The sequence below is a fragment of the Caulobacter sp. 05T431 genome, from assembly GCF_056665975.1.
This window is the reverse complement of sequence record NZ_JBFTKU010000023.1, coordinates 1-54,498: the sequence shown is the minus strand read 5'-3', so window position 1 is coordinate 54,498 and position 54,498 is coordinate 1. Positions and strand designations below refer to the sequence as shown.

At 68.8% G+C, this 54,498-nt stretch carries 57 protein-coding genes (1 of these 57 only partly in view); 26 read left to right on the top strand and 31 right to left on the bottom strand.

All coding sequences use genetic code 11. From position 1 onward, the window contains the following. A protein-coding gene (locus AC1U89_RS19550; protein ID WP_479901317.1) for a serine hydrolase domain-containing protein crosses the window boundary here: on the bottom strand, positions 1–908 show its 5' portion. Its footprint begins 223 nt before the window's first position; 908 of the gene's 1,131 nt are visible here — the first part of the coding sequence; its start codon is at positions 906–908; its stop codon lies beyond the left edge, outside the window. 106 nt (positions 909–1,014) lie between these two features. On the opposite strand from AC1U89_RS19550, the gene AC1U89_RS19545 reads away from it, so the two are divergent. Together AC1U89_RS19545 and AC1U89_RS19540 are read left to right on the top strand one after the other, a co-directional pair. Beyond that, the gene (locus AC1U89_RS19545; RefSeq protein ID WP_479901316.1) at positions 1,015–1,386 is read left to right on the top strand and encodes a hypothetical protein; all 372 of its coding nucleotides are present in this window, start codon (positions 1,015–1,017) and stop codon (positions 1,384–1,386) included. Between the two features lie 32 nt (positions 1,387–1,418). After that, a complete protein-coding gene (locus tag AC1U89_RS19540; protein WP_479901315.1) occupies positions 1,419–1,658 on the top strand; it encodes a hypothetical protein in 240 nt (79 codons plus the stop codon). Here the strand turns inward: AC1U89_RS19540 and AC1U89_RS19535 are convergent. The 4 genes from AC1U89_RS19535 to AC1U89_RS19520 form a co-directional block, all read right to left on the bottom strand. Next, positions 1,642–2,061: an acyl-CoA thioesterase gene (locus AC1U89_RS19535; protein ID WP_479901314.1), complete on the bottom strand. Its 420-nt coding sequence runs from the start codon at positions 2,059–2,061 to the stop codon at positions 1,642–1,644. The genes AC1U89_RS19540 and AC1U89_RS19535 overlap by 17 nt on opposite strands. Then, entirely contained in the window at positions 2,058–2,399 is a 342-nt protein-coding gene (gene grxD / locus AC1U89_RS19530; protein ID WP_479901313.1) for a Grx4 family monothiol glutaredoxin, read from the bottom strand. Before grxD ends, AC1U89_RS19535 begins: the two co-directional genes overlap by 4 nt. 78 nt (positions 2,400–2,477) lie before the next feature. Then, positions 2,478–3,374 (bottom strand): aldo-keto reductase family protein, encoded by an 897-nt coding sequence (locus AC1U89_RS19525; protein ID WP_479901312.1) that lies wholly within the window; start codon positions 3,372–3,374, stop codon positions 2,478–2,480. 3 nt (positions 3,375–3,377) lie between these two features. Beyond that, positions 3,378–3,614, bottom strand: coding sequence for a BolA/IbaG family iron-sulfur metabolism protein (locus AC1U89_RS19520; protein ID WP_029915439.1), 237 nt, complete (start codon positions 3,612–3,614; stop codon positions 3,378–3,380). A gap of 163 nt (positions 3,615–3,777) precedes the next feature. Here AC1U89_RS19520 and AC1U89_RS19515 point away from each other — a divergent pair, with 163 nt between their 5' ends. Both AC1U89_RS19515 and AC1U89_RS19510 read left to right on the top strand, forming a co-directional pair. After that, positions 3,778–4,476 carry a hypothetical protein gene (locus AC1U89_RS19515; RefSeq protein WP_479901311.1) on the top strand — a complete coding sequence of 233 codons (699 nt, stop codon included), beginning with the start codon at positions 3,778–3,780 and terminating at the stop codon, positions 4,474–4,476. A gap of 6 nt (positions 4,477–4,482) precedes the next feature. Then, on the top strand, positions 4,483–5,427 hold the full coding sequence (locus AC1U89_RS19510; protein ID WP_479901310.1) for a M20/M25/M40 family metallo-hydrolase: 945 nt from the start codon (positions 4,483–4,485) through the stop codon (positions 5,425–5,427). A gap of 3 nt (positions 5,428–5,430) precedes the next feature. Here AC1U89_RS19510 and AC1U89_RS19505 read toward each other — a convergent pair whose 3' ends face one another. Next, positions 5,431–5,637, bottom strand: a complete 207-nt coding sequence (locus tag AC1U89_RS19505; protein ID WP_479901309.1) for a hypothetical protein — start codon at positions 5,635–5,637, stop codon at positions 5,431–5,433. 161 nt (positions 5,638–5,798) lie between these two features. Continuing rightward, a complete protein-coding gene (locus AC1U89_RS19500) occupies positions 5,799–6,608 on the bottom strand; it encodes an SDR family NAD(P)-dependent oxidoreductase (protein WP_479901308.1) in 810 nt (269 codons plus the stop codon). A 117-nt stretch (positions 6,609–6,725) separates the two neighbouring features. Here AC1U89_RS19500 and AC1U89_RS19495 point away from each other — a divergent pair, with 117 nt between their 5' ends. Beyond that, positions 6,726–7,220 (top strand): winged helix-turn-helix transcriptional regulator, encoded by a 495-nt coding sequence (locus tag AC1U89_RS19495; RefSeq protein WP_479901307.1) that lies wholly within the window; start codon positions 6,726–6,728, stop codon positions 7,218–7,220. Between the two features lie 89 nt (positions 7,221–7,309). Here the strand turns inward: AC1U89_RS19495 and AC1U89_RS19490 are convergent, their stop codons facing one another. Together AC1U89_RS19490 and purL are read right to left on the bottom strand one after the other, a co-directional pair. Beyond that, positions 7,310–7,663: a hypothetical protein gene (locus AC1U89_RS19490; protein ID WP_479901306.1), complete on the bottom strand. Its 354-nt coding sequence runs from the start codon at positions 7,661–7,663 to the stop codon at positions 7,310–7,312. Between the two features lie 11 nt (positions 7,664–7,674). Further along, complete coding sequence (gene purL / locus AC1U89_RS19485) at positions 7,675–9,888, bottom strand: phosphoribosylformylglycinamidine synthase subunit PurL (protein WP_479901305.1); 2,214 nt, start codon at positions 9,886–9,888, stop codon at positions 7,675–7,677. 67 nt (positions 9,889–9,955) lie between these two features. On the opposite strand from purL, the gene AC1U89_RS19480 reads away from it, so the two are divergent. The 4 genes from AC1U89_RS19480 to AC1U89_RS19465 all read left to right on the top strand — a co-directional run bounded on the left by AC1U89_RS19480 (position 9,956) and on the right by AC1U89_RS19465 (position 11,456). Then, positions 9,956–10,222 (top strand): type II toxin-antitoxin system VapB family antitoxin, encoded by a 267-nt coding sequence (locus tag AC1U89_RS19480; protein WP_029915449.1) that lies wholly within the window; start codon positions 9,956–9,958, stop codon positions 10,220–10,222. After that, complete coding sequence (locus AC1U89_RS19475) at positions 10,219–10,614, top strand: type II toxin-antitoxin system VapC family toxin (RefSeq protein ID WP_479901304.1); 396 nt, start codon at positions 10,219–10,221, stop codon at positions 10,612–10,614. Before AC1U89_RS19480 ends, AC1U89_RS19475 begins: the two co-directional genes overlap by 4 nt. Further along, a complete protein-coding gene (locus tag AC1U89_RS19470) occupies positions 10,611–11,207 on the top strand; it encodes a peptidylprolyl isomerase (protein ID WP_479901303.1) in 597 nt (198 codons plus the stop codon). The genes AC1U89_RS19475 and AC1U89_RS19470 overlap by 4 nt, the downstream gene beginning before the upstream one ends. Positions 11,208–11,291: 84 nt before the next feature. Next, on the top strand, positions 11,292–11,456 hold the full coding sequence (locus AC1U89_RS19465; RefSeq protein ID WP_479901302.1) for a hypothetical protein: 165 nt from the start codon (positions 11,292–11,294) through the stop codon (positions 11,454–11,456). A gap of 101 nt (positions 11,457–11,557) precedes the next feature. Here AC1U89_RS19465 and AC1U89_RS19460 read toward each other — a convergent pair whose 3' ends face one another. From AC1U89_RS19460 to purC, 7 genes are all read right to left on the bottom strand, one after another. After that, positions 11,558–13,471 (bottom strand): CocE/NonD family hydrolase, encoded by a 1,914-nt coding sequence (locus tag AC1U89_RS19460; protein ID WP_479901301.1) that lies wholly within the window; start codon positions 13,469–13,471, stop codon positions 11,558–11,560. 79 nt (positions 13,472–13,550) lie between these two features. Beyond that, entirely contained in the window at positions 13,551–14,204 is a 654-nt protein-coding gene (locus tag AC1U89_RS19455) for a hypothetical protein (protein ID WP_479901300.1), read from the bottom strand. A 20-nt stretch (positions 14,205–14,224) separates the two neighbouring features. Beyond that, positions 14,225–14,887: a phosphoribosylformylglycinamidine synthase subunit PurQ gene (gene purQ, locus AC1U89_RS19450; protein ID WP_479901299.1), complete on the bottom strand. Its 663-nt coding sequence runs from the start codon at positions 14,885–14,887 to the stop codon at positions 14,225–14,227. Positions 14,888–14,937: 50 nt separating this feature from the next. Next, on the bottom strand, positions 14,938–16,377 hold the full coding sequence (locus AC1U89_RS19445; RefSeq protein ID WP_479901298.1) for an aminotransferase class V-fold PLP-dependent enzyme: 1,440 nt from the start codon (positions 16,375–16,377) through the stop codon (positions 14,938–14,940). 110 nt (positions 16,378–16,487) lie between these two features. Continuing rightward, positions 16,488–16,973: a DUF3291 domain-containing protein gene (locus AC1U89_RS19440; RefSeq protein ID WP_479901297.1), complete on the bottom strand. Its 486-nt coding sequence runs from the start codon at positions 16,971–16,973 to the stop codon at positions 16,488–16,490. A 152-nt stretch (positions 16,974–17,125) separates the two neighbouring features. Then, complete coding sequence (gene purS, locus AC1U89_RS19435) at positions 17,126–17,365, bottom strand: phosphoribosylformylglycinamidine synthase subunit PurS (RefSeq protein WP_479901296.1); 240 nt, start codon at positions 17,363–17,365, stop codon at positions 17,126–17,128. Positions 17,366–17,375: 10 nt separating this feature from the next. Continuing rightward, positions 17,376–18,134: a phosphoribosylaminoimidazolesuccinocarboxamide synthase gene (purC, locus tag AC1U89_RS19430; RefSeq protein ID WP_479901295.1), complete on the bottom strand. Its 759-nt coding sequence runs from the start codon at positions 18,132–18,134 to the stop codon at positions 17,376–17,378. Between the two features lie 302 nt (positions 18,135–18,436). Here purC and AC1U89_RS19425 point away from each other — a divergent pair, with 302 nt between their 5' ends. After that, on the top strand, positions 18,437–18,754 hold the full coding sequence (locus tag AC1U89_RS19425) for a DUF1476 domain-containing protein (protein WP_132088472.1): 318 nt from the start codon (positions 18,437–18,439) through the stop codon (positions 18,752–18,754). A 55-nt stretch (positions 18,755–18,809) separates the two neighbouring features. On the opposite strand, the gene AC1U89_RS19420 is transcribed toward AC1U89_RS19425, so the two are convergent. After that, the gene (locus AC1U89_RS19420) at positions 18,810–20,825 is read right to left on the bottom strand and encodes a M13 family metallopeptidase (RefSeq protein ID WP_479901294.1); all 2,016 of its coding nucleotides are present in this window, start codon (positions 20,823–20,825) and stop codon (positions 18,810–18,812) included. Between the two features lie 162 nt (positions 20,826–20,987). Between AC1U89_RS19420 and AC1U89_RS19415 the strand changes: the two genes are divergently transcribed. Then, positions 20,988–21,575 (top strand): hypothetical protein, encoded by a 588-nt coding sequence (locus AC1U89_RS19415; protein ID WP_479901293.1) that lies wholly within the window; start codon positions 20,988–20,990, stop codon positions 21,573–21,575. Here the strand turns inward: AC1U89_RS19415 and AC1U89_RS19410 are convergent. The 3 genes from AC1U89_RS19410 to AC1U89_RS19400 all read right to left on the bottom strand — a co-directional run bounded on the left by AC1U89_RS19410 (position 21,572) and on the right by AC1U89_RS19400 (position 24,990). Then, a complete protein-coding gene (locus AC1U89_RS19410; protein ID WP_479901292.1) occupies positions 21,572–22,057 on the bottom strand; it encodes a DNA-deoxyinosine glycosylase in 486 nt (161 codons plus the stop codon). The genes AC1U89_RS19415 and AC1U89_RS19410 overlap by 4 nt on opposite strands. Position 22,058: 1 nt before the next feature. Next, positions 22,059–23,369, bottom strand: a complete 1,311-nt coding sequence (gene purB, locus AC1U89_RS19405; protein WP_479901291.1) for an adenylosuccinate lyase — start codon at positions 23,367–23,369, stop codon at positions 22,059–22,061. A 115-nt stretch (positions 23,370–23,484) separates the two neighbouring features. Further along, positions 23,485–24,990, bottom strand: coding sequence for a spinster family MFS transporter (locus AC1U89_RS19400; protein ID WP_479901290.1), 1,506 nt, complete (start codon positions 24,988–24,990; stop codon positions 23,485–23,487). A gap of 217 nt (positions 24,991–25,207) precedes the next feature. Between AC1U89_RS19400 and AC1U89_RS19395 the strand changes: the two genes are divergently transcribed. Further along, positions 25,208–25,393 (top strand): hypothetical protein, encoded by a 186-nt coding sequence (locus AC1U89_RS19395; RefSeq protein ID WP_479901289.1) that lies wholly within the window; start codon positions 25,208–25,210, stop codon positions 25,391–25,393. A gap of 72 nt (positions 25,394–25,465) precedes the next feature. Next, entirely contained in the window at positions 25,466–26,092 is a 627-nt protein-coding gene (locus tag AC1U89_RS19390; protein WP_479901288.1) for a glutathione S-transferase family protein, read from the top strand. Here AC1U89_RS19390 and AC1U89_RS19385 read toward each other — a convergent pair. Then, positions 26,089–26,499, bottom strand: coding sequence for a PAS domain-containing protein (locus tag AC1U89_RS19385; protein WP_479901287.1), 411 nt, complete (start codon positions 26,497–26,499; stop codon positions 26,089–26,091). The genes AC1U89_RS19390 and AC1U89_RS19385 overlap by 4 nt on opposite strands. Before the next feature lie 232 nt (positions 26,500–26,731). Between AC1U89_RS19385 and AC1U89_RS19380 the strand changes: the two genes are divergently transcribed. Then, a complete protein-coding gene (locus tag AC1U89_RS19380) occupies positions 26,732–28,120 on the top strand; it encodes a methyl-accepting chemotaxis protein (RefSeq protein ID WP_479901286.1) in 1,389 nt (462 codons plus the stop codon). Here the strand turns inward: AC1U89_RS19380 and AC1U89_RS19375 are convergent. The 5 genes from AC1U89_RS19375 to pelA form a co-directional block, all read right to left on the bottom strand. Further along, on the bottom strand, positions 28,117–28,770 hold the full coding sequence (locus tag AC1U89_RS19375; RefSeq protein ID WP_479901285.1) for a glutathione S-transferase family protein: 654 nt from the start codon (positions 28,768–28,770) through the stop codon (positions 28,117–28,119). The two genes, AC1U89_RS19380 and AC1U89_RS19375, sit on opposite strands and share 4 nt — an antisense overlap. 45 nt (positions 28,771–28,815) lie before the next feature. Beyond that, the gene (locus AC1U89_RS19370; RefSeq protein WP_479901284.1) at positions 28,816–29,292 is read right to left on the bottom strand and encodes an SRPBCC family protein; all 477 of its coding nucleotides are present in this window, start codon (positions 29,290–29,292) and stop codon (positions 28,816–28,818) included. A 24-nt stretch (positions 29,293–29,316) separates the two neighbouring features. Next, entirely contained in the window at positions 29,317–29,658 is a 342-nt protein-coding gene (locus AC1U89_RS19365; protein WP_029915487.1) for an ArsR/SmtB family transcription factor, read from the bottom strand. Between the two features lie 167 nt (positions 29,659–29,825). After that, positions 29,826–32,297: a TonB-dependent receptor gene (locus AC1U89_RS19360; RefSeq protein WP_479901283.1), complete on the bottom strand. Its 2,472-nt coding sequence runs from the start codon at positions 32,295–32,297 to the stop codon at positions 29,826–29,828. 108 nt (positions 32,298–32,405) lie between these two features. Next, positions 32,406–33,719: a pectate lyase gene (gene pelA / locus AC1U89_RS19355; RefSeq protein WP_479901282.1), complete on the bottom strand. Its 1,314-nt coding sequence runs from the start codon at positions 33,717–33,719 to the stop codon at positions 32,406–32,408. 138 nt (positions 33,720–33,857) lie between these two features. On the opposite strand from pelA, the gene AC1U89_RS19350 reads away from it, so the two are divergent. After that, entirely contained in the window at positions 33,858–34,373 is a 516-nt protein-coding gene (locus tag AC1U89_RS19350) for a hypothetical protein (protein WP_479901281.1), read from the top strand. Here the strand turns inward: AC1U89_RS19350 and pleC are convergent. Continuing rightward, positions 34,370–36,904, bottom strand: coding sequence for a cell cycle histidine kinase PleC (gene pleC / locus AC1U89_RS19345; protein WP_479901280.1), 2,535 nt, complete (start codon positions 36,902–36,904; stop codon positions 34,370–34,372). The two genes, AC1U89_RS19350 and pleC, sit on opposite strands and share 4 nt — an antisense overlap. A 174-nt stretch (positions 36,905–37,078) precedes the next feature. Further along, positions 37,079–39,670: an aminopeptidase N gene (gene pepN, locus AC1U89_RS19340; protein ID WP_479901279.1), complete on the bottom strand. Its 2,592-nt coding sequence runs from the start codon at positions 39,668–39,670 to the stop codon at positions 37,079–37,081. A 182-nt stretch (positions 39,671–39,852) separates the two neighbouring features. Here pepN and AC1U89_RS19335 point away from each other — a divergent pair, with 182 nt between their 5' ends. Genes AC1U89_RS19335 through AC1U89_RS19325 form a run of 3 tightly spaced genes read left to right on the top strand, consistent with a single transcriptional unit; the run spans position 39,853 to position 42,076 of the window. Beyond that, positions 39,853–40,506: an OmpW/AlkL family protein gene (locus AC1U89_RS19335; RefSeq protein ID WP_479901278.1), complete on the top strand. Its 654-nt coding sequence runs from the start codon at positions 39,853–39,855 to the stop codon at positions 40,504–40,506. 51 nt (positions 40,507–40,557) lie between these two features. Next, positions 40,558–41,100, top strand: a complete 543-nt coding sequence (locus AC1U89_RS19330) for a YkgJ family cysteine cluster protein (protein ID WP_479901277.1) — start codon at positions 40,558–40,560, stop codon at positions 41,098–41,100. Positions 41,101–41,152: 52 nt separating this feature from the next. Next, complete coding sequence (locus tag AC1U89_RS19325) at positions 41,153–42,076, top strand: CPBP family intramembrane glutamic endopeptidase (RefSeq protein ID WP_479901276.1); 924 nt, start codon at positions 41,153–41,155, stop codon at positions 42,074–42,076. Here the strand turns inward: AC1U89_RS19325 and AC1U89_RS19320 are convergent. Continuing rightward, complete coding sequence (locus AC1U89_RS19320; RefSeq protein ID WP_029915509.1) at positions 42,073–42,642, bottom strand: hypothetical protein; 570 nt, start codon at positions 42,640–42,642, stop codon at positions 42,073–42,075. The two genes, AC1U89_RS19325 and AC1U89_RS19320, sit on opposite strands and share 4 nt — an antisense overlap. Before the next feature lie 138 nt (positions 42,643–42,780). On the opposite strand from AC1U89_RS19320, the gene AC1U89_RS19315 reads away from it, so the two are divergent. From AC1U89_RS19315 to AC1U89_RS19280, 8 genes are all read left to right on the top strand, one after another. Next, a complete protein-coding gene (locus AC1U89_RS19315; protein WP_479901275.1) occupies positions 42,781–43,896 on the top strand; it encodes an acyl-CoA dehydrogenase family protein in 1,116 nt (371 codons plus the stop codon). Positions 43,897–43,910: 14 nt separating this feature from the next. Beyond that, positions 43,911–45,134 carry an acyl-CoA dehydrogenase family protein gene (locus AC1U89_RS19310; protein WP_479901274.1) on the top strand — a complete coding sequence of 408 codons (1,224 nt, stop codon included), beginning with the start codon at positions 43,911–43,913 and terminating at the stop codon, positions 45,132–45,134. 79 nt (positions 45,135–45,213) lie between these two features. Beyond that, positions 45,214–46,923 (top strand): phospholipase D-like domain-containing protein, encoded by a 1,710-nt coding sequence (locus AC1U89_RS19305; protein WP_479901273.1) that lies wholly within the window; start codon positions 45,214–45,216, stop codon positions 46,921–46,923. 31 nt (positions 46,924–46,954) lie between these two features. After that, a complete protein-coding gene (locus AC1U89_RS19300) occupies positions 46,955–47,425 on the top strand; it encodes a hypothetical protein (protein ID WP_479901272.1) in 471 nt (156 codons plus the stop codon). Between the two features lie 215 nt (positions 47,426–47,640). Beyond that, entirely contained in the window at positions 47,641–49,152 is a 1,512-nt protein-coding gene (locus AC1U89_RS19295) for a tetratricopeptide repeat protein (RefSeq protein WP_479901271.1), read from the top strand. Then, positions 49,149–50,555 carry a hypothetical protein gene (locus AC1U89_RS19290; RefSeq protein ID WP_479901270.1) on the top strand — a complete coding sequence of 469 codons (1,407 nt, stop codon included), beginning with the start codon at positions 49,149–49,151 and terminating at the stop codon, positions 50,553–50,555. The genes AC1U89_RS19295 and AC1U89_RS19290 overlap by 4 nt, the downstream gene beginning before the upstream one ends. After that, on the top strand, positions 50,552–51,085 hold the full coding sequence (locus AC1U89_RS19285; RefSeq protein WP_479901269.1) for a hypothetical protein: 534 nt from the start codon (positions 50,552–50,554) through the stop codon (positions 51,083–51,085). The genes AC1U89_RS19290 and AC1U89_RS19285 overlap by 4 nt, the downstream gene beginning before the upstream one ends. Further along, on the top strand, positions 51,079–51,240 hold the full coding sequence (locus AC1U89_RS19280; RefSeq protein ID WP_479901268.1) for a hypothetical protein: 162 nt from the start codon (positions 51,079–51,081) through the stop codon (positions 51,238–51,240). Before AC1U89_RS19285 ends, AC1U89_RS19280 begins: the two co-directional genes overlap by 7 nt. 180 nt (positions 51,241–51,420) lie before the next feature. Here the strand turns inward: AC1U89_RS19280 and AC1U89_RS19275 are convergent, their stop codons facing one another. Both AC1U89_RS19275 and AC1U89_RS19270 read right to left on the bottom strand, forming a co-directional pair. Then, positions 51,421–53,064 (bottom strand): amidase, encoded by a 1,644-nt coding sequence (locus tag AC1U89_RS19275; RefSeq protein ID WP_479901267.1) that lies wholly within the window; start codon positions 53,062–53,064, stop codon positions 51,421–51,423. A 26-nt stretch (positions 53,065–53,090) separates the two neighbouring features. Continuing rightward, positions 53,091–53,876, bottom strand: a complete 786-nt coding sequence (locus AC1U89_RS19270) for a thioesterase family protein (protein ID WP_479901266.1) — start codon at positions 53,874–53,876, stop codon at positions 53,091–53,093. Positions 53,877–54,498 lie beyond the last annotated feature (622 nt).

Genomic DNA, 54,498 nt, shown 5'->3' with positions numbered 1-54,498 from the left:
ACCACCACCCCGATCCCGGCCGCCAGGCCGATCCTGGCGTTGGCCGGATTGCCGCCGGTCAGTGTCGGCGGGAACTGGCTGACATTGACGATCGGGAAGCTGGGCTTGATCCGCTCGGCCGCCGACCTTGGCGACAGACCCCGGCCTGAGACCATGGCCGCCGCCAGCTTCGACAGGTCATCGATCGTGGTGTCCAGCGAGCCGGCCGCCTTCACGCTGCTGCGTTCGTCGTGCTCCTCGAACTTGCCGTCGGCGTGGTAGCCGTCCGCCAGGTTTGGGCGGAAGTCGGGTCGCCAGCTCATGGCGCTGCGGGTCATGCCCAGCGGCTGGAAGATGCGGCGGTCCATCTCGTCGCCGACCTTCAGGCCCAGGCCCTGCTCGATGACGAACTGCATCAGGTTCAGGCCTTCGCCCGAATAGACGTAGCGCGTGCCGGGATCGGTCTTGATGTCCAGCTTCTCGTCGGCGTTCAGCCAGCGGAAATTGGGGAACCCCGCCGTATGGGTCATCAGCATGCGCGGGGTGATCTTCTCCCAGCGCGGGTCGGCCGCCAGGTCCTTGTAGGCGTCGTACTCGGGCAGCGGCTTGGGCAGGTAGGCCTTGATCGGCCTGTCCAAGTCCAGCTTGCCGTCGTCGACCAGCATCAGCACGTACTGGCCGAAGGCCGCCTTGGTGATCGAGGCGGCGTACATCACCGTATCGGTTTGCAGCGGCCGCTTCTGCTCGACATTGGCCCAGCCCTGGGCGCTGACATGGGCGACCTTGCCGTCCTCGATCACGGCGTAGGCCAGGCCGGGAATCTTGCCGACCGTCATCAGCCGGGCGGCCTCGGCGTCGAGGGCCTTGTAGTCGGCTGCCCCCTTGTCGGCGGAAAGGGCGGGGGAGGCGGCGGCCACACAGGCGGCCATCGAAGCGATCGAAGCGAATTTACGAAGCACTGGGGTCTCGTCGGTTGCGCGCGGCTGGGCCGTGGGCAAACTAGGGCCTAGTTTCCCGTTCTTGCCAAGGTTGTACATGAACCTCGACCGACGCCGACTGCTGACCGGGGGACTGCTGCTGGTCCTGGGCGGCTGCGCGACCTCGGGCGGCGGAGTGACTCTGGTGGCCGGCAAGGGCCAGGACGCGGGCGAGCTGGAAGCCTTGACCGCCGTCCAGGCCGACGCCTCGGGATTGACCCTGAGCGTGGCCTCCACCGGCTGCACGACGCGGGACGACTTCGCCTTCTATGTCGACCGATCCGGCGCCCAGCCGACAGTGGCCTTCGCCCGCAAGCGGCTGGACCTGTGTCGGCGCGCGCCGACCACGGTGGACGTGCGCTTCAGCTACCAGGAGCTGGGACTGCCGGGGCAGGGGCGTCTGGCCGTGCTCAATCCGGTGGCGCGTTGACGGCGGGCCGCCGGGCGCATCATCCTGCGAGCATGTTCAAGACGATCGCGCGCGCATTCCAGAACCTGGGGAACGACATCGCGCGGGAGTCCGCCGAGTGGAAGATGCGCTGCACGGTCTGCGGCCGCGAGAAGTCGCTGCTGGCGGCGGGCGGTATCCGCTACAAGGCGGCCGGCGAGAAGCACACGCTGGGCTTCTGCTCGCGGTGCGGCGGCCTTCGGATGCTGAAGATCTATCGGCCTGCGAAGAGCCCGATCAGCCCTTCGGCGTGAACCGTTCGACCATCCAGGGCAGCACCCGCGCGGGGCGCTTGGCGGCGATGTCGATCAGCACCCAGTCGGTCCGGCACTGGGCGCACATCTCGCCGTCCGGACCGTCGATGCGGATATAGCGCTCGAAGCGCGGACCCTTCAGCTCGCCCACCCAGGTGTAGCCCGTGGCGGTCTCGTGCGGCAGCAGTTCGCGACGGTAGTCGATCTCGTGGCGGCGGGCGATCCAGCTCCAGGGCGCGCGTTCCTCGGGCGTGGCCCAGGCGTCCCAGTGCGCGATGGCCAGGTCCTGGGCCCAGGCCAGATAGACCACGTTGTTGACGTGGCCGTTGGCGTCGATGTCCGACGCCTTCGGGATGAAGGTCAGGCTGTAGGCGTCGCCCGGGGGGACGAAGACGCGGCTCAAGCTTCGATCAGGCCCTGATCGGCGAAGAGGGTCTTCAGCTCGCCCGACTGGAACATCTCGCGGACGATGTCGCTGCCGCCGATAAACTCGCCCTTGACGTAGAGCTGGGGAATGGTCGGCCAGTCGGTGAAGGTCTTGACGCCCTGGCGAAGTTCGTCGTCCTGCAGGACGTCGACGCCGACGAACGACACGCCCAGATGGTCGAGGATCTGCACGGTGATCGACGAGAAGCCGCAGCGCGGCTGGTCCGGCACGCCCTTCATGAACAGGACCACGGGGTTTTCGGCCACGGTCTTGGCGATGAAGTCGAGGGCGGGGGAGGAGGCGACGTCGGTCATTGAAGGAAATCCTTGGGCGTAGGCTCTCAGCTAGGCGCCGCGACCCCCGGGGTCAAGCCTTGGCGGGACTCGCGAAGCTCAGGCGCGACGCTTTGACCCCTCGGCGCGCTGGGCCGAGAAGCGGGCCATCTCGATCTGGGCGGCGCAGCCGGTGGGCAGGTCGCGCTCGACGATCGCGGCCAGGCCCTCCACCTCGGCGGGCGTGCCGGCGGTCACGTGGACGGTGGCCAGGGACGGTTCGGTCAGGGCGTAGGCCAGGCAGATCTGCTGGGCGTTCCAACCGGGCGTGCTACGCAGGAAGTCGTAGCCGCCGACGTCGGCCAGCGGGTCGGTCTTGCGCCGCCACAGCGACGGCTTGGGCAGGAAGCTGGCCTTGTGCTCCTCGCGCAGCACGTCGGGCCAGTAGTCCAGCCCGATCACCGCCATTTCGCGGGTCATGGCGGCGCGGACGCGATTGCGCTCCACCCAGCCCGAGGCCAGGTTGAACGGCGTGGCCATGGCCTCGAACTGGCCCGAGGCCACATAGGCGTCGAACTTGTCGCCGGCCCCGGCCACGCCCAGCAGGCGGATCAGCCGCGCGGCGCGCAGGGCCTTCAGCTGCTCCAGGGTCTCGGCGGGGAAGGCGTTGGCGTCCGGATCGTCCAGGACGGCCAGGTCCAGGTGGCCCAGGCCCGTACGGTCCAGGGCCTGCTCGATCATGTCATGCACGGCCTGGGCGCGCAGGGCGCGGTCGCTGGAGCCGCGCAGCCGCCAGGCGATGAACAGCAGCCGCCGCTCGACCGTCGAGAAGGCCTCGGTCGCGCCCTCGATCAGGGCGGGCGAGACGCCGTCGATCTCGAAGCTGTTGATGCCGCTTTCCAGCGCCGCGAAGATTAGCTTGCGCCAGTCGGCGCCGCGCAGGCGGGGTTGGTCCTCCAGCCTCAGCGTGATCGCCGAGACCGCCACGCCCGCGCTTCCGAAGGGGCGATAGCGCATGGGCTACTCCGTGGGGGCGGCGGTTTCGAGGGCCAGGGCGTGCAGCGTCCCGCCCAGCACGTCGGCCAGGGCGCGGTTGACCATCTGGTGCTGCTTGACCCGGTTCAGGCCGCGGAAGGCCGGCGAGACGATCCGCGCCTTGTAGTGGTCGCCGTCGCCCGCCAGGTCGGTCAGCACGATCTCAGCGTCCGGGAAGGCTTCGTGCAGGCGCGCTTCGAGGTCGGGGAAGGACATGGGCACGGCGATGAACTCCGAATCTCTCGACCTTGGGTATGCCGCTTAAACCTTAAGAACGGGCATACGGAAAAATGTGCGCCCCAGCCGAAACGTTGCTTTCTCGACTTGCGTGATAACGGAGTTTCACGGAATGATCACGGCGACGTGAACATTCCGTGAGGTGGTCGTGATGCGCTCGTTCCGATGGGTTTGGCTCGGCGCATTACTCGGGCTGGGCGGCTGTACGAACTACGTGAAGTCCAGCCAACCCTGGTTCACGGCCGAGGATGCGCGCCAGGCCCCGGCGGTGCGGTCGGGCTGGTGGATGGCGAGCGAGCCCGATTGCAGGTTCTCGGCCGACGCGCCCAGCGCCGCGTGGCCCGAATGCGTCAAGCCCGTCCTGCTGCCGCCCGGCGATCGTCTTATCTTGCGGACGGTCGAGCCCTCCCGCGGAGACTATCTCCTGGTGGCGGGCGAACCCGCGATTGTCCAGGTGCTGGTCCCGGGAGACAAGATCGCCGAGCCACCGACGGCGGATGAGTATAACTACTATGGTCTGCGGGCCATGCGGCGCGACCCACAGGGGCGGATCACGACCTTCGACGTCTGGCCTGTGCTCTGCGGCCCGCCGGACTGGAAAGCCTGGCAGAACACGTACGACGACCGGCCGCGCAGACCTTGGCCAGGTCTAGAGAACGATCCCGACGCGGTCGGATGCACCGCGCGCGATGTCCACGCCCTACGGAGCGCGGCTCGGCGAAGCAAACGGCTCGGCGCGGTTTACGGCAGGGACATAAGCCCAACATTCCAATGGGTCCGCGACTGGCGGCCTGGCGACCAGACCCAGGAAGAGTGGCTTGCGGCCTTCGCCGAGCAGTCGCATTGAAGGCGTATGACCCGTTCGTTCCTCCGATCCTCCGCCGCCTTGGCCGTGCTGCTCGTCGGCCTGTCCCCCACAGTCCACGCCGCGCCCAAGCCCGGCGCTCATGCGCTGGACGACGTCCGCATCCTGTCGGCCGACGCCATGGAGGGCAGGGGCGTCGGCACGCCGGGCGGGGCCAAGGCGCGGGCCTACATTGTTAAGCGCTTCAACGAGATCGGGCTGCGGCCGCAAGGCGGGACGTTCGAGCAAGCCTTCACCATCAAGCCGAAGGTCTTCGGCAAGGACATCACCGGCGTGAACCTGGTGGCGCGGATCGAGGGCACGTCCAGCTCGGACAAGGTGCTGGTGGTCTCGGCCCACTACGACCACCTCGGGGTGCGCAAGGGGCAGGTCTATAACGGAGCCGACGACAACGCCTCGGGCGTGGCGGGCCTGCTGGCCGTGGCCGAGGCGTTCAAGGCCCGGCCGCCACGCCACACCGTGCTGATCGTCGCCTTCGACGGCGAGGAGAGCGGGCTGAAGGGCGCCAAGGCCTTCGTCGCCGATCCGCCCGTCCMGCTGGACAAGATCGGGCTGAACGTCAATTTCGACATGATCAGCAAGAACCCCCGCAACCAGCTCTATGTCAGCGGGGCGGGGCCCCAGCCCTGGCTGAAGCCGGTGCTGGAGGGCGTGGCGAAGGCCGCGCCGGTCAAGCTGCTGCTGGGCCACGACACCGACCTGCACGGCAAGGAGAACAACTGGACCCAGCAGTCGGACCAGGGCCCCTTCGCCACGGCCGGCGTGCCCTGGGTCTATTTCGGCGTCGAGGACCACCCCGAATACCACCAGCCCACCGACGACTTCGCCACGGTGCCGCAGACGTTCTTCAAGAACGCGGTGGCCACCGTGGTGATGGCCACCCGGGCGCTGGACGACGACCTGGACGGGCTGAGCCGGGCGGCGGGGCGATAGGCCCTAGCCCGCGCTTTCTTCCTCTTCGGCCTCGTCGTCGTCCTCCGCCTCCAGGCCGAACACCTCGTCGATGACCTCGACGATCTCTTCCAGGTCGTCGAGCGTGACCTTCAGCTTCAGGGTCTGCTCGTCGTCGCCGGTGACGGTCAGGAAGATCCCCTCGGCGGTTTCCTCGAGAATGAACTCGTCCAGGTTCGGAATGGCGGCCATGTCGGTCTCCTCAGGTGGCGGACAAGCGACCGGGCGCGGCGTTCGTTCCCGGCCATCTCTCGTCGTCACCTGATAGATAGTGTCACGAGGCGGCAATGTCGTGACGGGCGCCGAAGGTAGGGGGCGAGACCGGAGCGGCTCCGATCTCGCCCACAGTCCGCCTAGGCCGGTTCGCCGACCTTGTAACGGGCGGCCGAACGGTTGCGCGACAGGTTCGGCAGCAGCTTCACCCGGGCCGCGTCATAGGCCGCGAAGTCGGCCGCGTCGGGCAGGGACGGGATGGTGATCAACTCGCCCTGATGGAAGCCGGCCAGGGCCGCGTCCACCAGGTCGTCGACCTCCATCACGATGGTCTGGTCCAGGGCGTCGGCGCCGCCRCTGCCCGAGCGGTCCCAGATCTCGGTGCGGGTCGCGCCCGGCAGCACGGCCTGGAGCTGGATGTTGGGGCTGAGCTGCAGGCGCAGGGTCTGGGTGAAATAGGTCACATAGGCCTTGGTCGCGCCGTAGACGGCCGACTGCAGCTCGGGGGCCAGGCCGACCACGGACGAGATGTTGACGATCGCGCCGCGGTCGCGGGCCGCGAAGGCCTTGGCGGCGGCGTGGGCCAAGCGGGTCACCGAAACCACGTTCAGCTGGATCATGCTCTCGACCCGGTCGATGTCCTGCTGGACGAACGGGCCGGCCAGGGCGACGCCCGCATTGTTGATCAGGATGTCGATCGAGGCGTCTTCGGCCAGCCGGGCCTCGACTCGGGCCAGGTCGGCCTTGTCTGTCAGGTCGGCGGTGATGATGTCGACGTTCACGCCGGTCTCGCCGCGCAGTCGGGCGGCCAGGGCGCCCAGGCGGCCTGTGTCGCGGGCCACCAGGATCAGGTCGTGGCCGGCGCGGGCCAGGCGGTCGGCATAGGTGGCGCCGATGCCGGTGGAGGCGCCGGTGATCAGGGCCGCGCCGCGGATGTCTTGCTTGCTCATCATCTTCTCGTCCTTGTTGGCGGGCCCCTTGGTCCGTCGTGACGCTGAAATGGGAAGTCACTTTCAAAACACAAGTGACTAACTTTCGATTTGCTAGCGATTGCCTATATTAGCCCCATGACCCGACGCGCCTTCGATCCTGGACAATGCCCCGTGGGCCGCACGCTGGAGCGTGTGGGCGACACCTGGAGCCTGATGATCCTGCGCGACGCCCTGCAGGGCTTGTCGAAATTCGACCAGTTCGAGAAGAGCCTGGGCGTGGCGCCCAACATCCTGACCCAGCGGCTGGCGGCCCTGGTCGAGGCGGGCTTCCTGGAGCGCCGACCCTACCAGGAGCGGCCCGTGCGCCACGAGTATGTGCTGACCGACCTGGGGCGGGACTTCGCGCCGGTGATGACGGCGCTGATGGCCTTCGGCAACCGCCACTACGCGACCGAGGGCGTCGCCAGCCACCTGGTCGATGCGGTCACCGGCCTGCCCGCCGAGCCGGTGCTGGTGGACCGCCGCTCGGGCAAGCCGATGGACAGCCCGGACTTCGTCTATTCGGCCGGCCCGGCGGCGGGGCCCGTGGTGCTGGAGCGGGTGGCCCAGGTGGCGCGCGGGCGACGCTGACGGCCGGGGCACGCCCTTGCGGCGTGTCCCCAGGTCTTGGCGCCGTGGATGCTGGTGGGGACACGCCGCGAGGGCATGTCCCCGATCCGCTAGTCGACGCAGATCGCGCCCGTCGTCTTGCCGCCCACGATCTTGGCGTAGCAGCCGAACTGGACGTTGGTCTTCTGGCACTGGCCGGTCGTGGCGCCCTGGGCTTCCAGGTTGCCCTCGGCGATGCACGCTCCCTGGCAGTCGGCCTTGTCCGAGCAGGTCTTGCCGGCGTCGGCGTAGGGCACGACGCAGGTCGGGCGCTGCAGCTTGCCGACCGGCTGCATCGCGCCGCCGCGCGCCGCGCACGAGGCGTCGGCGCTCTGGGCGGCCGGTTGCGGAGCCGGCGCGGGCGCGCAGGCCGCCAGCAGCGACAGGGCCAGGCTCGCCGTGGCGAGAATCGAGGTCATACGCATGCTGAGGTCCTTTAAGCCACGGCGCCCATGAAGCCCGGCAGCCAGGCCTCGTGGGCCGTGCGCAGGGTTTCGAGCGGGATGCTGAACAGGTCGGTCGAGGCGAAGGCGTCGCCGCCCGCCACGCCGGCCAGGTTGGCGTGCACGCCGGCCTCCTTGGCCGCCGCCAGCACCGCGTCCGGATCGGGCGTGGCCACCAGGTAGCGGGCCTGGTCCTCGCCGAACAGGTAGGGGTGGGCGTGGGCGTGGCTGGTGGCGTTCAGGGTGACGCCGACCCTGCTGGCCAGGGCGATGTCGGCCGCGGCGATCAGCAGGCCGCCGTCCGACAGGTCGTGCAGACCCGCGACCATGCCGGTCGGGATCAGGCCGCGCACGAAGTCGCCGTTCTTGCGCTCCAGGGCCAGGTCCACCGGCGGCGGCGCGCCGTCCTCGCGGCCCAGGATCTCGCGCAGATAGATCGAGGCGCCCAGTTCGCCATGGGTCTCACCGATCAGCACCAGGGTGTCGCCCTCGGCCACGTTGCCGAAGCCCATGCGCAGGTCGTAGTCGTCGATCAGGCCCACGGCGCCGACCGTCGGGGTCGGCGGAATGGCGACGCCGTTGGTCTCGTTGTAGAGGCTGACGTTGCCCGACACGACCGGGAAGTCCAGCGCCCGGCAGGCCTCGGCCATGCCGTCGGTGGCGCGCACGATCTGACCCATGGTCTCGGGCTTTTCGGGGCTGCCGAAGTTGAGGTTGTCGGTGATGGCGATCGGGGTCGAGCCGGCGGCCGTCAGGTTGCGCCAGGCCTCGGCCACCGCCTGCTTGCCGCCCTCGTAGGGGTCGTTCTGGACGTAGCGCGGGGTGACGTCGCTGGTCACGGCGATGGCCTTGCCCTTGCCGTGGATGCGCACGATGCCGGCGTCGCAGCCGGTGGCGCTGTCTTCCAGGGTGTCGGCCATCACGTGACGGTCGTACTGCTCCCACAGCCAGCGCTTGGAGGCCATGTCGGGGCTGCCGACCACCTTCAGCACGGCGGCGTTCCAGTCGGCCGGCGCGGCGATCTTGCCCGGGTCGAGGTGCGGATGCAGCGTCGGCTGGACCCACGGGCGGTCATACAGCGGCGCGTCGTCGAACAGCGGGGCCAGGGGCACGTCGCAGACGATCTCGCCGTGGTGCTTGAGCACCAGGTGGCCAGTGTCGGTGGTGTGGCCGATGACGGCGGCGTCCAGGCCCCACTTCTCGAAGATGGCGTGGCCGTCCTTCTCGCGGCCGGGCTTCAGGACCGCCAGCATGCGCTCCTGGCTTTCCGACAGCATCATCTCGTAGGCGCTCATGCCGGTTTCGCGCTGGGGCACCATGTCCATGTCCAGCTCGATGCCCACCCCGCCCTTGCCGGCCATCTCGACCGACGAGGAGGTCAGGCCCGCCGCGCCCATGTCCTGGATGGCGGCGACGGCGCCGGTGGCCATCAGCTCGAGGGTGGCTTCGATCAGCAGCTTCTCGGCGAAGGGGTCGCCGACCTGCACCGTCGGGCGCTTCTCCTCGGAGTCCTCCGAGAACTCCGCCGACGACATGGTCGCGCCGTGGATGCCGTCGCGGCCGGTCTTGGAGCCGAAATAGACCACGGCCAAGCCCGCGCCGGGCGCGGCCGAGTAGAAGATCTTGTCGGCGTCGGCCAGGCCCACGCACATGGCGTTGACCAGGATGTTGCCGTTGTAGCCCTTATGGAAGTTGGTCTCGCCGGCGACCGTGGGCACGCCCACGCAGTTGCCGTAGCCGGCGATGCCGGCCACCACGCCGTCCACGAGGCGCTTGGTCTTGGGATGGTCGGGCTCGCCGAAGCGCAGGGCGTTCAAGAGGGCGATCGGCCGCGCGCCCATCGTGAAGACGTCGCGCATGATGCCGCCCACGCCCGTCGCCGCGCCCTGGTAGGGCTCGATGTAGGACGGGTGGTTGTGGCTCTCCATCTTGAAGATGATGGCGTCGCCGTCGTCGATGTCGATCACGCCGGCGTTCTCGCCGGGGCCGCAGATCACGCGCGGGCCGGTGATCGGGAACTTCTTCAGCTGGTTCTTCGACGACTTGTACGAGCAGTGCTCGGACCACATCACCGAGAACACGCCCAGCTCGACCAGGTTGGGCTCGCGGCCCAGGCGGTCGAGGACGACGGCGTACTCCTCCGGCTTGAGGCCAAATTCGGCGGCCGTCTCGGCCATGGACTTCGCGGGGGAGGTCGAGGTGCTCATGGGCGGGCCTTCTAGCGTGGCCCGGGGGATTCCGCTATATTCTAGAAAGGTCAAAGGTGTTTCTAGAATGGGCATCAGCATCAAGCGGGCGGAGACCGAGGCCTTGGCGCGGCAAGTCGCTGACGTGACGGGGGAAAGCCTGACCGAGGCGATCCATCAGGCCCTGGTCGAGAAGGTGGCGCGGTTGTCTGAACCCTTCGCGCTGACGGACGCCGAAGAGGCGGCCAAGCAGGCCTTCTTCGCGGAGTTGGATGCGCGCCCGGTGCTCGATCCCAGAGATTGGCGGGAGATCGAGGCCGAACTTTACGACGAGCACGGTCAGCCGATCGGATGATCATCGACACCTCCGCCCTGCTGGCCCTGGCCTTGAAGGAACCAGAGCGCGATGCGTTCTATGTCCTGATGCTGCGCGCCAAGCGCCGTCGGATGTCGGCGGCGTCCTACGTCGAGGCGGCCGAGGTCTATATGCGTCGGATAAGTCCGGAGAAGGGGATTTCCCTGCTGAATCGCGACCTCGCCCAACTGCGGATCGAGGTTGTCGCCGTGACCGCCGAGCAGGCCTACGCGGCGGCCGAGGCTCGGCGGACCTACGGGAAGGGCCAGCATGACGCCGAACTGAATTACGGCGACAGTTTCGTCTACGCCCTGGCCAAGTCCCTGGACGAACCGCTGCTGTTCAAGGGAAATGAGTTCATCCACACCGATGTGAAGCGAGCCGCCCCATGATCTCCCGCCGCCATCTGCTGGCGCTCGCCGCCGCCTTGCCGCTGACGGCCGCCGGCCCCGCGCCCGTCCGGGTGCGGATGGTCACCGACCTGGGGCCGATCGTCATCGAGCTGTATCCCGACAAGGCGCCGATCACTGTGGCCAACTTCCTGGCCTATGCCGACAAGCATCTGCTGGACGGCGGGACCTTCTACCGGACCGTCTCGCCGAAGAACGACAACAACCCGGCCACCATCAGCGTCATCCAGGGCGGGTTGAACCGCGACGACAGCCCGCTGCCGGCCATCGCCCACGAGACGACCAAGGGCACGGGCCTCCTGCACACCGACGGCGTGATCTCGATGGCGCKCGGCGCGCCGGGTACGGCGGGGTCGGAGTTCTTCATCTGCCTGGGTGACAACCCGGCCCTGGATTTCGGCGGCGCGCGGAACAAGGACGGCCAGGGCTTCGCCGCGTTCGGCAAGGTGGTCGAGGGCATGGACGTGGTCCGCAAAATCCATGACGCCCCCACCGTCAGCAAGGCTGACGACCCCTACATGAAGGGGCAGATCATCGAAAATCCGGTGAAGATTCAAAAGCTAAGCCGGAACTAAGGCAGCTTCGCAGAAGGAACGGGGTGAATCCCGGGCCGTTTTCTCCCTCGTGCGCGATCGGCGCGCTGTCAAAGGAGAAAGCTCATGGGTGACAACAAGACCCGAGGCCCGCAACAGCAGCAGAACGACCCGCAGCGACAGGCCCCGGGCCAACAGCATCAGCAGGGCGACCGTAATCGCCAGAACGAGCAGGGCCGCAATCCCGGCGGCCAGGCCAACCAAGCGGATCAGCAGCGGCGCGACCGCTGACGACGAACGCTCCGATGTGAAGGAGGGGCCGGCGGTKAACCCGCCGGCCCTTTTTCTATTCCTCGCCCTCCGGGGGAGATGGCCCGAAGGGGCGGAGGGGCCTACTGAACCACCGGCAGCTCGATGAAGCTGGCCGTGTCGCCCGCGTGGTAGACCCGCTGGGTGGCCTTCACATAGTCCGCCGGCTTGGCGAAGAAGATGTTGGGCACGAAGGTCTGCGGGTTGCGGTCGTAGAGCGGGAACCAGCTGGACTGCACCTGGACCATGATCCGGTGACCCGGCTGGAAGGTGTAGTTCGCGGTCGGCAGGATGAACTGGTACTTCAGCGGCGTGTTCGGCTTGATCGCCTTGGGATCGCTGAAGCTCTCGCGATAGCGGCCGCKGAAGATGTCCATGCCCACGGCCAGCTGGTAGCCGCCCAGCTCGGGCTGGCTGGGGACCTCGTCGGGATAGACGTCGATCAGCTTGACCACCCAGTCGCTGTCCGTGCCGCTGGTCGAGGCGGTGAGGTTCACCTTCGGCACGCCGGCGATCTTCAGCGGCGCGGTCAGGGGCTCGGAGACGTAGCTCAGCACATCGGTGCGGTCGGCGACGCTGCGCTGGTCGGTGACCAGCCACGGCGTCCAGCGGCTGCGGTCGCCGAACTGCATCGGTCGCGGGATGTAGGGCACGGGCTTGGCCGGGTCGGAGACGTATTCGTMATACGCCGCCGCGCCCTTGGCCGCCGCCGGGGCGGCGAAGCCCAGGCCGCCGTTGGGCTCCAGGTACAGGGCCTTGGTCCCGCCTTGCGGCCAAGACTTGTAGCGGTCCCAGTGGTTTTGGCCCGGGTCGTAGATCAGCACCGGCGGGGTGTCGGCCTTGGGCGCGCCGTCCTTCAGGTACTGGTTGAAGAACGGCAGCAGCACGTCGCGGCGGAACTGCAGGGCGGTGTCGCCGTCCCACTTGAAGACGCCCAGGTTGAAGGCGTCGTAATTGACCTGGCTGTGCCGCCAGGGGCCCAGCACCAGGTAGTTCTTGTCGTTGGCCGCGTCCTTGGGCTCGACGGCGGCGTAGCTGTGCACCGCGCCCCACATGTCCTCCTGGTCCCACAGGCCCTGGATCCACATGGTCGGCACCGTCAGGGGCTGCTTGGCCATGGTCTTGTCCAGCGCCTGCTCCTGCCAGAAGGCGTCGTAGGCCGGGTGCTCGCTGACCTTCTTCCACCAGGGCAGCGCGTCCAGCCCGTGGGCCTTGGCGAAGTCGCCGGCCGAACCGGCCTTCAGGAAGGTGTGGTAGTCGTCGTAGCCGCCGCGCTGGACGCTGTCGCCCGCGCCGCGCTTGGTGGTCTGGCCGGTGAAATAGTCGAAGTTCGGCTGGCGGAAGGCGCCGTGGTGGAACCAGTCGTCGCCCATCCAGCCGTCGACCATCGGGCTCATCGGCGCGGCCACCTTCAGGGCCGGGTGCGGATTGACCAGGGCCATCACCACGGTGAAGCCCTCGTACGAGCTGCCCAGCATGCCGACCTTGCCGTTGCTCTCCGGCACGTTCTTGGTCAGCCACTCGATGGTGTCGTAGGCGTCGGTCGAATGGTCGACCTCGCTGTTGTTCAGCGGCCCCTTCAGCGGGCGGGTCATCACGTAGTCGCCCTCCGAGCCGTACTTGCCGCGGATGTCCTGGATCACGCGGATGTAGCCGGCCTGGACGAAGACGCTGTCGCCCTCGGCCAGGGTGGTCAGCATGGACGGGCTGTCGTTGCGCGCCGTGCGCTTGGCGGCGTTGTAGGGCGTGCGGGTCAGCAGGATCGGGGCGTTCTTGGCGCCCTTGGGCACGACGATCACGGTGTAGAGCTTGGTCCCGTCGCGCATCGGGATCATGACCACGCGCTTGTCGTAGTCGTAGCCGGCCTGGGGCGCGACGTACTTGCCGTCGATGTCCGGTGTCAGGGCCGGGGTTTGGGCATGAACGGTAGTGGTGGCGAAGGCGGTGAGGGCGGCGGCGGCCAGCAGGCCGGCGCGGAGGGTCGACGCAAGACTCATGGAAAGGCTCCCCAATGGCGCGGGCACCTTAGGAGCGGTTTTCAACGGGCGCTATAATATAACAGCGTTTCGATGTCGCTTAGCGGACGTAGACGCCGTCGAAGCTCACGGACGCGCCACCGCAGCCTCCGTTGTCGGCGACCACCATGTAGCGGCTGACGCGGCGCATATCGACGCTGCAGAAGGGCTCCGTGCCCTCCGGGTCGCCGTAGGACGCGGCGACGCCCTTGACGTCCAGCGGCCCCTTGAACGACCCCTCATGCACCGAGGCCGGACCTTTCCAGGTCGCCTCGCCCTCGGCCTTGAAGCCCTTCCTGTCGCGGGTAATCGTGATTTGGTTGTCGCCGAAGCGCCAGGCGCCCAGCCAGTCGCCTTCGCCGGAGGGGGCGACGGCCGACTTGACCAGGTCGGCCTTCTTCAGCCAGCCGACGGTGTGGCGTTCGCCCTTGCCGTACCAGGCGCAGGCCCAGCCGTTCTCGACCTTGCTGACCAGCACCTCGTCCTGGACGACCAGATAGCTTTTCAGCTTGCAGGCCGGCGCGTCAGGGCAGCCTTCGCCGTCGCCATGGAAGTAGGTCCGTCCGCCGGTCGGGGGCGAGACGTTGTGGACGGACACGCCGTCCTGGGCGGCGTAGGCGAAGTCGCCGTAGCCGCAGCGGTTGTCTGCATGGGCGACGGCGGCCGTCGCGAGTGCGGCGAGAAGGGAGGCTGCGGTGATCGTGAAACGACGCATCGGAGCCTCCTTGAGCCGGGTCAGGCGCTGGCGAAGATACTGCGGAAGAGGATCGCCCCGTCCTCCGACCCCAGGTCCGGATCGAACGAGCGGTCGGGGTGGGGCATCAGGCCCAGGACGTTGCCGCCGGCGTTCATGATGCCGGCGATGTCGCGGGCCGAGCCGTTGGGATTGTCCTGGTAGCGGAACACCACCTGGCCTTCGCCCTCGATGCGGTTCAGCGTTTCCTCGTCGGCGAAGAAGTTGCCCTCGCCGTTGCCGACCGTCATCACGGCCGAGCGCTGCTCGCCGAAGCTGGCGGTGAAGCGGGTCTGGCTATTGACCACGTCCAGGGCCACCGGCTTGCAGATGTACTTCAGCTTCTCGTTGCGCAGCAGGGCGCCGGGCAGCAGGCCCGCCTCGCACAGCACCTGGAAGCCGTTGCAGATCCCGACGACCGCGACGCCCTTGCTGGCCGCGTCGATCACTTCGCGCATCACCGGGCTCTGGGCCGCCATGGCCCCGCAGCGCAAGTAGTCGCCGTAGGAGAAGCCGCCGGGCAGGACGATCAGGTCCAGGTCGTCCGGCAGGGCCGTCTCCTGGTGCCAGACCATTTCGACACGAGCTCCGGCGGAGCGCTCGATGGCGACCTTGCAGTCGCGATCGCAATTGGAACCGGGGAAGACGACGACGGCGGCTTTCATGGCGCGGGCCTGTAGCACCGTTCGCGCGAGATGTCAGCGCCGCTTCGCCCCTAAACGCTCGCCAAGCCCCGAACTTCGGCCAGGGCCAGGTCCACCTCGGCCGGAGAGTTCATGATCGAGGGCGTCAGCCGTACGTGCTGGATCGCGTACGGCGCGGCCGAGGCGATGATCCGGCGCTGGCGCAGCCGGGCGACGGCGGAATCGGTCGACAGGCCCTGGACGTCGAACGAGACGATCCCCGCCGACATTCGCGGATCGCGGGGCGTGACCAGGCGGACATGCGACATCAGCGCCAGACCCGCCTTCAGCTGTTCGGCCAGTTCGGCGGTGCGGGCCGCCACCTGGGGCTTGCCGATCTTCTCGTGGAACTCGACGGCCGCCGGGATCGCCCACAGGTGCTCGAAGGCCTTGAAGCCGCCGGGCGACATCAGCGGGCCGTCGGTGTGCTCCAGCAGGGGCGCGTTGTTGATCCAGGCGGTCCAGGCGGCGCTGTCGACATAGCTGGGCACGGAGGGACGCAAACGCGACCAGCCCTGGGCGTTGGCGGCGATGATGCCCGTGCCGCGCGGGCCGAACAGCCACTTGTGGCACCCGGCCATGAAGATGTCGCAGCCCAGGCTGGCCAGGGTGGCGTCCTGGTTGCCGAAGCCGTGCACGCCGTCGACGGCCAGCACGATCCGCTCGGGCTCCTGGCGCGTGGCGTTCACCTGGGCCAGGGCGGCCGAGATGGCGGCGAGGGGCAGCTTCAGACCKGTGCTGGAATGCACCCAGGTCAGGGCGAAGGCGCGGGTCCTGGGCGTGACCGCCGCCATCAGCCGGGTCACCATGCCGGCTTCCGACACCGTCTCGATGCTGTCGAACAGATCGATGCGCTTGACCACCGAGCCGTTGCGCAGGGCGGCCCGGCGCAGGCTTTCGTGGGTGATGTAGTAGTCCTGGTTGGTGGTGATGATCTCGTCGCCATAGCCCAGCTTCAGTCCGCCATAGACCAGCGCCGCGCCCAGGGTTGTGCTGTCGGTCAGGGCCACCTGGTCGCCGTCCAGGCCCAGATAGCGGCCGGCGGCGGCGCGGCTGTAGGCTTGCAGGCGGCGGTTGTTGTCTTCGAGGTAGGTCACCGGCCGCCAGTCCATCTCGCGGCGGAACTGGTCGATCGCCTTGCGCACCGGCAAGGGGTGGGTGGCGATCAGCATGGCGCTCATGTTGACCTCGTCCGGCGCGGTCTGGAACTGAGCCTTCACGGCGGCCCAGTCGGTCCCGGCCGTCGAGACGGCGGGCGCTGCGGCCGGCGTGGGGGCCGTCCCCGTCGTCGGCCGCGGCTGGGAAACGAAGGCGTCCGGCTTCGGGTACGACGTCGGGGGTTTGGGCGCGGCCGCCGGCGGGCTCGCCGTCGGCTTGGGATAGCCGGCGCGGGGCTGGTAGGGCTGGGGCGCGCTCGGCAGGGATTGTCGAGCGAGGGCCGATCCCGCCGCCATGGCCAGGCCGGAGCCCAAGAGGAATTCCCTACGCCCTACGCCCATCGAGACTGTCCCAGCCAGGGCCCGGGCCCTATGGAAACAACTCACGAATGGGCGAAGCGTTCAGACCGGACGGGAGAGGGTGCCTAGGCGCATTCGTCCAGCACGGGCTCCACGCTGGCCTCGTCCGGGGCGGGGAAGGGGATCTTGAAGGTGAAGGCTTCCGGCGTCGGGCCGTTGGCCTCGAGCAGGGCCAGCTTCTCCTTGGCCTCCTCGATGGTCGGGCGATGGCCGGCCGGGACCCACCACAGCACCATGTAGAGGTCCATGTGCTCGAACCATTCGCGGCGGCGGCGCATGAACTGGATGTGGCCGCTGCGATAGACGAAGGCGCCTAGCGAGGGGATGTCGGTCCAGACCGACATGTTGATCGCGATCAGCGGATCCTCGTACGGCTGCAGGTCCGAGGCATTGTCGCCCTCGCCCTTCAGCCGCCAGACGAAGCCGGGCGAAGCCTCGGCCAGGGCGTTGATCGGCGTGAGGTTGTCGAAGAAGTCTTTGATCATCGGATGATCGACCGGCGCCCGCAGGCGGCCGATGTTGACCTGGGCCAGTTCGTACTTCGCGCTCATGCGATCCCTCCGCCGGTTTCATCGAACATGGTGCGGCGAAGCTGGAGGGGAAGGGGCGACCCGGGAATCCGGCAAAGAAAAAGCGCCGCTCCGGAGGAGGGCGCTCGAACCGGCCGGGGACATGCGCAGGCGCATGTCCCCGATCGTTGTTTCTAGGCGACGTCGATGCGGTAGCTTTCGATGACCGTGTTGGCCAGCAGCTTCTCGCACATGGCCTTGACCTCGGCCTTGGCCTTCTCGGCGTCGGTTTCGGCCAGGTCGAACTCGATCGTGCGGCCGACCCGGGCGCCCGACACGCCGGCCCAGCCCAGGCCGTGCAGGGCGGACTCGACGGCCTTGCCCTGGACGTCCAGCACGCCGGGCTTCAGGAACACATGGACAGTGGCTTTCATGGTCACTCGCTTAGTGCACGCCGCCTTGGATGACGGTCGGCATTTCCTTCATGATGCCGAGGCGGCGGGCCACTTCGGTGTAACTTTCGATGACATTGCCCAGGTCGCGGCGGAACCGGTCCTTGTCCATCTTCTCGTTGGTGGCCGAGTCCCACAGGCGGCAACTGTCGGGGCTGATCTCGTCGGCCAGGATCACGCGGCTGAAGTCGCCTTCATAGACGCGGCCGAACTCGATCTTGAAGTCCACCAGGGTGATGCCCACGCCGCTGAACAGACCCGACAGATAGTCGTTCACCCGCAGGGCCATGGCCATCATGTCGTCGATCTCCTGGGTGGCGGCCCAGTTGAACGCGGTGATGTGCTCCTCGGAGACCATCGGGTCGCCCAGCTTGTCGTCTTTGTAGTAGAACTCGATGATCGAGCGCGGCAGCGGGGTGCCTTCGGTCAGGCCCAGGCGCGTGGCGATCGAGCCGGCGGCGATGTTGCGCACCACCACCTCGAGCGGGATGATCTCAACTTCCTTGATCAGCTGCTCGCGCAGGCTCAGGCGGCGGATGAAATGGTTCTGCACGCCGATCGCGTTCAGGCGAGTCATGATGTACTCGCTGATGCGGTTGTTGATCACGCCCTTGCCTTCGAGGACCGCCTTCTTCTGGGCGTTGAAGGCGGTGGCGTCGTCCTTGAAGTACTGGATGAGGGTGCCCGGCTCGGGACCCTCGTACAGGATCTTGGCCTTGCCTTCGTAGATCTTCTTGCGGCGGGTGGTCATGGCTCTCGTCGAGGCCCTTCTGGCTGCGGGCGCGCCCTCCCGGAAAAATCCGGCCGGAAATCTCCGGAGAAACGAAAAGCGCGCGCGGCGGATAGCTGCGCGCGGCGTTCGACTCAAGGCCGCTCACGAAAAATGTCGTCCCGAAACTAGCCGAACGCGGGTCCTGGCGCAAACGGCCCTAGCCTCGTCGGCGGGAATGTGAGCGGCTTTGTGAACGGATCGGGCGCTATGCGGCGTTGCTTACGATTGCCGGGCGGCTCGCCACGGGATATGGAGCCGGCTCAGAGACTATTGGGGCTTTCATGACCACCTTCGACGAACGCGAACAGGGTTTCGAACGCAAGTTCGCGCTGGAGCAGGAACAGGAATTCAAGGCGACCGCCCGTCGCAACCGCCTGCTGGGCGAATGGGCGGCCGAACTGATGGGCCTGGCGACCGTCGAGGAGTACGCCCGCGCCGTGGTGAAGTCCGACTTCGAGCAGCCCGGCGACGAGGACGTGCTGCGCAAGGTCGCGGGCGACCTGAAGGGCTCGGGCGTCAATGTCAGCGAGGGCGAGGTCCGCCGGAAGATGGACGAGCTGCTGGCCCTGGCCCGCGGCCAGATCGCCGCCGGCGAATAAGGCTTCTCATCCTCGGATGCAGAAAGGGCCGCCCCCGTGGGGCGGCCCTTTTGTTTTACCAGACCCGCGAACGGGCTTCCGGCGGCAGGTAGTAGGTGTCGCCCGGCTTGACCCCGAAGGCGTCGTACCAGGCGTCGACGTTGCGGGTGGGGCCCACCACGCGGAACGACGACGGCGAGTGCGGGTCGGACGCCATCTGCTGCTTGAGCGAGTCGTCGCGCGACTTGTCCTGCCAGGACTGGGCGAAGGCCAGGAACAGGCGCTGGTCGCCCGTCAGCCCGCCGATCACCGGCGCCGGCTTGCCGCCCAGCGAGGCGTGGTAGGCGTCCAGCGCCACCTGCAGCCCGGCCAGGTCGGCGATGTTCTCGCCCATGGTCAGCTTGCCGTTGATGTGCGAGCCGGGGACCGGTTCGTAGGCGTCGTACTGCTTGCCCAGCACGTCGGCCTGGGCGTCGAAGCGCTTGGCGTCCTCCGGCGTCCACCAGTCGCGCAGCTTGCCCGTGGCGTCGATCTTGCGGCCCTGGTCGTCGAAGCCGTGGCTGATCTCGTGGCCGATCACCGCGCCGATCGCGCCGTAGTTCACCGCCGGGTCGGCGTTGGGATCGAAATAGGGCGCCTGCAGGATGCCGGCCGGAAACACGATCTTGTTCTCCAGCCCGCCGTTGTAGGCGTTCACGGTCTGCGGGGTCATGCCCCACTTGCCGTGGTCGACCGGCTTGCCCAGGTCGCTCAGCTGGTAGGCCCACTCGAACTTCCGGCTGGCGGCGACGTTGCCGTAGAGGTCGTTCACGTCCAGCTTCAGGCCCGAATAGTCGCGCCACTTGTCGGGATAGCCGACCATCACCTGCATCTTGCTGAGCTTGGCCAGGGCCTCGGTCTTGGTGGCCGGGCTCATCCACGGCGCCTTCTCGATGCGGGCCGCCATCGCCGTCTTCAGGTTGGCGATCAGCTCGACCATCTGGGCCTTGGAGCTGGGCGGGAAGTACTTGGCGACATAGGTCTGGCCGACCACCTCGCCCAGGCTGCCGTCGACCAGCTGCACGCCGCGTTTCCAGCGGGGGCGCAGGGCCGACTGGCCGGTCAGGACCTTGATGTACTCGAAGCGGCTGTCGACGAAGCGCTTGGAGAGGTACGGCGAGGTCTCGGCGACAATGTTGAAGGTCTGCCAGGCCTTCAGGGTCTCCAGCGGCGTCTCGTCATAGACCTTGGCGATGTCGCGCACGGCGGTCTTCTCGCCCAGCACCACCTTGGTCAGGCCCGGCATGCCGGCGGCGGCCAGGTAGGGCGACCAGGGGAAGGGAGCGTAGCCGTTCAGTTCGGCCACGGTGGTGGGGTTGTAGGTCTTGTCGATGTCGCGGCGTTCGGCGACCTCCCAGCTGACCTTGGCGATCCTGGTCTCGAAGGCCAGGACGTCGGCGGCCGACTTGGCCGGGTCCGGATAGCCGGCCATCTTCAGGGCCCGCTCGACGAAGGCCAGATAGGCCTCGCGCTGCGGCTTGAAGCCGTCGGTCAGGTAGTAGTCGCGGTCAGGCATGCCCAGGCCGGCCTGGCCGATATAGAGGGTGTTGACCTCGGGGTTCTTGGCGTCCGGATAGATGTCCAGCGAGAACACCCCGCTGCCGAAGCCACCTTGGGTGTGGCCCATGGCCACGGTGAAGTCGGCCTTGGTCTTGATCGCCGCGCTCTTGGCCAGGTCGGCCTTCAGCGGCTTGTCGTCCGCCGCCTCGACCTTGGCCTCGTCGACGAAACTCTTGTACAGCGCGCCGATCTGGGTGGACGGCTCGGCCGTCTCGATCAGGGTGCGCAGTTGGTCCTGCGAGCGGTTGTAGACGTCGTAGCCGACGCCGGCCGAGCCCTGGTCGGCGGGGATCTGGGTGCGCGCGGCCCAGGCGCCGTTCGCGTACTTGTCGAAGTTCGCGCCCGGCGAGACCGACTTGTCGCCGGCGGTCAGGTCGACGCCCCAGTCGCCGTACATTGGCTTGCCCGCTTGGGGCGTGGAAGCCGGATCGGCCGCGAGGGCGGTGGTGGAAAGGGCGGCCAGCGAAACGGCGGCCAGCAGAAGCATGCGCATGGTGAAAGGTCTCCCCTCAGGAACCGGGATGCTGCCCGACTTGGCCGGCGTACGCAGATGAATATCTCGTAATCTTCGCCGGACGAGGGCGCGCTCCGGCCGGACGGCGGCTTGCAATCCTGGCGACGCCATTGCTACCTGGGGTGAGCGATGGGGGCACGCATGAAAATCGGTCTGATGGCGGTCGGAATGGCGTTGGCCCTCGGCGCAGGGCCGGCCCGGGCTGCGCCCAACGACTTCCTAGAGCACCGCTGGGGCCCGGGGACCTCGGCCTGCGCGGGCCTCAATCCCAAGCTGGGCCTGCCGGGCGAAGCGCGGGCGGCCCGCGACTTCGTGTGGAACAACCGCGCCAAGCTGGGCGCCGTCTGCCTGGGAGAAGGCGGCGCGCTGTGGGCCGGCGACGACAACGGGCGCGCCCTGCAGCTCTATTTCATGGCCAAGGTCCACTACATTTACGACAAGGCGCGCTGCGTCGAGCCGACCAAGGACGGCGAGTACGACGTCTTCTACGGGGGGCTGTGGTCCGGCTACACCTATGTGATCCGCACCGCGATCCCCCAGGAGGAACTGGCGGTTTCGGGCGCGCAATACGCCCGCGCCTTGGCCGAGCCGTCGCTGTTCACCTATGACGGGGACCTGGAGACCGTCTGCAAGGCGTCCGACGGAATCAAGCCGCGCGCCGCCTGGAAGGCCGAGGCCGACCGGATCCTGCGCGAGGCGACGGAGGCTGCCAAGTCCAGCGGCGGCTAGAGATGGGCGGCCAGGGCGGACCACGCCTCGGCCTTCTGCTCGAACGACCGCGCCGCGTGGGCCGGGCTGGAGGAGGGCAGAGCCAGGGTGGCGATCCGGTCGCCGATCAGCCGGCCGCCCAGCTTGGCCGCCGTTCCGCCGTTGAAGGCCACCAGCCGCAGGGCCGGCAGGGTCTCGACCAGGGCGACCAGATCGTTGGCCGCCGGATCACGGATGGCGGCGTCCAGGCTGCCGGGGCGCTCGGCCTCGGCGATCACGTCCCACAGGCCCACGCCGCGCGACAGCAGGGCGGCCAGGCGATCGTCATAGGCCAGTGGGACGAGGGGCGCGCCCAGCACGCCCTCCATCAGTCGCCAAAACGCGTTCCTGGGATTGCCGTAATACTGCCCCGCGGCCAGCGAGGCCTCGCCCGGCAGGCTGCCCAGGATCAGGACGCGGGTGTCCGCGTCCACGACCGCCGGGAAGCCCGCCTTGCGGGTCAAATCAGGCCTGCTCGCCGAAAACGCGCTTGAAGATCACGTCGACGTTCTTGGTGTGGTAGCCGTAGTCGAACAGCTCCTCGAGCTCGGCGTCGGTCAGGGCCTTGGAGACCACCGGGTCGGCTTTCAGGAAGTCGATGAACCGGCCTTCGCCGCGCCACACCTTCATGGCGTTGCCCTGGACGGCGGCGTAGGCGTCCTCGCGCGACACGTCCTTGTGGGTCAGGGCCAGCATCACGCGCTGCGAGAAGACCAGGCCGCCCAGCTTGTCCAGGTTCTTGGCCATGTTGTCGGGATAGATGTTGAAGCGCTCGATCACCCCGGCCAGGCGGCGCAGGGCGAAGTCGAGGTGGATCGTGGCGTCGGGGCCGATGCCGCGCTMGACCGACGAGTGGCTGATGTCGCGCTCGTGCCAGAGGGCGACGTTCTCCATGGCCGGGGTCACGGCCGAGCGGACCAGGCGGGCCAGACCGGTCAGGTTCTCGGTCAGGATCGGGTTGCGCTTGTGCGGCATGGCCGACGAGCCCTTCTGGCCCGGATCGAACGGCTCCTCGGCCTCCAGCACCTCGGTGCGCTGCAGGTGGCGGATTTCCGTGGCCAGGCGCTCGACCGACGAGGCCACCACACCCAGGGCGGCGAAATAGGCGGCGTGACGGTCGCGCGGGATCACCTGGGTCGAGACCGGCTCGACGGCCAGGCCCATCTTGTCGGCCACGTGCTGTTCGACGCGCGGATCGACATTGGCGAACGTGCCCACGGCGCCGGAGATCGCGCAGGTGGCGATCTCGAACTTGGCCATCGCCAGGCGCTCCTTGGCGCGCTGGAACTCGGCGTAGTAGCCGGCCAGCTTCAGGCCGAAGGTGATCGGCTCGGCGTGGATGCCGTGGCTGCGGCCGACGCAGACGGTCATCTTGTGTTCGAGGGCCCGGCGCTTCAGGGCGGCCAGGATCAGGTCGACGTCCTCCAGCAGCAGGTCGGTGGCCTTGGAGAGCTGGACGGCGAAGCAGGTGTCCAGCACGTCGCTGCTGGTCATGCCCTGGTGCAGGAAGCGGGCCTCGGGGCCAACGATTTCCGACACGTGGGTCAGGAAGGCGATGACGTCGTGCTTGGTGACGCGCTCGATCTCGTCGATGCGGTCGCTGTCCCAGACCGCGTCGCGGCCCTTCTCCCAGATGGTCTGCGCCGCCAGCTTGGGGATCACCCCCAGCTCGGCCATGGCGTCGGCGGCGTGGGCCTCGATCTCGAACCAGATCTTGTACTTGGTCTGGCTGGACCAGATGGCGGCGGCTTCGGGGCGGGAATAGCGGGTGATCATGGGCGGGCGTTTGGTCCCGTCCGCCGGGGGAGTCAAGGGAAGGGGATTATTACTTGGGTCGGTGAGGGAGCCGGGGACAGGCGCATGCGCCTGTCCCCCAACCTTGCCGTCGGCCCTAGGCCTGCGCCGCCGCTCGCTCGCGCATGTGCTTGACCATGCCGATCGCCGCCAGGGCGTAATGCAGGGCGGCCCAGGCGTAGAAGCACAGCGAGACGATGATGCCCTGCTGGGTGGCCCGGGCCATGGCGCCGTGGCAGGCCTTGGCCAGGTCCGGGGCCGAGCCCTTGGGAGCCAGGCCGCCGGGGCACTGCGCCGTGAAGCTGGCCGCGCCCGGGTCGGTGAACGAGCCGCCCAGGGCGTGGAAGATCGACGAGGCTTCCGGGTGGTTGAAGTGGAACCGGGCCAGATGGTCGATCAGCCAGCCGGTGAACACCGGCCCGCCGCCCAGGGCGATCAAATTGAGGAAGAAGAACAGCAGGGCCGTGGCGGTGGCCCGGCGGCGCGGCTCGACCGAGTTCTGCACCACGCCGAAGGTCGGGGCCAGGTAGGTGTAGTGGAAGATGCCGGGGACCAGCAGGATCAGGGCGGTGGTCTGCCAGTTGGTCTGCAGGTAGGCGGTGATGTAGATCGGGGTGCAGATCAGAAGGCCGATGGCTGGCACCAGGGCGTACCACTTGGCGCTGCGCTTGCCCGTCCAGTCGGTCAGGAAGCCGCCGACCAGGGTGCCGACCCCGGCCGAGAAGCCGCCGATCAGGCCGACGATCAGGCCCACCTGGGCCAGGCCCAGGCCGTAGGTGCGTACGAAGTAGGGCGGCACGAACGCGCCCGAGCCGTACGAGCCGAACGAGGCGATGGTCACGCCCAGCATCATGTGCAGCACGGGCCACTTGCCGAACAGCACAGCCATGACCGCGCCCAGCTCCTTGAACTCGTTGATCAGCGAGAAGGGCGGCTTGGGCGGTTCGGCGACGACGTCTTCGGCCTCGAGCGGCCGCTCCTTGACCTCCGAATGGCCGCGCGGCGGTTCCTTGACGATCAGCTTGACCAGCACGGCCAGCAGGATGCCGGGCAGGCCGACGATCACGAAGGCCACGCGCCAGCTGAACTCCTGGGCCAGCCAGCCGCCGGCCACCGCCCCGAACATCGTGCCCAGCGGGATGCCGAACGAATAGATCGACAGGGCCGAGGCGCGTTTCTTGGGCTCGTAATAGTCGCTGATCAGCGAGTGCGACGGCGGCGAGCAGCCGGCCTCGCCGACGCCGACGCCGAAGCGGTAGAGGGCCAGCTGGGTGAAGCTGGCGGCGCTGCCGCACAGGGCGGTGAAGCCCGACCAGATCACCAGCGAGACCGAGATGATCGTCACCCGGTTCCAGCGTTCGGCCATCCGGGCGATCGGGATGCCCAGCAGGGTGTAKAGCAGGGCGAAATACAGGCCGCCCAGCAGGCCCAACTGGGTGTCGGTCAGCTTGAGGTCGACCTTGATGGCCTGGCCGATGGTGGCGATGATCGTGCGGTCGATAAAGTTGAAGGTGTAGGTGGCGAGCAGAAGCCCCAGCACCGCGGCCTTGTAGCCATTGGAATACAGCGGCTGCGCGCCGCCAGGCGAATTCGCCTGCGCCATCCTGGGCCTCTCCCTTCAAACATTTGTTCTAATCGTTGGGCCGACTGTAGACGTAAGGGAAGCGGAAGCGCCAGAGGGGAAAATGGCGGCGGGGAAATGGGGCCCGTTTCGCGGCGCGTGGATGAACGCCAGACAACGAGGGCGCCCACGCCCGTTCAGGCGGGGAGGCCTTCAATGGACCCACGGCCGCGAGAGACGGCCTTGAAGGAGGTCCGCCATGCACGCCCTGATCCATCCGCGTCCCGATCCGATCGCCCGATCCGCCGAGATCATTCCCTTCGAGGAACTGAACCGGGCGCGGACGCTGCGCGCCCTGGCCGTCGATCCCGGTCCGCCGGGCGAGCCCCACCCCTGGGCCTACGCCTTTCCGAGACCTCCGGTCGGTGAAAACGACAAGGTCTAGCCAGGCGGCGTTGTCCGGCGCGGACGCCCGGGCTAAGCCCTGGCTCAGGCTCGTTCGCCAAGGAGGCTCGCCATGGAAATCGTCGTCGGCACCAAGAAGTGGTCCAGCTGGTCGCTGCGGCCCTGGCTGGCGCTGAAGCGCACGGGCGCGGCGTTCAAGGAGACCGTGGTCGAGCTGCGCCAGGTGGGGACCTCGGAGGTCGAGATCGCCAGGCACTCGCCCAGCCATCTGGTGCCGGTGCTCAAGGACGGCGACCTGACCGTCTGGGATTCGCTGGCGATCTGCGAATACCTGGCCGAGAAGTTCCCCGCCGCCCATCTGTGGCCGCAGGACCCCGCCTTGCGGGCGCTGGGCCGGTCGGCGGCGGCCGAGATGCATTCGGGCTTCTCGTCGCTGCGCGGCGAATGCCCGATGGCGCTGGAGGCGACGCCTGGTGTCGTGGCGATCTCCGAAGCCACCCAGAAGGACGTGCGCAAGATCGTCGAGCGCTGGAACCAGCTGCTCAAGCGTTCGGGCGGACCGTTCCTGGTGGGCGAGTGGTCGATCGCCGACGCCTTCTACACGCCGGTGGCCACGCGCTTCCGCACCTATGGGATCCACCTGTCGGACTATGGTGACACCGGTCCGGCGGGCGCCTATTGCGAGCGCCTGCTGCAGGCGCCGGAATTCCTGGCCTGGGAGGCCGACAGCCTGGCCTAGCGGGGCTTGGCCCCAACGGCCGGGCGGCGGCCGGGCTTGCGCTCGACCTCGCGCTCCAGGGCGACGGCGCTGATCAGGGCGCCGTCGGGGGCCATGATCGGGAACACGTCGATCGCGCAGAGATAGGCCTCGCCCGTCTTGCGGTAGTTGACCAGGGTGGTGGTGTGGCGTTCGCCGTTGCGCAGGGCGCGGGCCAAGCGCTTGCGCGCGGCAAGGCTCGTGCCGGCTCCCTGAAAAATTCGAGGATTTTTTCCCAGGATTTCGGCCCGGTCGAAGCCGGTCATGCGCTCAAACGTTGTATTCACATAGAGGATGTGGGGGCCCGGCGGCGACAGTTGCCCGTCCGTCAACACGACGCCGACATCGAGGTCATCGGCCAGGGCTGAGATGAGATCACGCAAAGGCATACTGGATTCCGGGGCTTAGCCGCCCGTGGCTATATACCCGTGAAGGTTTTATGTCCGGGAAAATTGAATTAGGAACTCATTAATCATCGCAATCCGAGTAATCCTCTTATCCAAAAAGGGTTTTTCGGCTCACTTGTGAGTTGTGGTCGAGCGCTGTTTTGCAATTAGGATATCGTTAATCACCGATATGCCTAAAGCTCTCAAGATCTGCACTTGCGAGACGAAAGCAACGATGTTCCTCGGTCAAAAATCAGCTCGCAAAATCGATGTCCAACGGACGCGGAGCCTCGAGGCCCAGGTCACGGCCATGGAGCGCTCGCAGGCGGTGATCGAGTTCCAGTTGGACGGCACGATCATCCGGGCCAATCCGAACTTCCTGGGGGCGATGGGCTACTCGGCCGCCGAGATCGAAGGCCGCCACCACAGCCTGTTCGTGACGCCGGACGAGGCGGCCAGCGCCGACTATCGGGCCTTCTGGGCGCGGCTGAACGCCGGCGAGTTCGTCGCGGCCAAGTTCCTGCGCATCGGCAAGGGCGGCCGGGAGGTCTGGATCCAGGCCTCCTACAATCCGGTGCTCGACGAGAACGGCAAACCCTTCAAGGTCATCAAGTTCGCCACCGACGTCACCGAGATCGAGCTGGAACGGGCGCGCACCGAGGCCGAGCGCCGGCGCGGCGAGGAAGAGCAGGGCGCGGTGGTCTCGGTCCTGGCCGACAGCCTGCGCCGCCTGGCCGGGGGCGACCTGACCGCCGACATCCAGGCGCGCTTCGAAGGGCGCTACCAGCAGATCAAGGACGACTTCAACGCCGCCATCGACAGCCTGCGCGAGGCCATGGGCGCGATCGCCTCGGCGACCGGCGGCCTGCAGGCCGGTTCGGACGAGATCGCCTCGGCGTCCAACGACCTGTCGCGCCGCACCGAGCAGCAGGCCGCCAGCCTCGAGGAGACGGCCGCGGCCCTGGACCAGCTGACCGCCACGGTCCGCCGCAGCGCCGTCGGCGCCAAGGAGGCGTCCGCCGCCGCGTCCGGGGCCCGGCAGGAGGCCGCCCGCTCCGGCGAGGTCATGCGCGACGCCGTCGCCGCCATGGGCGAGATCGAGCAGAGTTCGGGCCAGATCACCCAGATCATCGGCGTCATCGACGAGATCGCCTTCCAGACCAACCTGCTGGCCCTGAACGCCGGTGTGGAAGCCGCGCGGGCCGGCGACGCCGGTCGCGGCTTCGCCGTGGTCGCCCAGGAGGTGCGGGCCCTGGCACAGCGCTCCGCCGAGGCGGCCAAGGAGATCAAGGCCTTGATCGCCAGCAGCACCTCGCAGGTGGCGCGTGGCGTCCAGCTGGTCGGCGACACCGGCCAGGCGCTGAGCGGCATCGTCGGCAAGGTCTCGCAGATCGACACCCTGATCTCCGAGATCGCCCAGTCCTCGCAGGAGCAGGCCACGGGCCTGAATCAGGTGAACTCGGCGATCAACCAGATGGACCAGGTCACCCAGCAGAACGCCGCCATGGTCGAGGAGGCCACGGCCGCCGCCGCCAACCTGCGCAACGAGGCGGGCGAGCTGGGGCGGATGGTGGCCCGGTTCCAGACCGGCCAGACGGCCCGGCCCTCGCGTCGCGCCGCCTAGTCGCCCGTCGGGAACATCGCGAAATAGGGCTCGGCCTCCTGCAGCACCCGCACGAACGACGGGCGGGCCAGCAGGCGGTCGAGATAGGCCGAGACGTTGGGATAGGCGTCCGTCAGCGGCGCTACCTTGTTGGCGTAGAACAGGGCGGGCGCGGCCGAGCAGTCGGCCAGGCCGAAGTCCTCGCCCGCCGCCCAGGTCCGGCCCGCCAGCTCGCCCTCCAGCAGGCCGTAGGCCATGGCCAGCTGCGCACGGGCGTTGGCCACGCCGTACGGGTCCTTGGCGTCGGCCGGGCGGATGCGGTCGCCGACGATCGCCTGCATCGGCGTCATCACATAGAGGTCGAACAGGCGGTCCATCAGCCGCGTGCGCAGGGCGGCCTCAGGATCGTCGGGGATGAACCGCACGAGGCCGGGATAGGCCGCCTGCAGGTACTCGATGATGATCGAGGTCTCCGGGACCGTGCGGTCGCGGGCCGCGTCGCACAGCAGGGGCATCTTGGTCGTCGGCCACAGCGCCCGGAACGCGGCGATCCCCTCAGGGTCGCCGAAATCGACGAGGCGGGCTTCGAACGGCGTGTCGTTCTCGTAGAGGGCGATCAGCACCTTCCAGCAGTACGAGGACAACGGGTGCATGTGCAGCGTCAGGGACATGGGATCTCGCGCTATTGGTATTGGGTCCAGGGCGGGGCTGGGCGGCTAGGCCGTGGCGTCCTCGCGCTCCAGCTCCTTGGCCAGGTGCAGGTCGTACAGTTCGCGGCAGCCTTGCTCGCGCTGGGCCGGGAAGTCGTAGCCGTCCAGGAACGCGCCCTGTTCGGTGTAGGTCAGCCTCGCGCCCTTCGGGTCGGCCTTGATCTCCACCGTCGCCACCGACACCGAGATGCGATTACCGTCGATGTACATGGCGTAGGCGAAGATGATCCGGGCGTCGGGCACGATGTCCCAATAGGTGGTCTCGTTGATGATGTTCATCTTGCCGTCGGGGCTGAAGTCGCCGCGCTCCTGGCCGCCAACCCGGAAGTCGTAGCTGTACTCGGCCCTCGGCCAGCCTTCCGACCGCACGAACCAGCGATGGCGGATCTCCGAATTGGAAAAGGCCCGGAACACCCGCGCGGGGGTGGCCTCATAGACCCGGTCGATGACGAAGGTGGCGTGGACGACGGAGCGTTCGGTCATGGTCGTTTCCTCTCGAGGCGGGGTTCAGGCATCGTCTTCGTGCGCCGTGGCGCGGAGGTACTCCCCCAGGGCGTCCAGGCGACGGTTCATCAGCATGCGGCGTTGGTTGATCCAGGTTTCCGCCGCGCTCAGCGCCTCCGGTTCCAGGCGGCAGGTCCGCACCCGGCCCACCTTCTCCGAACGGATCAGGCCGCTGCCCTCCAGCAGCTGCAGGTGCTGCATGACGGAGGGCAGGGACATGGCCAGGGGCTGGGCCAGTTCGCTGACCGAGGCCGGGCCGGCGCACAGCCGCTCGACGATGCTGCGCCGGCTGGGATCGGCCAGGGCCTGGAACATCAGGTCGAGCGAGGGCTGTTGGTTAGTCATGTGCCTTAGTATTTCCAGGCGCCGGCGTCGTCAAGAGATACTTTGCCGATCGACTAAGTATCTTGGCCCACGAACGAAAAGCGCCCCGGACGCGGGGTCCGGGGCGCTCGACGCGAGCGTGGCCCGCCGACAGGAAGGGGAGGAAACCCGCGGCGGGTCGCTCAGCCCTAGAACGCCGTCGACAGGGTGATGAAGTACTGCCGGGGCGGGATCGGATAGGTGTTGTAGGTGTTGGTCGGCTGGCCGACGACGACCTCCAGGTCGCCCTTCTCGTCGGCCAGGTTGGTGACGTTCAGGCTGATCTTGGGGTTCTTGAACACCGAGCTCGTCGGGGTCTGGAACGTGTAGGACGCCTGCAGGCCCAGCAGGAAGTAGCTGTCGACGCTGAGGTCGTTTGTATAGGTCGCGAAACGCTTGCCGACATAGTCGCCGACCAGCTGGGCGTCGAACGACCCGAAGTGGGCGCTGGCCACGAACTTGTTCAGCCACTCGGGCGAATTGGGCACCGACTTGCCGGCCGTCGGCACCATGACCGGCTTGGTCGGGTCGGTGGTGTTGGTCACCGTCTGGCCGGCCGTGTTGACGTAGCTGCGCGTGGCGTAGTCGTCCTGGTACTTCGAGCGGTTGTAGGACACCGCGTCGTAGAACGAGAAGTGCGAGCCGAAGTTGAAGGTGGCGGCGATGTCGACGCCGTCGGTCTTGACGCTGCCCACGTTCGACAGGATCGCCGCGCCGGCCACCAGCGACGAGATCACCGGCGTGGCGCTGGTCTGCAGCAGGCGGTTCGAGAAGTCGACGTGATAGACGCTGGCCTGCACCTGGAAGCCGGTGATCGGGCCGGCGGTCAGCTCGTGGTGCGAGCGCAGGCCCAGTTCGTAGGTCCAGGCCGTTTCGGGCTTGGCGGTCTGCTTGAACAGGTCGAACGCGGCCTGGCTGCCCAGGCTCCAGGGCGACAGGCCGCCCGCGCCGTAGGTCACGAACTGGCGCAGGTTCTTCTGGATGTTGACGAACAGCTGCTCGTTCTCGGTGGCGTCCCAGATCGCGCCCACCTGCGGCAGGAACCACTCCTTGGTGTCGATCTCGCCGCTCGGCAGCAAGGTCGGGTTGGTGTTGGTCGGGGCGTTCTTCTGCTGGATCGGCACCGTGCCTTCGGCGAACTGCAGGCTGGACTTCACGCCGGCCTGCAGCAGCAGGTCGGGGCGGATTCGCCATTGGTCCTGCACGTGCAGCTGGACGACGTCGTTGTTGATCTGGCTGGCGTACTGCGTGAAGTTCTTGTTGGTCGGGATGTCGTACGGCGTCAGGTCGGTCGACGAGGCGGCGAAGGGATACCAGGCGCGCTGGGTCGACGACTTGTTGTGCTCGTACCAGAGGCCGGCCTGGATCTGGTGGTCGCCCAGGGTCCAGTCGGCGTTCGAGATGAAGCCGCCGCGATTGATCAGGTATTCGGTGGTGCGCACGGCGTAGCCGGTGCCGCCGAACACCGTCTTCAGGTCCTGGTTGGGATAGTAGACCGCGAACAGGGCGGGCAGGCCGGCCTGGTTGATCGGGCCGGCGACCACGCCGCGGCCTTCGTCGTGGTGGAAATAGACCTGGTTCGACCAGGTGACGTTGTCGGCGATCTTGTAGTCGTACTTGACGTAGGCCAGCGCATCCATGCGCTGGGCGGCGCTGTGGTAGTTGCGGAAGTTGTTGCCCGCCGAGGCCGGGGGCGCGCCCGCGTTCGAGAGATAGGCCAGGGCCCCGTCATAGTCCGGATAGAGGAACGGGCGGGTGTAGGGCGTCGACTGGTCGCTGGCGGTGTGGACGTTGGTGCCGACGTTGGGGTGGACGATCGAGTCCTCGTTCGGCTCGACCTTCTTGGAGTAGTCGGCGAAGAGGGTCAGCTTGCCGCGTTCGCCATCGTGCACGAACTTGCCGTTGAACTGGTTACCGCGCTGGTGGGCCTGGAAGTCCCAGGCGCGCTGGTCCTGGTGCAGGAACGAGACGTAGCCCGAGTTGCCGCCGCCCAGGTCGCCGGTCTCCAGGCGCAGGTACATGCGGTTGGCCGCGTAGCTGCCCAGGGTCTGGTTGTACTGGCCGCCGCGCTCGGCCAGCGGGTCGCGCGTGAAGGTCTCGATCGCGCCGCCCAGGTTGCTGGTCGAGGCCACGCCCAGGTCGCCGGCGCCCGACGACAGGATCACGCGGCTGACGTTCTCGCTGATCACGGCGCGCTGGGGCGAAAGGCCGTTGTAGTTGCCGTACTGCTGGTCGCCCAGCGGCACGCCGTCCAGGGTGAAGCCCAGCTGCTGGATGCTGAAGCCGTGCACGAACAGCGAGGTGTTCTGCTCGTTGTTCCCCCACGGATCGGCGGTCTGGTACGAGACGCCCGGCAGGGTCTGGATGGCGCCCAGCGGGTTGATGCCCGGCAGGATCTTCTGCATCTCGACGGCGCCCAGGGTCACGGCCGAGCGCGTGGTCTTGGTCATGGTCACCACCAGGCCCTCGACCGCCGCGTCGTCGGCGGCGGCCGGATCGGCGGCGTTAGCGGCGGGCGAGGCGGCCGTGTCGGCCGGCGCGGCCAAGGCCGGGGCGGCGATCGCCAGGACGCCAAATGCACAGGCCGCCAGCAGCGCCTGGCGGTGCAGTTTCACAGACATGGAAGACCCCCTCCGACCTCAGCCCTCTACGGGCGTTGAAGGTCCGGGGTGTTAGGGCAAGCCTGCGACGCTTCGACGTGGGTTCGACGACGGGTTTGTGACGCCGCCTCAACGGGCCGGCGGATGGGCCTTTTTCCAGACGGCGTAAGCATCCAGCGCCTTTTTTGGGCTGGTGTTGAACCATGCGTAGCCATTCCGGCGCTCGAGGGTCAGCTCGTTGACGTCGTCGTGGATGGTCTTGTCGCGGTCGCCGAAGACCGGCTTGCCCGTGGCGGCGGCGTAGTAGCGGGCCCAGAGCGGGCCGGCGCCCAGCTTGGGCGTCAGGCGGCGGCCGCCTTCGGTGTCTTTGCCGCCGGTCCAGGCCTGGTCCTGGATCGCGTGCGCGGCCAGATAGTCGGCGCCGGCGTGCACGGCCTTGACCAGGGCGGGCGAGGGATCGGGCAGGCTCATCAGATAGACCAGCAGGTCGGCGCTCTCCTCGGTCGACAGTTCGGCCGGCTCGAAGTTGCGGCCCGCGACGGGCTTCAGGGTCAGGGCGTCATGCTGCTGGGCCCAGATCGTGCGCTTGCCGTCGACCACCACCTGGGTGGCCAGCACGCAGGCCACCGCGCGATCGGCGGCGGCGCCCGCCTGCTTGCGCAGGTCGGCCGGCGCGAAGGCGTAGTCGCCCTGGCCCTTGGACACGTCGGTCAGCAGCGAGGCGGCCTCGGTGACGGCGTTGTCGTTGTAGGTGACGGCGTCGTGATAGCCGCCTTCCAGCGGCCAGACCTGGGGCCAGCCGCCGTTCGGGAATTGGGCGGCCAGCAGGTAGCGCGCGCCGCGCAGGAAGCTGGCGCGCCAGGCGTCGCCGTCCTTGCCGGGCGCCTGGCCGGCCACGCGGGCCAGGAAGCGCAGCTCGGTGATCGTGGCGTCGTTGTCCAGCGTGCCGACATAGTTCCAGTGCGGGTCGCGCGGCGTGTCGAAGTCTCCGGCTGCCAGGTACTTGGAGACGTTGTCGGGGGCGTAGGGCTGACCCGGCTGGCGCAGGGCGCCGGTGCGCGGCTGGTTCTTGCTCCAGCCGCCGGCCGGGGTCTGGAAGCTGACGATGACGTCGGCCACGTGGCGGGCCTCTGGCGTGGCGTACCAGGCCGTGTCGCGGTCCAGCGGCATGGCCTTGGGGCCGCCGGGGCCTTCCGCGGGCGGCGGGGGCGTCGGCTGGCCGGGCTTCAGCTCGGCGGCCAGGGCGGCGCGGTCGGCCTGCTCCTGCTTGTCCGAGCGGGCCAGATAGGCCTTCCAGGCCTCGCGGTCCTTTGCGGGGAGGGCGTCGATGCGCGCGGCGCTGATCGCCTGGGCCGGGGTGTTGGTCCCGACGACGGCGGCCTGAGCGGCGCCGCAAAGCAGAAGGGCGCTCAGGGCCAGGGCGGGGAGGGGGCGGAAGGTCATGGGCGGTATCCGACGTTCGGCCGCTTCGGCCGTTCGCGGAACGTCCGCCCAAAGCCTTTCGTGCGCACCCCATTTTTCCGACCAGGTTTACGGGCCGGGGCGGAGCGGCTTTGATCCGGATCGCACGGGAGGGACGCGATGGCGACGCCGGGGGCGGCCGAGATCATGGTCGATGACTTCGCTGATCCGCTGGTCGGTCGCATCGTCGCGTTCCTGCGCGCCGTCGGCATCGCGGTGGACGTCGCCGTGTTGGACGGCGACACCTTCCTGCCCGGTATAGACGTCGCGGCGGGCCGGCTGCGGGTGGACCCCGCGCGCCTGGCCTGGCCCGGCGACCTTCTGCACGAGGCCGGCCATGTCGCCGTCGGCGATCCGGCCMGGCCGGACGAGGGGGTGTCCGACGATCCGGGCGAGGAAATGGCGGCCATCGCCTGGTCCTACGCGGCGGCGCTGGAGCTGGGACTCGCGCCGGAGATCCTGTTCCACGCCGGCGGCTATCGCGGCGGGGCCAGGGCGCTGATCGAGAACTTCGCCGAGGGCGGCTATGTCGGCGTGCCGATGCTGGCCATGTGGGGCCTGACCCATGAACCGCACCGCGCCAAGGCGGCCGGTCTGCGCGGGTATCCGCACATGCTGGCCTGGCGGCGGACCTAGGCCGCCGCGAAGTCGCGCAGCGACGACAGGCCGCTCTGGTTGATCGGCAGGACGAAGCTGACCGTGGTGCCTTCGCCGGGGGTGGAGGTCATCTCCAGCGCGCCGTCGTGCATCTCGACCAGGGACTTGGTCAGGGCCAGGCCCAGGCCGGTGCCCTGGGTGGTCTTGGAGTGCTGGCTCTCGACCTGCTCGAAGGGCTTGGCCAGGCGGGCCAGGTCCTCGGGCGCGATGCCGATTCCGGTGTCGGTGACCGAAACCTTCACGCGCTCGCCCAGCGGGTCGCGGCGCACCTCGGCGCGGACCGTGACGCGGCCGGCGCGGGGCGTGAACTTGATGGCGTTGGACAGCAGGTTCAGCAGCACCTGCTTGACCGCGCGATAGTCGGCCTCGACCTCGGGCAGGGGCGGGAAGTCGATCTCCAGCTTCAGGCCGGCGGACTCGGCGCGGTTGCGCACCAGGCGCACGGCGTCCTCGGTGACGTCTTCCAGGTTCAGCGGCTCGAACTTCAGGTTCATCTTGCCAGCCTCGATCTTCGACATGTCCAGGATGTCGTTGATCAGGGCCAGCAGGTGCTGGCCGGAATTGTGGATGTCGAGGCTGTAGCCCTTGTAGCGCTGGTCGCCCAGCGGGCCGAACATCTCGTTCATCATGATCTCGGAGAAGCCATTGATGGCGTTCAGCGGTGTGCGCAGCTCGTGGGACATGTTGGCCAGGAACTCGCTCTTGGCCTTGTTGGCGCCCTCGGCCTTGACCTTCTCCATCTCGTACTTGCGGGCCAGTTCGGCCAGCTGTTCCTGGCTGCGCTCAAGGCCGGTGACGGCGTACTGCAGCTGCTCCTCGTTGAGGCGGCGGGCCTCTTCCTGGTTCTTGATCGCCGTGATGTCGGCGGCCGTCATCACCAGGCCGCCTTCGGCCGTGCGGCGCTCGCTGATCTGGATCCAGCGGCCGTCGTTCAGCTCGGCCTCGCGCACGCCCTTGGCCCCGTCGGGGGCAGGCTGGTCGTGCTTGATGGCCAGGGCGGCGAAGCGGTTGACCTCGTGGCGCGGCGCGCCCGGCTTCAGCAGCTTGGGCTCCAGGTTGAAGACGTTGCGGTAGTTGCGGTTGCACATCAGCAGCCGGCCCTGGCGGTCCCAGAGGACGAAGGCTTCCGACACGCTCTCGATGGCGTCGCGCAGGCGGTTCTCGGCGGCCTGGGCGCGGGCCTGGGCCAGGCGCTCCTCGGTGACGTCCAGGGCCACGCCGATGATCCGCGAATAGCCGTCCTCGCCGGGCTTGCCGAAGCCCTGGCCGCGGGCGTCGATCCAGATGGCCCGGCCGCCGTCGCGCGAGGGCACGCGGAACGATACGTCGAAGGCGCCGTAGGTGGCGGCGTTGGCCAGGGCCTGGCGGACCTTGTCGCGATGGTCGACCGAAACGCGGTCCAGCAGTTCCTGTCCCGGCACCACGCCGCCGCCGCCCCAGCCGAACATCGCGCCGGTCACGTCGGACATGAACACCTGATCGCCGCTCAGCTCCCACTCCCAGATGCCGCAGCGGGCGGCCTCGACGGCCAGGCGGAAGCGCTGCTCGCTGTCGACGAACTCCTGCTGGGCGGTCTCGACCCGGCGGCTCTGCAGCATCAGCATCAGGGCCAGGGCGATGCCGACGGCCAGCGGGGCCAGCAGCGAGAAGGCGCCTTCCATGACCTGGCGGTCGATGTTGGCCACGGTGCGCGGCTTGGCGGCGGCGGCGGCCAGCAGGTCGCCTTGGGCCAGGGGCTGGATGGCGACGTCGAGGGCCTGGCCGTCGACCGCCTGGCCGCGCAGGGCCGCCGCGCCGTCGCCGATGTCGTCGATCGACAGCGAGAAGGCCTCGCGCAGATTGGTCGCGCCCTGGATCGGACGACCGCCGCCGGCCAGGATGCGGCCGTCGGACAGCATCAGGGCGCCGGCCGCGCCCTTGGCGGGTTCGGCGATCAGGCGGGTCGGGTCGCTGGAGGCGATGACGAAGCCGCGCCCGCCGGCGACCGGCGTGGCCACGGCGACGTAGAGGCGGCCGGCCGCGCCGCCGCCGATCCACAGACTGCGGCCCGAGGCGCCGGCGGTGCGGGCGACGGTCTTCCAGTCGGCCGAGGCGTCACGGCCGGCCACCGCCAGGACGTCGGCCGGACCGACCACGGCCACGGCCATGGCTTCGCCGCCGGCGGCGCGCAGGGCGGTCTCGGCCGCGTCGATCGGATTGTTCGGGTCGCGCTGCAGCAGGTCGGCGGCGGCCGACAGGCCGGCGCGCTGGGCGGCGAGATTGGTCTCGGCGGCGGCGGCTACCAGCTTGGCCTGGGCGGCCAGGGTCGCGCCGCCGGGCGGGGCGTTGGCCTCGTCCTTCAGCCGGTTGATCCCGAACGCGGTGTAGATCGCCAGCAGCAGCAGGGCGGCCAGGATGGCCAGGCGCACATAGGCCTGGGACGGCGACCGCGCGGCGCGCGAGCGGGCCGCGCCCGCCGCCGAAAGACCGGCCCCCGCCAGCCTCCCGGTTCTCGCCCCGCCACGCTCCAACGCCCAATGCTCCAGAAAGCCTCCGGCGAGTCACTTCGCCGACATGGTGAATCTACCGCAGGCGGAAGGGGCGCGTCACCGCCGAACCGTGGTTTTGACAGGGCATGAGCCCTTTAGTCGCAACCGGTCCGCCGGAGAATCGCCTCAGACTCCGTGCAGCGGGACGTCGAGGCCTCAATCCAGGGCGCGGGAGACCAGTTCCAGCACGTTCTTCGACAGGCCTTCGTGCCCCCGGATCCGCTCCAGCTGTTCGCGCATCAGTGCGCCCAGAGCGGGGACATAGCGCCGCCAGGCGCCCAGCGGTTCGACCAGGCGGGCCGCCGTCATCGGGTTGAAGCCATCCACCGCCAGGATCTGGTCGGCCAGGAAGCTGTAGCCGGCGCCGCTCTCGTCGTGGAAACGGGCGGGGTTGCCGCTGGCGAAGCCCTGGACCAGGGCCCGCAGGCGGTTGGGATTGCCGGCGTCGAAGTCGGGATGGGTGGTCAGGGCCAGGATGCGGCCGATCGCGCCTTCGCCGGGATCGCGGGCCTGGGCGGCGAACCACTTGTCCAGCACCAGCGGCTCGTGCCGCCACTGAGCGTGGAAGGCCGTCAGGGCCTTCTCGGCCGGCGGGCCGCCGATCGTCACCAGGGCCGACAGGCCGCCCATGGCGTCGGTCATGTTGGCGGCGCTCTCGAAGTGGCCGACCACGCGCTCGACATTGACCGCGTGCGGGTCGGCCGCCAGCAGGTCGCAGCAGGCGTTGCGCAGGGCGCGCTTGCCGGCCGCCCGGGCGTCGGCCGAGAACTCGCCGCCGCTCTGCAGGTCGCCGTGCAACCGCCGCAGCAGGTCGCCCAGATGGACGGCGATGACGGTCTTGAGGTGATCGCGCGCCGCGTGGATCGCGGCCGGATCGACCGGCTCGACGGCCAGGCTGAGGTCGCCCTCGGTGGGCAGGGCCAGCAGCAGGGCCTTGAAGGCCGGGTCCGAGGCCTCGTCGACCAGGGCCTTGCCCAGGGCGTCGGCGTAGCGCTCCTCGCCGACCTCGTCCGGGGCGCCGGCGGCGCGGCCCAGGATCAGCTCGCGGGCCAGGGTCTGGCCGGCTTCCCAGCGGTTGAACAGGTCCGGGTCGGCGGCGAACTGCACGTAGCGGTCGACGGGCCGGGTGTCCGTGGTCAGGTTCACGGGGGCTGAGAAGCCGCGCAGAGCCGAGATCACGGGCGCGCTTTCGACGCCCTGCCAGCGCACGGTCGTGGCGGCCTGGTCCAGCATCACCACTTCGCTGTCGCGCAGCACCGCGCCGTCGCCGTCCAGCAGGCCGATGGTCACCGGCACGGGCAGGGGGCGCTTGGTCGGTTGGCCGTTGGTCGGGGCGGTCGACTGGGTGAGCGTGATCTCCAGCGCCTTGGCCGCCTCGTCATAGGCGTGGGTCAGCGACACCGCCGGCGTGCCGGCCTGTTCGTACCAGGCGAAGAAGTCGCCCATGTCGCGGCCCGAGGCGTCGGCGAAGCAGGCGATGAAGGCCTCGACCGTGGTCGCCTCGCCGTCGTGGCGCTCGAAATAGAGGTCCAGGCTCTTGCGGAAGGTCGCCGCGCCCAGGATCGTCTTGAGCATCCGGATCAGCTCGGAGCCCTTCTCGTAGATCGTGGCCGTGTAGAAATTGTCGATCTTCAGGTAGCTGGACGGACGCACCGGGTGGGCCAGGGGACCGGCGTCCTCGGCGAACTGGCGGGCGCGCAGGGTCTTCACGTCCTTGATGCGCTGGACGGCCTCGCCGCGCATGTCGGCGCTGAAGCTCTGGTCGCGGAAGACCGTCAGGCCTTCCTTCAGGCACAGCTGGAACCAGTCGCGGCAGGTGATCCGGTTGCCGGTCCAGTTGTGGAAATATTCGTGGGCCACGACGCTTTCGATGCGCTCGTAGTCCATGTCGGTGGCGGTCTCGGGCTGGGCCAGCAGCAGGCTGCTGTTGAAGATGTTCAGCCCCTTGTTCTCCATGGCCCCGAAGTTGAAGTCGCGCACGGCGACGATCATGAACAGGTCCAGGTCGTATTCGCGGCCGAACGCCTCCTCGTCCCACTTCATCGAGCGCTTGAGGGCGTCCAGGGMGTAGGCGGCGCGCGGGGCCTGGCCGGGGTCGACGAAGACCTTCAGGGCCACGGTGCGGCCGCTCATGGTGACGAAGCTGTCCTCCAGCACGTCCAGCTCGCCCGCCACCAGGGCGAACAGGTAGGCGGGCTTGGGGAAGGGGTCGTTCCAGACCGCGAAGTGGCGGCCGCCCGGAAGCTCGCCGGACTCCAGCAGGTTGCCGTTGCTCAGCAGGTGGGCGAAGGCCTTGTCGGCCTCGATCCGCGCCGTGAACCGGCTCAGCACGTCCGGCCGGTCGGGGAAGAAGGTGATGGTCCGGAAACCTTCGGCCTCGCACTGGGTGCAGAACCGGCCGCCGGACATGTACAGGCCCATCAGCGCCTTGTTGGCCGACGGGTCGATCTCGACCTCGGTGGTCAGGGTGAAGCTGTCCGGGACCTGGTGGATCGTCAGGCCCTCGCCGTCGAGGCGGTACTCGTTGGCGCTCAGCGCCTGGCCGTCGATCGCCGCCGAGACCAGCCGCAGCCGCTCGCCATTCAGGAACAGCGGCTCGCCCGCCGCGCCGCTGCGTTTGATCGCCAGCGTCGCCCGGACCCGGGTCGCGCTGGGCTCCAGCTGGAACTCCAGGGCGGTGGTCTCGATCGTGAACGGGAATGGGCGGTAGTCCGACAGGCGGACGGGCTGGGGCGTGTCTGTGCGCATGGCGGCAATGTAGGCGGACGCGGCGTCGGCGGCGAGGGGCCAGGCGCKATAAGTAGTGACCGCAATTCTCGCACGAAAAGTAGGGTTTTGTTCCGGATCAAAGTGGGCGGAACGATCCCGCCGCATCTCCTTGTCGCGAAGGCGTCGCCCGACGCCGGACCACGAGACGAAGGGGATATCCGATGACCGCCATCACCCGCACCGCCCTGGCGCTGGGCGCCGGCCTGCTGCTGGCCTCGACCGCCCACGCCCAGGAAGCCTTCACGCCCAAGGCCAAGGGCGCCTGGATGCTCAATGTCCGCGCCACGCAGGTCAGTCCAGAGGCCGGCGATCCCATCCTCACGGCGAGCGGCGCGGCGACGGGCCTGAAGGCCGAGGTCAATGACGACGTCATGCCGACGATCGGCCTCAGCTACTTCGTCACCGACAAGATCGCCATCGAGGTGATCGCCGGCACGACCCAGCACACCGTGAAGGCCGTGGGGCCAGGGACGGATGTCGAGGTGCACAAGACCTGGGTGCTGCCGCCGGTGGTCTCGGTGCAGTACCACCCCTATCCGGCCGCCCGCTTCAGCCCCTATGTCGGGGCGGGGCTGAACTACATGCTGTTCTACGGCGACAAGGACAAGAACGGCTTCAAGGTGAAGCTGGACGACGGGTTCGGCTACGCCTTGCAGGCCGGCGCCGATGTCGCCCTGACCGGGCGTTACAGCCTGAACATCGATGTGAAGAAGGTCTGGTTCGAGACCGACGCCAGCATCAATGACGGGGCCCTGAAGTCCAAGGTGAAGCTGGACCCGTGGGTCGTCTCGGGCGGGATCGGCTATCGGTTCTAGTCGAGCGCGCCGCCAGCGATTAGAGAGGGCCGGACCGGAAGCGGGGCGGCGATGTCCAATCGGGAATGCGGCGCGTGCGGCCAATGCTGCAAGCTGATCGGCGTGCGGGAGCTTGAGAAGGCTCCGCACGTCTGGTGCCGCTACTACAAGCGCGACAAGGGCTGCGGAATCTACGAGGTCCGCCCCCAGGGCTGCGCCGACTTCGCCTGCGACTGGCTGTTGGACGAGCGCCTGGACGACGCCTGGCGGCCCGACCGCAGCGGCTTCGTGCTGCACGCGGGGCAGGGCGGGCGGACCGTCAATGTCGAGCTCGATCCCAGCCAGCCGACCGCGTGGCGGCGCGCGCCGTACGAGGCCACCCTGCGCGGCTGGGCCGCGGCAGGGGCGGCCGACGGGCTGGAGGTCCTGATCTGGGTGGGGCGGCGCTGCTGGCGGCTGACGCCCACGGGCGGCGAGGTCGACCTGGGCGTCGTACGGCCGCCGGTGGAGTTCACCACCCACGGGCGCCTGCGCCGGCCGGGCTCGGGCCGTGACTGGCCCCCGGCGGCAGAGGAGGCGGCGACGGGCGCCAAGCCTGAACAGTTCTTCACTTGAACCCGGACGCGAACCCGCCAAGGCTCCAGGCTCGTTCCGGGGGAGCCGTGTCATGTCGCCTACAGAAGTTTCGCCGTCGGTCGCCGGGCTCGACATCGGCTCGCGTCGCGTCCTGCATCCCGGGCCGCTGCGCTGGTTGCGGTCGCTGGGCTGGGGAGCGGCGCTGTTCGTCCTGTTCGGCTTCATCTACGGCCTTCTAGCCTTCGTCACCTCGCCCGACCGCGCCTTCATGGCCCCAGCGCCGGGCGCCCTGCTCACGGCCGTGGTCAGCGTCGCCGCCCTGGGCCTCTACGCGCTCCTGACCAAGGGAGCGGAGGCGCGCTGGCCCGGCGAACTGGCGTTGAAGCAGGCCGCCTGGGAACTGCTGGTCGGCGTCGGGCTGGGCGTGGCGATGATGGTCGTGGTGGTCGGGGCGCTGGTGTTCTCGGGCCTGTACGAGATCACCGGACCGCGCGCGGCGTCGCCCTGGGAGATGATCGGCGTCGCCATCTCCTCGGGCAGCTTCGAGGAGCTGATGTTCCGGGCGATCCTGCTGCGGCTGCTGATGCGCGCCTTCGGGGCGTGGCCGGCCCTGGCGGTGTCGGCGGCGTTCTTCGGCCTGGCGCACCTCGGCAACCCCAACGCCAGCCCGATCGCGGCGATCGCCATCGCGGTCGAGGCCGGCCTGATGCTGGCCTCGTTCTACCTGCTGACCGGCCGGCTCTGGGTGTCCATCGGCGTGCACGCGGCGTGGAACTTCACTCAGGGCTGGATCTTCGGCGCGCGGGTGTCGGGCCTTCCCGTCAAGCAGAGCCTCTATCTCAGCACGCCCAAGGCCGGCGCGCCCGACTGGCTGAGCGGCGGTCCCTTCGGCCCGGAGGCTTCGGTCCCGGCCATGGTGGTGGGCACCGCCGTGGCGGTGGCGGTGCTGTACTGGGCGTGGAAGCGGGGCAACTTCAAGCCGGCGCCCGACGCGCCGACGATCGAGGCGACCTAGCCCGCCTCGACCACCCCCGGCGCGGCTTCGGCCGCGGCCGGCACTTCGTGGAGGGCCCGTTCGATCGCCGAGGCGCGCTGGGCCAGGGCCACCAGGGCCGGCGGGGCGTCCTCGGGGCTGTCGGCGGCCAGCTCGACCAGCTGGCGGGCCAGGGCGTGTAGCTGCGGCGCGGCGGCGATCAACCGGGCCTGGAACTCGATCTTGCGCGGGTCGCGATCATATTCGGCGCCCGGCGTGCGCCAGCCGCCCCAGTCGTTGGGATCGGTGACCACCACCGGATAGGTGCCCGGATAGGGGTGGTGCAGGCAGTCGCTCTCCTGCTGCCACTTGTTGCGGGCCCGCAGGATGCGCCAGTTGGCGGTGGCCGCCGCGCCGGCCTCGTCGATGCGGTCTTCCGGCTTCAGCTCGCTGGCCTGGAACTCGCGGCCCAGGCCGACGTCGTAGGTGACGCGCACGGGTTCGTCGAAGCCCTTGGCCCAGACGGGCACGATCTTCTCGATCGTGGCCCAGGCGCCGACGCTCTCGACCCACACCTTCTGGTTCCGCTGGAAGACGGTCTTGGCCACGCACACGTTCTCTCTGAGTTCGGGGCCGCCATAAGAACCTGAAATCCTTGACGCGAGGTCAATCTTTCCCTCGGGCGAACGATCGTTCATCGTGCTTTCCGACGCCGCCTCAAGAGCGGTCCAAGGGAGGAAATCCTCGTGGATTTCGACTATTCGGACGATCAGAAGTTCCTCAAGGACGAGGCGCGCAAGTTCCTCGCCGCCCGCTGCCCGTCGACGGTGGTGCGCGGCGTGCTCGACGATCCGGCCAGGAGCTATGACGACGGTCTCTGGGCCGCCGTTGCCGAGCAGGGTTGGCTCGGCGCGGCCATTCCCGAGGACTACAACGGCCTGGGCCTGGGGCGGGTGGAGCTGTGCGCCATCGCCGAGGAGCTGGGCCGCGCCGTGGCCCCGATCCCCTTCGCCTCGACGGTCTATGTCCTGGCCGAGGCCGTGATGGCCCACGGCAGCGACGCCCAGAAGGCCGCCGTCCTGCCGCGCATCGCCGCCGGCGAGCTGATCGGCTGCCTGGCGACCTCGGAAGGGCCCGGCGTGGTCACCCCCTCGTCGCTGCAGGCCAAGGTCGAGGGCGGCAAGCTGTCGGGCGTCAAGATCCCGGTCACCGACGGCGACGCGGCCGGCATGGCCCTGGTCCTGGCCAACGAGGGCGGGCGTCCCGGACTGTTCCTGGTCGATCTGAAGGCCAGCGGCGTCAAGGTCGAGACCCTGCAGAGCCTGGACCCGACGCGCGGCGTGGCCCGCCTGACCTTCGACGGCGCCAGCGCCGACCGGCTGGGCGAGGCGGGGGAGGGCTTCGCGCTGGTGCAGGCGATCCTCGACCGGGCCGCCGTGCTGCTGGCCTTCGAGCAACTGGGCGGGGCCGACCGCTGCCTGGAGATGGCCAAGGAATACGCCCTGGGCCGCTACGCCTTCGGCCGGACGATCGCCGGATACCAGGCGATCAAGCACAAGCTGGCCGACATGTACGTCAAGAACGAGGTCGCCCGCTCCAACGCCTATTACGGGGCCTGGGCCCTGAACGTTGACGCGCCGGAGCTGCCGACCGCCGCCGCCGCCGCCCGCATCGCCGCTTCGGACGCCTTCTGGTTCGCCAGCAAGGAAAGCGTCCAGGTGCACGGCGGCATGGGCTTCACCTGGGACGTCGACTGCCACCTCTACTACCGCCGCTCGCGGCAGCTGAGCCTGGTGGCCGGCTCGCCCAAGCTCTGGAAGGAGCGGCTGGTGAGCGAACTCGAGAAGAAGAACGCGGCTTAAGGGACCTGAAGATCATGGATTTCAACGACTCCCCCGAAGAAGCCGCCTATCGCGAGAAGGCCCGCGCCTGGCTGGCCGAGGCCGCCGCCGCCCATCGCGCCGAGCATGGCGATCCCAAGCCCACCACGCCCGAGCACATGGCGGCCGGCAAGGCCTGGCAGGCCCGCAAGGCGGCGGCCGGCTACGCCTGCATCACCTGGCCCGCGGCCATCGGCGGGGGCGGCGGCACGCCGATCCAGTCGGTGATCTTCGGCCAGGAAGAGGCCAAGGCCGGCGTCTCCTACGGCTACTTCACCATCGGCCTGGGCATGTGCGTGCCCACCGTCATGGCCTTCTCCGACGACGCCACCAAGCAGCGCTTCGTCTCGCCGGCCGTGAAGGGCGAGGAGATCTGGTGCCAGCTGTTCTCGGAACCCGCAGGCGGCTCGGACGTGGCGGCGCTGCGGACCCGGGCGGTCAAGGACGGCGACGACTGGGTGATCAACGGCCAGAAGGTCTGGACCACCGGCGCCCACTATTGCGACTACGGCATCCTGCTGACCCGGACCGATCCCGATGTGCCCAAGCACAAGGGCCTGACCATGTTCTGGATCGACATGCGTGACGCCGCGGTCGAGTGCCGGCCGATCCACCAGATGTCGGGCGGCCGCGAGTTCAACGAGGTCTATTTCACCGACCTGCGGGTCAAGGACAGCCAGCGCCTCGGCGAGGTCGGGCAGGGCTGGCAGGTGGCCCTGGTCACCCTGATGAATGAGCGCCTGGCCGTCGGCGGCTCGGCCGGTCCGGACTACCGCCAGGTGATGGAGCTGGCCCGCGGCCTGCAGGGCGCCAACGGTCCAGCGCTCAAGGACCAGGCGTTCCGCGAGAAGCTGGCCGACTGGTACGTCAACTCCCAGGGGCTGAAGTTCACCCGCTTCCGGACCATGACCGCCCTGTCGCGCGGCCAGACGCCGGGGCCGGAGAGCTCGATCGGCAAGATCATCTCGGCCAACCAATTGCAGGACCTGGCCAACACCGCCGTGGAGGCCGAGGGTGAGTACGGGATCCTGACCGACCCGGCCCTGGCCCCGATGGAGGCGGCCTTCCAGCAGAGCCTGATGTGGGCCCCGGGCCTGCGGATCGCCGGCGGCACCGACGAGATCCTCAAGAACATCATCGCCGAACGCGTCCTGGGCCTGCCCGGCGATGTGCGGGTCGACAAGGACGTGGCCTTCAAGGACATGCCGACCGGGCGGTGACCGGGGTTCATCGAACATGACTCGCCTTTAAAGTGCGTCTCGTCCATCCTCCCGCGAAAGATCACGGGAAGGGTGGGCGATGCGCGCGAGAGCTTCGAAGGACGGCCTGACGGTCAGGATCATCGCGGGGACCCATGCCGTCCTCCTGGCCTTCGATCTCGCCGACGCACGGCGGGCCGGCTGCCTGGGCTTTTCCATCGAACGCACCGACGTCGAGACGGGCGACCGGCGCTGGCTGCCCAACTCGCTGCGGTTCCTGAGCGACCCGCGCGCCGAGCAGGTGACGACGGCCCGGGCTCCGCTGCAGAAGTTCCGCTGGGGCGACTACACCACCGAGCCGGGCCGGCTCTACCGCTACCGCGTGGTCGCCCGCTACGGAACGCCCGCCGACATCATCGCCCAGGGCCTGCTGGCCGAACGCCCCGGCGGCTTCGACGTGATCTCCGGCGGCGTGGCCCTGGAGCTGCGCACCGAGGATTGCCGCAACGAGGCCACCTCGGTCTTCTTCAACCGTGGCGCTGCGGCCAGCCAGGCCTATGTGAACCGGTTCGGCGACAACGATCCCGACCTCATCCCCGACGCCTTGACCTGGCTGTCGCGCGGGCTGGAGGAAGCGCTGGTCGCCTTCATCGCCAAGGCCGATGGGGCCGACCACGCCCTGCACGGTTGCATCTACGAGTTCGAGAAGCCCACCCCGATCAAGGCGCTGATCCAGGCCCAGGGGCGGGGGGCCGAAGTGCACATCGTCTATCACGCCCGAGCCGGCGGCAACACGAAGGCCGAGAACGAGCACGCGATCCAGAGCCTGGGCGTCACCTTCCCCACCACGGCCCGCACCAAGGGCTCGGCGATCATGCACAACAAGTACCTGGTGCTGCTGAAGAAGGACGCGACGGGCGTCCTCAAGCCGATCGCGGTGTGGACCGGCGGCACCAACTGGACCGAGGGCGGAATCTACGGCCAGTTGAACGTCGGCCACGCGGTCTACGACGCGGCGGTGGCCGAGCGCTACGAGGCGGGCTTCCAGGTCCTGACCCAGGACCTCAGCATCGACGAGACCCAGGCCAAGAACGACGTGATCACGCCCGTCCCGGCCTCGCGCGATGCGGTGGCCCATGGGGCGACGCCGCTGTTCTCGCCGCAGAACGGTCTGTCGATGATCGATCTCTATGCCGACATCTGCAAGACGGCCAAGGTGCTGATGGTCAGCGCGCCGTTCGCCCTGCACGAGCGGATCCGCAACGTCCTGCAGTCGCCCACCGACGGCGCCATGCGCTTCATGCTGGCCGACAAGGAGGGCTCGTACGGCGCGAAGGGCGAGATCGACAAGCTGAACGCCGACCTCGGCAACATGGCCGCCGTGGCCAAGCCCTACGAGGGCCTGAAGCTGGCCGACTTCCAGAAGCGCAAGCTGGACCGCGACCGGCTGATGGTCGACGAGAGCTTCCACCACGCCGGCATCCACGTGCACTCCAAGATCATCCTGGCCGACCCGTTCGGTCCGGACCCGGTGCTGGTCACGGGTTCGGCCAACTTCTCGACCAACTCGACGGTCAGCAATGACTCGAACGTTCTGGTCTTCCGGGGCGACACGGCCGTGGCCGACGTCTACGTGGCCGACTTCATGCGGATGTTCGAGCACTACTGGTTCCGCTCGCGCAAGGACGAGAAGCTGCAGGCCAACCAGGTCTTCGCCCTCAAGGACGACGACAGCTGGTCGGTGAAGTACTTCACGCCGGGAACGCGGGAACAGCGCGACCGGCTGTCCTTCCTGGGGATGAACACCTAGTCTGCCGGTTCGACGAACCGGGGGAGACTTCATGGGCCAGACGAACCGCTCGCGCGTTCCCGCCGTCTGGTCGGGGAGCTTCGCCGATCGGTTGGTGGTCGATTGCCCGGCCTGCGGCGGCAAGGCCGTCATCCGGGTCACCGAACCTGTCGAACGGCAGGGCGAGTTGATATTCGCCGCCCGGCGCCTCGTCTGCGAAGCCTGCGGACTGAACCGAGAGCGACCGAGGACACCCAACGGTACGCCCGCCGATCCCTTCATGGGCAGCCCGCCGCGCCTGCGGGCCGAGACGCGTCATGGGACGCTGATCGCCCGGAACGAAGACCATCTCGACTATCTCGAGCGCTATCTGTCCGGCGGACTGCGCGAGGAGAGGCCGGCGCCGGACATCTGGGTCCGCAACACCTCGATCGTGTCGCGCCTGCCGGCTTGGGCCAAGGCGGCCAAGAATCGCGACGAGGTCCTCAAGGCCATCKACCGGGTCCGCCGCGAGCGGCTCTGACCGCCTTCCGGCCCGTCCACTGGACTTGACCCAAAGTCCCGCGAAAACAAGCGTCACCATGACTGAAAACCTAGGGATTCCCCTGAGGCGGGAATCCTTCTGTGGGCACTTTCATGACGGTCTCGCGAACGACGTTCCATGAGCTTGACAGTCCTTACGGCCAAGCACATGAGTGACTTGTAGAACATGGTTAACGCGCGTGCTGAGGGGGAGCGATGCACGAGACCAGCAATGCTGTTTCTCCTCTCGCCGCCCTCAAGCGTGGGCTGGCGTATCTGGTCGATCATCGGGCCACGCTGATCCGTCGCGTGCCGGTGGCGGCTGTTGTCGCCGTCGTGGTGATTCCGCTCGTCGGCTGCGACACGGGGCCCAGCTTCCTGTTCCACAAGCGCGCCAGCGCCTGCCCCCGGCCCCAGGCCGCGCAAGGGGTTTCCGGCCAGTTCAATCAGCAGCAGCAGGAAATCCGCGCGCTGCGCCAGGGCGGCTTCCGCGGCGATTTCTTCGCCCAGCTGGAGCTGGCCCGCCGCTACGAGGGCCAACGCGCCGTCGACAAGAACCTGGAAGATCCGGTCGAGGCGGCGGTCTGGTACGCCATGGCCCTGGCCAATTCCGGCGGCTATTCGCCGATCGCGGCCTATGAGCGTCGCGGCGGCAAGGACCAGGGACCGCTGTCCAGGTTCGACGACTGCCGGGCCTTCGAGCGGCACGCCGCCTACGGCGCGCTGGACCGTCTTTTGTCGCGGATGTCGACCGAGGAACGCGAGAAGGTCCGCAACCGCGTGATCTACATACTTTCCACCCAGGGGGCCGACGGCTACCGGGCCCTGGCCCGCATGCACGACGGCTTCTTCGGCCCGTTCGGCGAGCCGTCCGACAACCCGCAGGCCATCGAGGCCTACGGCTCGGCCAAGCGCATGGGCGCGCCGGCCGCCCTGGACCTGTTCCGCCGCAACGACGTCGACGCCTATCTGTACAATTACCTGGCCGTGCAGACCGGCGATGTGTCGGCCTATGTGATGCTGAAGGACTTCGAGCGCTCGTCGCCGCAGCGTGCCTCGTACGGCGGCTTCGTCGAGACCAAGGCCAAGCGCTGGATCCCGCCCTACGAATTCTATCCGCCCGAATCGCCCGACAGCGGCGTGCCGCATTCCGACGAGAGCGATCCGTCGGGCGACGCCAAGGAAGCGGCCCTGGCACGGCTGAACGAACTGCCGTTCGTGCACATCGGCGAGGCCCTGGCCTATCTGCGGGTGATCCCGGCGCCGGTGCTGGACGAGCACATGCTCAGCGTCAACGACGCCCAGACCTTCCAGGCCATGATCGGCCGGCCGATCACCGGCCGCCTGTCGGGCATCGAGAAGGTGCGGGCCGTCCAATACGCGGCGGTCAACGGCTCGTCCAAGGCCCAGCTGGTCCTGGCGGTCATGTACTCCGAGGGCGTGGGCGTGCCGCGCGACTACGCCCGGGCCTATCACTGGTACGAGGAGGCCGAACGCCAGGGCTCGGCCGAGGCCAAGTACGCCATGTCGACCTTCTTCTCGCTGGGCCTGCAGGGCGTGGCCGACCAGGACCGGGCCAAGGCCGTGGTCTACCAGCTGGACGGCGCCCTGGCCGGCTTCAAGCCGTCGGTCTGGCGTCTGCAGCAACTGCTCTCCCAGGTCTCGCGTCCGCCGCGCGCCTCCGGTGAGCCGCGGCCTCTGCCCTATGCCGAAAGGGACTATCGATGATCCGCCCCCGTCAGCTCGTCGGAGCCCTGGCGGCCTGGGGTCTGGCGCTCGGCGTCGCGCCGCAGGTCGCCGTCGCGGGCTCGCCCGACGCCAAGATCGACCAGCAGATCCGCCCGTGCTTCGGCCTGCTGCTGGAGCCGAACCTGTCCAAGGGCTGCGGAACCCGACACTACCGCAAGTACAAGCCGCGCTACGGGTACGGCAACGGCGGCTACGGCCGGGGCGGCGGGCGCTATCACACCTTCGTCGACTGCGATCGGGCCTATCCGGGCGAGGTCAGCGACGCGCTGGAGCGGCTCTATGAGGGCGGCACCCTGACCCTGCGTTCGCGCGGCGGCGGGGCCTGCGTGGACTCGCTGAACATCACCCGCTCGGTGACCATCGAGGTCGACGGCTATGTCCCGTCGCGCGGCCGGCCGATCCTGGCGGCGGCGATCGACCAGCCCTGCATCCGCATCGCCCCGGGCGTGGGCTATGTGGTGATCGAGGGCGTGGGCATCGACGCCATGCGCGCCGGCGCCAACTCGTGCATCACCGGCCGCGCCACCGAGCTGGCCCTGAAGGACGTGGTCGTCCGCTACGACGGCGAAGGCTCGGCCCTGGATCTCAGCGACAGCCGCCTGGAGGTCGCCAACACCACCTTCATCGGCCGCACGCGCCAGGCGGTGGTCAAGGCGACCGGCACGGTCATGGCCGACAATGTCGAGGTCGCCGCCACCGCCATCGGCGCGGCCTTCGAGGCCGGCGACGACAGCCGCATCCGCGACATGCGCGTCGTCCGCCTGGGCGACTGGACCGGCTCCAGCCGCAGCCGCAACTCGGCCGGCTTCGTGCTGGCCGGCATGAACCGCTCGCAGCTGGTGCAGATCGAGGGCCTCTATGTCGACGGCTTCTCGCGCGGCATCTATGTGGGCGGCGGCGACGAGACGACCCTGCTGCGCCCCGTGGTCCGCGACAGCGACTGGGCCGTGGTGCTGGAGAACGCCGACCTGCGGGTGCTGGACGGCAAGCTGGAAGCCACCGACGTCGGCATCTACGCCGGTTCGGGCACGGTCTACGCCGCCGACAACGCCATCGCCGGGGTGATGCGCGCCGKCCTGTTCGCCGACAACGGCGCCCAGGTGCGGGCCCGCGACAACCGCGTCTACGCCAAGCCAGGCGGCTGCGAAGCCCTGATCACCGGCTATTTCGACGGCAAGCTGACCTGCCAGCCGTGGTTCGAGGGGCCGGAGCTTTTCCGTACGCCCCGCGACCGGGCTCGCCAGGACTTCGACGGCTACTGGCCCCAGCCGATCGTCACGGCCGACGTCGCCACGCCCGCCCTGGCCGGCGGACCGGTCGGCCCAGGCTCGCCGCAGCCCTATGTCCCGTCCACTCCTCAGCAAGGGGGATCCCCGCGATGAGCAAGCTCGCCGTCGGCCTGATGGCCGCCCTGGTCGCCTCGACCAGCCTGGTCGGCGTCGCCTCGGCCCAGGACCGGGTCCTGGCCGGGACCGGTCCCGCCAGCCGTCCCATGCCCTGCGGCGCGCCCCTGACCGGCGAGGCGCCCGACGTCATGACCTATGACCGCGCCACCGGCACCCAGGTGTTCGTTGGGGGCAAGGGCCAGACCGAGGTCAGCGCCTTTAACCGCGACACCGGCTCGTCGGCCGCCCTGCGCGGCGATCTCAGCCGGCCGGGCGTCACCGAGTCCTGCGCCGTCGACCGCCTGTCGGGCGACGCCTATCGCGTCAGCTCCAGCGGACCGGGCGACATGCAGGTCACCGGCCGCACCGGCGAGACCGGCGAACGCTGGGCGTTCCGGGCCCCGGACGGCTCGACCCAGTATTGGGACCCGCGCGGCGACAACCGCTGCTTCCGCCAGGGGCTGGGCCTCGGGCCGAAAGGCGAGCTGGGCTCGGGTCCGCGCGGCGACGGACGCGGCGGATGCTGAGGACGACCCTGCTCCTGGGCGGCCTGGCCCTGGCCTTGTGCGGCTGCGCGCATCGCTACTATCCGCCCCCGCGCACGCCGCCGGCCCCGTCGCCCGACATCTCGCGGGTGACGCCGCCTCCGCCGCCGATCGATAAGATCCGGCCGAAGGTCTGAACCTTGACCCCTCTCCCATGGGGAGAGGGAGGGACCCAAGCGAAGCTTAGGAGGGTGAGGGGGTTCTGAGTTGGTCGGCGTGCCGGCAGAGCCTTCGCGTGGAATCGGTGAGGGTGTAACCCCTCACCCTCCCAACCGCTTCGTGGCCGGGCCCCTCCCTCTCCCTCTGGGAGAGGGCGTCTATGGCGCCACCGTCGGCAGGAACTTCGGGTCCTTGCGTTTCTGCGTCGCCTGTTCGTAGGCGAAGCCCAGGTTCAGCAGCCGCGCCTCGCTCCAGGCCGGACCGATGAAGCTCAAACCCACCGGCAGGCCGCCCACGTCGCCCATCGGCACGGTCAGGTGCGGATAGCCGGCCACGGCGGGCAGGGTGGTGGACGAGCCGCCGTAGTGGTCGCCGTTCAGCGGATCGATGGTCCAGGCCGGGCCGGTGGTCGGGGCGACGATGGCGATCGCGCCGGTGTCCTTCAGGATCTTGTCGATGCCCTCCGGACCCGCAAGGCGCTTGGCGTCGGCGGCGGCCTTGATGTACTCCGGATCGTCATAGCCTTTGGTGGCCTGGGCCTTCTCGAAGCTCTCCTGGCCGAACCATTCCAGCTCCTTCGGGGTCGCCTTGTTGAAGGCGATCAGGTCCTCCAGCGTGCGGGTCTTGACCTTGGCCGGGTCGGTCGAGGCCAGGTAGGCGTTCAGGTCGACCTTCAGCTCGGTGTACAGCACCACGCCCTCGGCCTTGCCGATCGGGCCCTCGTCGAAGTCCTTCACGTCGACCAGGGTCGCGCCCTGGGCCTTGAGGTCCTTCAGCGCCTGTTCGAACACCGCGTCCGTGCCCGGCGAATAGCCGGTGTAGAAGCGGGCGACGGCCAGGGTCACGCCCTTCAGGGCGTCCTTCGACAACCCCTTGGCGTAGTCGGTCTTGCGGGCGTCGGCCTCCTTGGTCGCCGGGTCGGCGGGGTCCGAGCCGGCGATGGCGGTCAGCACCAGGGCCGCGTCGGTGACCGTGCGGGTCATCGGGCCCGCGGTGTCCTGGCTGTGGCTGATCGGCACGATGTGGGTGCGCGACACCAGGCCCACGGTGGGCTTGAGGCCGACCAGGCCGTTTATCGCGGCGGGGCAGGTGATCGAGCCGTCGGTCTCGGTGCCGATCGCCGCCGGGGCCAGGTAGGCCGCCACCGCCGCGCCCGAACCGCTGGACGAGCCGCAGGCGCTGCGGTCCAGCACATACGGATTGCGAACCGTGCCGCCCACCGCGCTCCAGCCGCTGATCGAGTGGTTCGAGCGGATGTTGGCCCATTCCGACAGGTTGGTCTTGCCCAGGATCACCATGCCGGCGTCGGTCAGTCGCTTGACCAGCGGGGCGTCGCGGTTGGTGACATTGTCCTTCAGGGCCAGGGAGCCGGCGGTGGTGGCCGTGTCGTCGGCGCTTTCGATGTTGTCCTTCAGCAGGATCGACACGCCGTGCAGCGGCCCCCGGACCTTGCCGGCCTGGCGCTCGGCGTCCAGCGCCCGGGCGTCGGCGAGGGCGTGCGGGTTCAGGGCGATGACGGCGTGGAGCTTGGGGTTGTGGATGTGATAGGCCCAGAGCAGGTACAGGACCTCGTCGTTCGCGGTGGACCTGCCGCGGCTCAGCCTGGCCTGCGTCTCGGTGACGGAGCCGCCACGCGGCATGATGTCGAAGTCGCGGGGCCCCGCCAGGGACTTGAGGAACTCGTCCGGCGTCTTGGCGTCCATGACGCTCGACTTTGGAGGGACCGGGGCCGCCAGCGAAGGCGTCGCGCACGACAGGAGCGCGGCCATAGCGCCGCCGATCAGCAAGGTCTTCCGAGTCACGCGTTGTCCCCCAACTTGGCCAGTCCTCAGATGAACACCGCCACGTTCTGCCGCGCAACGATCAACGGCGTTCCGGCGGCGTCCCACAGGTGCATCTCCTGGGTCGAGTAGCCGTCGGCGATGGTTTCCGCCCGGCTGCGCAGCAGTCGCCAGCCGTCGTCGTTCGCGTCCGGCAAGCCCACGATGTCGAGGGCCCAGGTCATGGTCGAGATCGGGCCGAAGGTCCGGAACAGGGTCATGGCCGGGGGCGGCGGGGTGTCGGCCAGGGCGACCAGGGCCGACAGCGAGCGGGCGGCCGGGTCGCGATGCCGGATCCACAGCAGATATTCCGGAGCCTCGCCCGACAGCGGCCGCGCCCCGCCGGCCATGCGCACCTCGAACTGGCCGGTGAAGTTGGGACCGCCGCGCCCGCCGGGGAAGAAGAGGTCGCAGGCCTCGGGCGGGGCCACGGCCGGGCAGGGGACCTCGCCGTAGGCCACCACCGAAGCCCGGGCCGCGCCGAAGGTCAGCACGCCGTGCGTCGCCACGCCCTGCTCGCCCACCAGGTCGACGGCGACGAACAGGGTCGACTTGCCCTGGCGCAGCGGCCTGACCTGGATCGCCAGCTCGCCCGCCGCCGGCCCGACGAAGGCGAATTGGGCCGAACGAAGGGGCGGAGCGTCGGGGAAGGTCCGCTGGGCCGCCTCGACGCACAGCGCCGCGCTGAGCCCGCCGTAGGTGGTGCGGCCCTGGCGCCAGTCGTCGGTGACCTGGGCCGTGAAGCCGGCGTCGGTACGGGTCATGGCGGCGAGGAGGTCGGTGTAGGAGGTCACGCTGTGGGCCCTGGATTGTTTCGCATGCGAAGGTTCGTTTTCTTTCGCTACGGAAGTCAAGGGCGTCCCTCCCCCTGTGGGGGAGGTGATCGCGCAGCGATYGGTGGGGGGAGTTTTAGGATCGGTCCGGGTTGTGGCCATCCGCTGATCACTCCCCCCTCCGGCCTTCGGCCACCTCCCCCACAGGGGGAGGGGCTTTGATKACGCGGCTTCGCGCTCCCACGCTTTCGCTGTGAGCTGATGGAAAGGGCCGCGGAGCGCCGGACATCGTCCGGAAGAAATTAGAGAATACCGTTTCGACGAAGCCCGATCGCTCCGCGCGGTCGTTATCCGGAAGCGCGGCGGCGCTGAGCCCTGTTCGAACCTCGCCCCCTTGAAGCCTCCGACGGGCGGGCTGGATCAACGATCTCCAGTCCCGGACCGCGAGCATGTCACCGCCCGCCTGCTGCTCGATCGACCCTCACGTCACGTCGTATCTGTGGACCACGCCCGACCGGCACCAGAGACATGAGGTTGTTCCGGCCCCTACCGAACGCGGACCGGATCCGACAGAGCTTCCCGCTMGATCGCCCCCGCCGCCGCATCGGTCGCTGGCCATGCGCCCTTTCCCGCGTCGAGGTGG

What these genes read in the sequence shown, in the direction of transcription:
- AC1U89_RS19545 (WP_479901316.1), top strand. Translation starts at nt 1,015, where the DNA reads ATGAACCTCGACCGACGCCGACTGCTGACCGGGGGACTGCTGCTGGTC.
- AC1U89_RS19540 (WP_479901315.1), top strand. Translation starts at nt 1,419, where the DNA reads ATGTTCAAGACGATCGCGCGCGCATTCCAGAACCTGGGGAACGACATC.
- grxD (WP_479901313.1), bottom strand. Translation starts at nt 2,399, where the DNA reads ATGACCGACGTCGCCTCCTCCCCCGCCCTCGACTTCATCGCCAAGACC.
- AC1U89_RS19525 (WP_479901312.1), bottom strand. Translation starts at nt 3,374, where the DNA reads ATGCGCTATCGCCCCTTCGGAAGCGCGGGCGTGGCGGTCTCGGCGATC.
- AC1U89_RS19505 (WP_479901309.1), bottom strand. Translation starts at nt 5,637, where the DNA reads ATGGCCGCCATTCCGAACCTGGACGAGTTCATTCTCGAGGAAACCGCC.
- AC1U89_RS19495 (WP_479901307.1), top strand. Translation starts at nt 6,726, where the DNA reads ATGACCCGACGCGCCTTCGATCCTGGACAATGCCCCGTGGGCCGCACG.
- AC1U89_RS19490 (WP_479901306.1), bottom strand. Translation starts at nt 7,663, where the DNA reads ATGCGTATGACCTCGATTCTCGCCACGGCGAGCCTGGCCCTGTCGCTG.
- purL (WP_479901305.1), bottom strand. Translation starts at nt 9,888, where the DNA reads ATGAGCACCTCGACCTCCCCCGCGAAGTCCATGGCCGAGACGGCCGCC.
- AC1U89_RS19480 (WP_029915449.1), top strand. Translation starts at nt 9,956, where the DNA reads ATGGGCATCAGCATCAAGCGGGCGGAGACCGAGGCCTTGGCGCGGCAA.
- AC1U89_RS19475 (WP_479901304.1), top strand. Translation starts at nt 10,219, where the DNA reads ATGATCATCGACACCTCCGCCCTGCTGGCCCTGGCCTTGAAGGAACCA.
- AC1U89_RS19465 (WP_479901302.1), top strand. Translation starts at nt 11,292, where the DNA reads ATGGGTGACAACAAGACCCGAGGCCCGCAACAGCAGCAGAACGACCCG.
- AC1U89_RS19455 (WP_479901300.1), bottom strand. Translation starts at nt 14,204, where the DNA reads ATGCGTCGTTTCACGATCACCGCAGCCTCCCTTCTCGCCGCACTCGCG.
- purQ (WP_479901299.1), bottom strand. Translation starts at nt 14,887, where the DNA reads ATGAAAGCCGCCGTCGTCGTCTTCCCCGGTTCCAATTGCGATCGCGAC.
- AC1U89_RS19440 (WP_479901297.1), bottom strand. Translation starts at nt 16,973, where the DNA reads ATGAGCGCGAAGTACGAACTGGCCCAGGTCAACATCGGCCGCCTGCGG.
- purS (WP_479901296.1), bottom strand. Translation starts at nt 17,365, where the DNA reads ATGAAAGCCACTGTCCATGTGTTCCTGAAGCCCGGCGTGCTGGACGTC.
- purC (WP_479901295.1), bottom strand. Translation starts at nt 18,134, where the DNA reads ATGACCACCCGCCGCAAGAAGATCTACGAAGGCAAGGCCAAGATCCTG.
- AC1U89_RS19425 (WP_132088472.1), top strand. Translation starts at nt 18,437, where the DNA reads ATGACCACCTTCGACGAACGCGAACAGGGTTTCGAACGCAAGTTCGCG.
- AC1U89_RS19420 (WP_479901294.1), bottom strand. Translation starts at nt 20,825, where the DNA reads ATGCGCATGCTTCTGCTGGCCGCCGTTTCGCTGGCCGCCCTTTCCACC.
- AC1U89_RS19415 (WP_479901293.1), top strand. Translation starts at nt 20,988, where the DNA reads ATGAAAATCGGTCTGATGGCGGTCGGAATGGCGTTGGCCCTCGGCGCA.
- AC1U89_RS19395 (WP_479901289.1), top strand. Translation starts at nt 25,208, where the DNA reads ATGCACGCCCTGATCCATCCGCGTCCCGATCCGATCGCCCGATCCGCC.
- AC1U89_RS19390 (WP_479901288.1), top strand. Translation starts at nt 25,466, where the DNA reads ATGGAAATCGTCGTCGGCACCAAGAAGTGGTCCAGCTGGTCGCTGCGG.
- AC1U89_RS19385 (WP_479901287.1), bottom strand. Translation starts at nt 26,499, where the DNA reads ATGCCTTTGCGTGATCTCATCTCAGCCCTGGCCGATGACCTCGATGTC.
- AC1U89_RS19380 (WP_479901286.1), top strand. Translation starts at nt 26,732, where the DNA reads ATGTTCCTCGGTCAAAAATCAGCTCGCAAAATCGATGTCCAACGGACG.
- AC1U89_RS19375 (WP_479901285.1), bottom strand. Translation starts at nt 28,770, where the DNA reads ATGTCCCTGACGCTGCACATGCACCCGTTGTCCTCGTACTGCTGGAAG.
- AC1U89_RS19370 (WP_479901284.1), bottom strand. Translation starts at nt 29,292, where the DNA reads ATGACCGAACGCTCCGTCGTCCACGCCACCTTCGTCATCGACCGGGTC.
- AC1U89_RS19365 (WP_029915487.1), bottom strand. Translation starts at nt 29,658, where the DNA reads ATGACTAACCAACAGCCCTCGCTCGACCTGATGTTCCAGGCCCTGGCC.
- AC1U89_RS19360 (WP_479901283.1), bottom strand. Translation starts at nt 32,297, where the DNA reads ATGTCTGTGAAACTGCACCGCCAGGCGCTGCTGGCGGCCTGTGCATTT.
- pelA (WP_479901282.1), bottom strand. Translation starts at nt 33,719, where the DNA reads ATGACCTTCCGCCCCCTCCCCGCCCTGGCCCTGAGCGCCCTTCTGCTT.
- AC1U89_RS19335 (WP_479901278.1), top strand. Translation starts at nt 39,853, where the DNA reads ATGACCGCCATCACCCGCACCGCCCTGGCGCTGGGCGCCGGCCTGCTG.
- AC1U89_RS19330 (WP_479901277.1), top strand. Translation starts at nt 40,558, where the DNA reads ATGTCCAATCGGGAATGCGGCGCGTGCGGCCAATGCTGCAAGCTGATC.
- AC1U89_RS19325 (WP_479901276.1), top strand. Translation starts at nt 41,153, where the DNA reads ATGTCGCCTACAGAAGTTTCGCCGTCGGTCGCCGGGCTCGACATCGGC.
- AC1U89_RS19310 (WP_479901274.1), top strand. Translation starts at nt 43,911, where the DNA reads ATGGATTTCAACGACTCCCCCGAAGAAGCCGCCTATCGCGAGAAGGCC.
- AC1U89_RS19305 (WP_479901273.1), top strand. Translation starts at nt 45,214, where the DNA reads ATGCGCGCGAGAGCTTCGAAGGACGGCCTGACGGTCAGGATCATCGCG.
- AC1U89_RS19295 (WP_479901271.1), top strand. Translation starts at nt 47,641, where the DNA reads ATGCACGAGACCAGCAATGCTGTTTCTCCTCTCGCCGCCCTCAAGCGT.
- AC1U89_RS19285 (WP_479901269.1), top strand. Translation starts at nt 50,552, where the DNA reads ATGAGCAAGCTCGCCGTCGGCCTGATGGCCGCCCTGGTCGCCTCGACC.
- AC1U89_RS19280 (WP_479901268.1), top strand. Translation starts at nt 51,079, where the DNA reads ATGCTGAGGACGACCCTGCTCCTGGGCGGCCTGGCCCTGGCCTTGTGC.